This is a genomic window from Hanstruepera ponticola, assembly GCF_012931685.1.
GTDB lineage: Bacteria > Bacteroidota > Bacteroidia > Flavobacteriales > Flavobacteriaceae > Hanstruepera > Hanstruepera ponticola.
In genome coordinates, this window is the sequence record NZ_JABANC010000003.1 from 288358 (window position 1) to 346028 (window position 57671).

General features: G+C 32.8%; 50 protein-coding genes and 3 tRNA genes (2 of these 53 only partly in view). 24 read left to right on the plus strand and 29 right to left on the minus strand.

Annotated features, from left to right (window positions below):
* The 4 genes from HGK31_RS10120 to HGK31_RS10135 form a co-directional block, all read left to right on the plus strand.
* Positions 1-2077 carry the 3' portion of an endonuclease MutS2 gene (locus tag HGK31_RS10120; RefSeq protein WP_191859637.1) on the plus strand. 92 nt of this gene lie to the left of the window's left edge, so only the last 2077 of its 2169 coding nucleotides appear in the window; its start codon lies off the left edge, out of view; the stop codon is at positions 2075-2077.
* 97 nt (positions 2078-2174) lie between these two features.
* Positions 2175-2594 carry a thiol-disulfide oxidoreductase DCC family protein gene (locus HGK31_RS10125; RefSeq protein ID WP_191859638.1) on the plus strand — a complete coding sequence of 140 codons (420 nt, stop codon included), beginning with the start codon at positions 2175-2177 and terminating at the stop codon, positions 2592-2594.
* A 43-nt stretch (positions 2595-2637) separates the two neighbouring features.
* The gene (locus HGK31_RS10130) at positions 2638-3393 is read left to right on the plus strand and encodes a DUF3575 domain-containing protein (protein WP_191859639.1); all 756 of its coding nucleotides are present in this window, start codon (positions 2638-2640) and stop codon (positions 3391-3393) included.
* A gap of 25 nt (positions 3394-3418) precedes the next feature.
* Entirely contained in the window at positions 3419-4090 is a 672-nt protein-coding gene (locus tag HGK31_RS10135) for a hypothetical protein (RefSeq protein ID WP_191859640.1), read from the plus strand.
* A gap of 528 nt (positions 4091-4618) precedes the next feature.
* Here HGK31_RS10135 and HGK31_RS10140 read toward each other — a convergent pair.
* From HGK31_RS10140 to aroC, 7 genes are all read right to left on the minus strand, one after another.
* Positions 4619-5779 carry a flavohemoglobin expression-modulating QEGLA motif protein gene (locus HGK31_RS10140; protein WP_191859641.1) on the minus strand — a complete coding sequence of 387 codons (1161 nt, stop codon included), beginning with the start codon at positions 5777-5779 and terminating at the stop codon, positions 4619-4621.
* Positions 5780-6610, minus strand: coding sequence for an N-formylglutamate amidohydrolase (locus HGK31_RS10145; RefSeq protein ID WP_191859642.1), 831 nt, complete (start codon positions 6608-6610; stop codon positions 5780-5782).
* A complete protein-coding gene (locus HGK31_RS10150) occupies positions 6607-7782 on the minus strand; it encodes a sulfurtransferase (protein ID WP_191859643.1) in 1176 nt (391 codons plus the stop codon). Before HGK31_RS10150 ends, HGK31_RS10145 begins: the two co-directional genes overlap by 4 nt.
* Positions 7783-7793: 11 nt before the next feature.
* The gene (gshB, locus tag HGK31_RS10155; protein ID WP_191859644.1) at positions 7794-8831 is read right to left on the minus strand and encodes a glutathione synthase; all 1038 of its coding nucleotides are present in this window, start codon (positions 8829-8831) and stop codon (positions 7794-7796) included.
* Positions 8832-8877: 46 nt separating this feature from the next.
* On the minus strand, positions 8878-10203 hold the full coding sequence (locus tag HGK31_RS10160; protein WP_191859645.1) for a dicarboxylate/amino acid:cation symporter: 1326 nt from the start codon (positions 10201-10203) through the stop codon (positions 8878-8880).
* Between the two features lie 180 nt (positions 10204-10383).
* Positions 10384-11151 carry a phosphatase PAP2 family protein gene (locus HGK31_RS10165; RefSeq protein WP_191859646.1) on the minus strand — a complete coding sequence of 256 codons (768 nt, stop codon included), beginning with the start codon at positions 11149-11151 and terminating at the stop codon, positions 10384-10386.
* A 130-nt stretch (positions 11152-11281) separates the two neighbouring features.
* Positions 11282-12340 carry a chorismate synthase gene (gene aroC, locus HGK31_RS10170; protein ID WP_191859647.1) on the minus strand — a complete coding sequence of 353 codons (1059 nt, stop codon included), beginning with the start codon at positions 12338-12340 and terminating at the stop codon, positions 11282-11284.
* A 185-nt stretch (positions 12341-12525) separates the two neighbouring features.
* Here aroC and HGK31_RS10175 point away from each other — a divergent pair, with 185 nt between their 5' ends.
* Entirely contained in the window at positions 12526-13362 is an 837-nt protein-coding gene (locus tag HGK31_RS10175) for a UDP-2,3-diacylglucosamine diphosphatase (protein WP_191859648.1), read from the plus strand.
* A gap of 89 nt (positions 13363-13451) precedes the next feature.
* Positions 13452-14318, plus strand: coding sequence for a hypothetical protein (locus tag HGK31_RS10180; RefSeq protein WP_191859649.1), 867 nt, complete (start codon positions 13452-13454; stop codon positions 14316-14318).
* On the opposite strand, the gene HGK31_RS10185 is transcribed toward HGK31_RS10180, so the two are convergent.
* Positions 14319-17240, minus strand: coding sequence for an FAD-binding and (Fe-S)-binding domain-containing protein (locus HGK31_RS10185; protein ID WP_191859650.1), 2922 nt, complete (start codon positions 17238-17240; stop codon positions 14319-14321).
* 152 nt (positions 17241-17392) lie between these two features.
* Between HGK31_RS10185 and HGK31_RS10190 the strand changes: the two genes are divergently transcribed.
* Both HGK31_RS10190 and HGK31_RS10195 read left to right on the plus strand, forming a co-directional pair.
* The gene (locus HGK31_RS10190; RefSeq protein ID WP_191859651.1) at positions 17393-17914 is read left to right on the plus strand and encodes a hypothetical protein; all 522 of its coding nucleotides are present in this window, start codon (positions 17393-17395) and stop codon (positions 17912-17914) included.
* A gap of 88 nt (positions 17915-18002) precedes the next feature.
* A complete protein-coding gene (locus HGK31_RS10195) occupies positions 18003-18518 on the plus strand; it encodes a GNAT family N-acetyltransferase (protein ID WP_191859652.1) in 516 nt (171 codons plus the stop codon).
* Position 18519: 1 nt separating this feature from the next.
* Here the strand turns inward: HGK31_RS10195 and HGK31_RS10200 are convergent, their stop codons facing one another.
* The 12 genes from HGK31_RS10200 to HGK31_RS10255 form a co-directional block, all read right to left on the minus strand.
* The gene (locus HGK31_RS10200; RefSeq protein ID WP_191859653.1) at positions 18520-19293 is read right to left on the minus strand and encodes a TIGR03915 family putative DNA repair protein; all 774 of its coding nucleotides are present in this window, start codon (positions 19291-19293) and stop codon (positions 18520-18522) included.
* Positions 19294-20556 (minus strand): putative DNA modification/repair radical SAM protein, encoded by a 1263-nt coding sequence (locus tag HGK31_RS10205; protein ID WP_191859654.1) that lies wholly within the window; start codon positions 20554-20556, stop codon positions 19294-19296.
* Between the two features lie 117 nt (positions 20557-20673).
* Positions 20674-21810, minus strand: coding sequence for an N-acetyl-alpha-D-glucosaminyl L-malate synthase BshA (gene bshA / locus HGK31_RS10210; protein ID WP_191859655.1), 1137 nt, complete (start codon positions 21808-21810; stop codon positions 20674-20676).
* Positions 21811-21812: 2 nt separating this feature from the next.
* The gene (locus HGK31_RS10215) at positions 21813-24731 is read right to left on the minus strand and encodes a glycoside hydrolase family 3 N-terminal domain-containing protein (RefSeq protein WP_191859656.1); all 2919 of its coding nucleotides are present in this window, start codon (positions 24729-24731) and stop codon (positions 21813-21815) included.
* A 199-nt stretch (positions 24732-24930) separates the two neighbouring features.
* Entirely contained in the window at positions 24931-25416 is a 486-nt protein-coding gene (locus HGK31_RS10220; protein WP_191859657.1) for an ABC transporter ATPase, read from the minus strand.
* Between the two features lie 18 nt (positions 25417-25434).
* Positions 25435-26226 (minus strand): (Fe-S)-binding protein, encoded by a 792-nt coding sequence (locus tag HGK31_RS10225; protein ID WP_191859658.1) that lies wholly within the window; start codon positions 26224-26226, stop codon positions 25435-25437.
* A gap of 6 nt (positions 26227-26232) precedes the next feature.
* Positions 26233-26679 (minus strand): LNS2 domain-containing protein, encoded by a 447-nt coding sequence (locus tag HGK31_RS10230; RefSeq protein WP_191859659.1) that lies wholly within the window; start codon positions 26677-26679, stop codon positions 26233-26235.
* Between the two features lie 9 nt (positions 26680-26688).
* On the minus strand, positions 26689-27036 hold the full coding sequence (locus HGK31_RS10235; RefSeq protein WP_233451067.1) for a hypothetical protein: 348 nt from the start codon (positions 27034-27036) through the stop codon (positions 26689-26691).
* 5 nt (positions 27037-27041) lie between these two features.
* A complete protein-coding gene (locus HGK31_RS10240; protein WP_191859660.1) occupies positions 27042-27221 on the minus strand; it encodes a hypothetical protein in 180 nt (59 codons plus the stop codon).
* Entirely contained in the window at positions 27214-28521 is a 1308-nt protein-coding gene (locus HGK31_RS10245) for a (Fe-S)-binding protein (RefSeq protein WP_191859661.1), read from the minus strand. The genes HGK31_RS10240 and HGK31_RS10245 overlap by 8 nt, the downstream gene beginning before the upstream one ends.
* 12 nt (positions 28522-28533) lie before the next feature.
* On the minus strand, positions 28534-29481 hold the full coding sequence (locus HGK31_RS10250) for an MlaD family protein (RefSeq protein WP_191859662.1): 948 nt from the start codon (positions 29479-29481) through the stop codon (positions 28534-28536).
* 55 nt (positions 29482-29536) lie between these two features.
* Positions 29537-30655 carry an N-acetylmuramoyl-L-alanine amidase family protein gene (locus tag HGK31_RS10255; protein WP_191859663.1) on the minus strand — a complete coding sequence of 373 codons (1119 nt, stop codon included), beginning with the start codon at positions 30653-30655 and terminating at the stop codon, positions 29537-29539.
* Positions 30656-30741: 86 nt separating this feature from the next.
* On the opposite strand from HGK31_RS10255, the gene HGK31_RS10260 reads away from it, so the two are divergent.
* Together HGK31_RS10260 and HGK31_RS10265 are read left to right on the plus strand one after the other, a co-directional pair.
* On the plus strand, positions 30742-33492 hold the full coding sequence (locus HGK31_RS10260) for a putative LPS assembly protein LptD (RefSeq protein ID WP_191859664.1): 2751 nt from the start codon (positions 30742-30744) through the stop codon (positions 33490-33492).
* Positions 33493-33509: 17 nt separating this feature from the next.
* Complete coding sequence (locus HGK31_RS10265) at positions 33510-33890, plus strand: Rid family detoxifying hydrolase (protein ID WP_191859665.1); 381 nt, start codon at positions 33510-33512, stop codon at positions 33888-33890.
* A gap of 7 nt (positions 33891-33897) precedes the next feature.
* Here the strand turns inward: HGK31_RS10265 and HGK31_RS10270 are convergent, their stop codons facing one another.
* Positions 33898-34755: a transporter gene (locus tag HGK31_RS10270; protein ID WP_233451069.1), complete on the minus strand. Its 858-nt coding sequence runs from the start codon at positions 34753-34755 to the stop codon at positions 33898-33900.
* 230 nt (positions 34756-34985) lie between these two features.
* On the opposite strand from HGK31_RS10270, the gene HGK31_RS10275 reads away from it, so the two are divergent.
* On the plus strand, positions 34986-36026 hold the full coding sequence (locus HGK31_RS10275) for a GMP reductase (protein ID WP_191859666.1): 1041 nt from the start codon (positions 34986-34988) through the stop codon (positions 36024-36026).
* A gap of 8 nt (positions 36027-36034) precedes the next feature.
* Here HGK31_RS10275 and HGK31_RS10280 read toward each other — a convergent pair whose 3' ends face one another.
* The 6 genes from HGK31_RS10280 to HGK31_RS10305 all read right to left on the minus strand — a co-directional run bounded on the left by HGK31_RS10280 (position 36035) and on the right by HGK31_RS10305 (position 45578).
* On the minus strand, positions 36035-37735 hold the full coding sequence (locus HGK31_RS10280; protein ID WP_191859667.1) for a phytoene desaturase family protein: 1701 nt from the start codon (positions 37733-37735) through the stop codon (positions 36035-36037).
* Positions 37736-37745: 10 nt separating this feature from the next.
* The gene (locus HGK31_RS10285) at positions 37746-38108 is read right to left on the minus strand and encodes a methylglyoxal synthase (RefSeq protein ID WP_191859668.1); all 363 of its coding nucleotides are present in this window, start codon (positions 38106-38108) and stop codon (positions 37746-37748) included.
* Positions 38109-38110: 2 nt separating this feature from the next.
* A complete protein-coding gene (locus HGK31_RS10290) occupies positions 38111-38968 on the minus strand; it encodes an N-acetylglucosamine kinase (protein WP_191859669.1) in 858 nt (285 codons plus the stop codon).
* 61 nt (positions 38969-39029) lie between these two features.
* Positions 39030-40031: a type I glyceraldehyde-3-phosphate dehydrogenase gene (gap, locus tag HGK31_RS10295; protein WP_191859675.1), complete on the minus strand. Its 1002-nt coding sequence runs from the start codon at positions 40029-40031 to the stop codon at positions 39030-39032.
* Positions 40032-40064: 33 nt separating this feature from the next.
* Positions 40065-41051 carry a 6-phosphofructokinase gene (gene pfkA / locus HGK31_RS10300; protein WP_191859677.1) on the minus strand — a complete coding sequence of 329 codons (987 nt, stop codon included), beginning with the start codon at positions 41049-41051 and terminating at the stop codon, positions 40065-40067.
* 144 nt (positions 41052-41195) lie between these two features.
* On the minus strand, positions 41196-45578 hold the full coding sequence (locus tag HGK31_RS10305; protein WP_233451071.1) for a translocation/assembly module TamB domain-containing protein: 4383 nt from the start codon (positions 45576-45578) through the stop codon (positions 41196-41198).
* 130 nt (positions 45579-45708) lie between these two features.
* Here HGK31_RS10305 and tsaD point away from each other — a divergent pair, with 130 nt between their 5' ends.
* The 11 genes from tsaD to HGK31_RS10360 all read left to right on the plus strand — a co-directional run bounded on the left by tsaD (position 45709) and on the right by HGK31_RS10360 (position 52773).
* Positions 45709-46731, plus strand: a complete 1023-nt coding sequence (gene tsaD, locus HGK31_RS10310) for a tRNA (adenosine(37)-N6)-threonylcarbamoyltransferase complex transferase subunit TsaD (RefSeq protein ID WP_191859679.1) — start codon at positions 45709-45711, stop codon at positions 46729-46731.
* A 107-nt stretch (positions 46732-46838) separates the two neighbouring features.
* The gene (locus HGK31_RS10315) at positions 46839-47462 is read left to right on the plus strand and encodes a peptidylprolyl isomerase (RefSeq protein WP_104733652.1); all 624 of its coding nucleotides are present in this window, start codon (positions 46839-46841) and stop codon (positions 47460-47462) included.
* Entirely contained in the window at positions 47462-48166 is a 705-nt protein-coding gene (locus HGK31_RS10320) for a 16S rRNA (uracil(1498)-N(3))-methyltransferase (protein ID WP_104733651.1), read from the plus strand. The genes HGK31_RS10315 and HGK31_RS10320 overlap by 1 nt, the downstream gene beginning before the upstream one ends.
* A gap of 3 nt (positions 48167-48169) precedes the next feature.
* Positions 48170-48811 (plus strand): DUF4159 domain-containing protein, encoded by a 642-nt coding sequence (locus HGK31_RS10325; RefSeq protein WP_191859681.1) that lies wholly within the window; start codon positions 48170-48172, stop codon positions 48809-48811.
* A 26-nt stretch (positions 48812-48837) separates the two neighbouring features.
* Positions 48838-49344: a TrmH family RNA methyltransferase gene (locus HGK31_RS10330; RefSeq protein WP_191859682.1), complete on the plus strand. Its 507-nt coding sequence runs from the start codon at positions 48838-48840 to the stop codon at positions 49342-49344.
* Between the two features lie 39 nt (positions 49345-49383).
* Complete coding sequence (locus HGK31_RS10335; RefSeq protein ID WP_191859684.1) at positions 49384-50475, plus strand: AI-2E family transporter; 1092 nt, start codon at positions 49384-49386, stop codon at positions 50473-50475.
* A 6-nt stretch (positions 50476-50481) separates the two neighbouring features.
* Positions 50482-51669 carry a THUMP-like domain-containing protein gene (locus tag HGK31_RS10340; RefSeq protein ID WP_191859686.1) on the plus strand — a complete coding sequence of 396 codons (1188 nt, stop codon included), beginning with the start codon at positions 50482-50484 and terminating at the stop codon, positions 51667-51669.
* Positions 51670-51672: 3 nt separating this feature from the next.
* Positions 51673-52335: an HAD family hydrolase gene (locus tag HGK31_RS10345; RefSeq protein ID WP_191859739.1), complete on the plus strand. Its 663-nt coding sequence runs from the start codon at positions 51673-51675 to the stop codon at positions 52333-52335.
* A gap of 142 nt (positions 52336-52477) precedes the next feature.
* A tRNA-Ser gene (locus HGK31_RS10350) sits at positions 52478-52561 on the plus strand.
* Between the two features lie 22 nt (positions 52562-52583).
* A tRNA-Pro gene (locus HGK31_RS10355) sits at positions 52584-52658 on the plus strand.
* 41 nt (positions 52659-52699) lie between these two features.
* Positions 52700-52773, plus strand: a tRNA-Arg gene (locus HGK31_RS10360).
* 47 nt (positions 52774-52820) lie between these two features.
* Here the strand turns inward: HGK31_RS10360 and HGK31_RS10365 are convergent.
* Positions 52821-54869 (minus strand): HD family phosphohydrolase, encoded by a 2049-nt coding sequence (locus HGK31_RS10365; RefSeq protein ID WP_191859688.1) that lies wholly within the window; start codon positions 54867-54869, stop codon positions 52821-52823.
* Positions 54870-54998: 129 nt separating this feature from the next.
* On the opposite strand from HGK31_RS10365, the gene HGK31_RS10370 reads away from it, so the two are divergent.
* Together HGK31_RS10370 and HGK31_RS10375 are read left to right on the plus strand one after the other, a co-directional pair.
* On the plus strand, positions 54999-56177 hold the full coding sequence (locus HGK31_RS10370) for an acetyl-CoA C-acyltransferase (RefSeq protein ID WP_191859690.1): 1179 nt from the start codon (positions 54999-55001) through the stop codon (positions 56175-56177).
* A 14-nt stretch (positions 56178-56191) separates the two neighbouring features.
* Entirely contained in the window at positions 56192-56944 is a 753-nt protein-coding gene (locus HGK31_RS10375; RefSeq protein ID WP_191859692.1) for a C40 family peptidase, read from the plus strand.
* 56 nt (positions 56945-57000) lie between these two features.
* On the opposite strand, the gene HGK31_RS10380 is transcribed toward HGK31_RS10375, so the two are convergent.
* Positions 57001-57671, minus strand: partial view of a tetratricopeptide repeat protein gene (locus tag HGK31_RS10380; RefSeq protein WP_191859694.1) — the 3' portion only. The gene runs 574 nt beyond the window's last position; the window shows 671 of its 1245 coding nt (coding positions 575-1245); its start codon lies beyond the right edge, outside the window; it ends in the stop codon at positions 57001-57003.

Genomic DNA, 57671 nt, shown 5'->3' on the forward strand with positions numbered 1-57671 from the left:
TGAAATGAGCTTAAACTTAACACCTTACAAGAATAAGGATCAAGTTGTTCTTGCACTAGGCCTAACCAATGAATACTTATCATCATTTTACAATGAGAACAGAATACCAAACCATGGTTTTGAGCCAATAACCAAGGAATTACAATTACTGAAAATTGAGAACACTTATCTAGAGACACATGCCTTAAAAAAAATAGTTTCCATATCGTTGACTACGAATGATATTTTACGCTTTCTCAAAAAATTTCACGAGTACTATCCTAAACTTAATGATTACGCTTCCAATATTGAAGTGACTAAAGTTATCATTGAAGAAATAGACAACGTTGTAGATCGATTTAGTGATGTCAAGGATAGTGCTTCTCCGCATCTTAATGATTTAAGACAGCAAATAAATAAGCTGAAAGCTAGAATAAATCAAAGTTTCACCTCTGCATTAAACACCTATCACAATCTAGAATATCTAGACGATATTCGCGAATCGGTCGTGGATAACAAAAGGGTTTTGGCAGTGAAAGCTATGTACAGGCGCAAGGTAAAAGGCGCCATTATGGGAGGAAGTAAAACCGGAAGTATTGTATATATAGAACCAGAAACAACGCTCCAACACACGCGCGAACTCAATAATTTAGAATACGAAGAAAATGAAGAAGTCATTCGTATTTTGAAACAACTTACTGACTTTATTCGCCCACACAGAGGTTTATTGGCTAGTTATCAAGATTACCTAACTGAGTTAGATGTCATTTCGGCAAAAGCAAAATATGCCAAATCCTTAAATGCCATTTTACCAGAAATTACAGAAAATAGGATACTTCATCTTCGTGATGCCTATCATCCCTTATTATTTTTAAGCAACAAAAAGAAAAAGGAAAAAACCTATCCGCAATCTATTGAGCTTAAAGAAAACAATAGAATCATTGTTATTTCTGGCCCAAATGCTGGTGGAAAAAGCATCACTTTAAAAACTGTGGGTTTATTACAGGTTATGTTGCAATCGGGATTATTAATTCCTGTTCATGAACGCAGTGAAGTATTTTTATTTGATCGGGTGATTTCTGACATTGGTGATAATCAATCTATTGAAAACCATTTGAGCACATATAGCTATCGCTTAAAACAAATGAACTACTTTTTAAAAAAGTGCAACAAAAATACCTTGTTTTTAATTGATGAGTTTGGAACTGGTAGTGATCCTGAATTAGGAGGTGCTTTGGCTGAAACATTTTTAGAAGAATTTTATAACCGTGAAGCTTTTGGAATTATCACCACGCATTATGCTAATTTAAAAATGTTGGCAAATGAGCTACCAGATATGCAAAATGCCAATATGATGTTTGACGAAAAAACGCTGGAACCCATTTTTAAACTTGCTTTGGGTCAAGCAGGAAGTTCTTTTACTTTTGAAGTGGCACAAAAAAACGGTATTCCTTATAGCTTAATTAATCGTGCTAAAAAGAAAATTGAACGTGGCAAGGTACGTTTTGACCAAACAATTGCTAAACTTCAAAAGGAACGCTCAAAACTCGAAAAAACCGAGCAATCCCTTAAACTCAATGAACGTAAAAAACTGGATGAAGCTGAAAAACTAGAGGAGATCAATTTAAAAATTCAAAAAAAACTCGAAAGCTATCAAGAACTTTACGACAGTAATCAACGCCTCATCTATTTAGGACAAAAGGTTAATGATTTGGCAGAAAATTATTTCAACAACAAACAAAAACGGGAGTTGATGAATGAACTTTTCAAATTGGTACAAATAGAAAATTCTAAGCGTAAAAAAGTTTCTGCCAAACAACAAAAAGTAGAGAAAGTCAAAGCTCAAAAGATTAAACAAGAAGCAGAAAAGAAAGTTAACGTTATTAGAAAGAAAAAAAAGGAAGCCAAGAAAAAAGAAGCTCTAAAACCTCCTAAACCAAAACCTACTTTAAAAGTTGGTGATCGCGTTCGACTAGAAGATGGTCGAGCAGTTGGAAGTATTGATAAAATTGAAAAAAATAAAGCTATTGTAAACTATGGCTTATTTACTACTAATGTCAGTATTGAGCAACTGGAATTAGTAGAATCCAAGAAATAATAACATTCAAATTGCGTTCAATTAATTATTATACTACCATAGATTATTTTAATCTCTTTTATTTATTCAATAGTATGAGATAGCTTATTTTTGTAGTATGCTAGAGTTAATTCCAAGGGAAAAGAAATTGATATTATTTGATGGCGTTTGCAATTTATGCAATTCAAGCATTCAGTTTGTAATAAACCATGACAAGAAAGACATCTTTTTATTTGCTCCATTACAAAGTAAAATAGGCCAAGAAATAATTTCTCATTTTAAAATAGATACGACCAAAACAGATTCTATTATATTATATACTGAAAAAACAGGAATAGATTACAAATCTACCGCAGCTCTTAAAATAGCGTATTATTTAGGGTTTCCCATAAATTTAGCAAGCATCTTTTTAATTGTTCCGCCAATTATAAGAAATTGGTTTTATGACCTTATTGCACGTAACAGATATAAATGGTTTGGAAAAAAAAGTGAATGCATGATTCCAACGCCTGAATTAAAATCAAAATTTTTAAATTAGCTTCAATTATATTCGTAATTTTACCTCACCAATCAAAATAATTATGAAAAATCTACTCTCCTTTATTGTATTGTTGGTTTTTATTACCAACACAGCTTTTTCTCAAGAATTAGAAAATGAAGAAAAAGAAAAAAGAGTTGTTAAAAATGAAATTTCTTTTGAGGCATTACAATTGGTAAACGGTGTTTATCAAATTTCTTACGAACGTTACATTTGGAACAATTTTTCAGCTGCTTTGGCCGTTGGTTATAAGGGTAAAGAAGGTCTTGTTAATTTCTCTGGCCTAGATTATACTGGTCCTAATGGCGGAAGACTTGAAACAAATGATTTATTTTATACTGGCTATCAAATTATTCCTGAAATTCGTTATTATTTAAAAAACACATCAAAGGGCAACTTAAACGGGTTTTATTTAGGTCTTTATTTTAAATTTTCTCAATATACATCTGATTTAACAGGCAAGTATACCGCAACTGATAATACGCCATACCAGGTTGAATTTGAGGCAAAGTTAAATATCGCATCAACAGGACTTATGATTGGCTACAAGCTACCTATCACAAAGCGTTTTAATATTGATTTCATTATTGCTGGCCCTGGGGCTGGTGACTATAACTTTAGAATAATTAACAAAAAAGACTTACCTGATGAGTTTTATAATAATTTAAATGAGGCACTTGAAGAGTATAGTGTGTTAGACTTTATTAATTCCGACTTTAGATTTTCTAAAGTTGATTCTAGATCAAAATTTTCTGCGTTTTCATTTCGTTATGGAATCGCATTAGGCTATACATTTTAACAAATATTAATCATAAAAAATACAAATGAAAAAAGTACTAAATTCAATTTCAATTTTATTGGTAATAATCACCTTCTCCAGCTGCTCTGGAGTAAAAGTATTAACCTCCTGGAAGTCAGATTCAGTTGATGAAATAAAAGACAACAACTTCTTAGTAATTGCAAGAACTGATAATAAACAAGCTAGAATTGCATTTGAACAAGAAATTTCAAATCAATTAAGAGAAAGTGGTATGAAAGCTACTGAAAGTTTTAGGGAGTTACCAAACATGAGTCATGATCAAGAATTAACAGAAGAACAAAAGAAAAATTTTCAACAGTTTTTAGACAATGAAGGATACGACGGAATCGTTTTAACAGTAATAAAAGACTATCAAGAAAGTACACGAACTACTGAAGATGGTGGTTATTACGCTGGTGCTACCTATTTTCCTTCATATTACCCATCTTATTATGGTGGTTTCTACGGTTATTATTATAACCCTTTATCTTATTCCACTTACGGTTCATATGTCCCAAGATCATCAACTACCTATACTGTAAAGACATATATTTTGGAAACAGTAGCTTATGATTTAAATCAAGATGACGGTAAACAATTAGCAGTAGTTGTTACCACTCAAATTGAGGATCCTCAAGATGTACATAAAAATGCAGTAGAATACACAAAAAAAATAACTGAAGCATTAAAAAAATAGTCTGACACACCCATAATAAAATAGAAAAAGGTCTTGAAATATTTCAAGACCTTTTTCATAACTTAACTAACCAAAAAAATTAAACAAACAAAAAATAGTGCTGATATTTAGGTATTTAGCACTCTTATTTTGATATTTAAATCTACAAATACTTATCAAAAACCTCATAAATTCTCGATGAAATGATGAAATTAATTGTTTAGTCATTTTTTTTTGCAAAAAACATCCATGAAATACTAATTATTTCATTTTTAACTAGTTACATCATCTCAATTAAAAAGTATCAGATTAATTAACTTTCTCATATCCACGCTTGACTTATTCAAACTAGCCATTCACTCAATTATTCTTTCATTTTAGGTATTGTCAAGGTAATTTTATTCTAATGATGAAAGCCTTGAAGTGAAATAGTTAATTTGACCCTGATTTCAGTTAATCAGGAATGAATCAAGTTCTTGTAGTTGTGCAATGTCTACCCACACTATGAGTTTAGTGTGTAAACTAAAAACCCAATTCACTTCGAGGTTTTTATTTTAAACTCTTTAAAATAAAGTCTAAATTCTTGTTGATATGCTCTTTATTGATATAAGAATCAGTATAATACTTCGAGGTGGATGCCAAGCCTATTTTTTGTAATTTGTTAATGGTATGTAAATATTCTAAAGACACTTTGCCAGTTAGTAATGGATTTAAGTCTTTTCCCTTTTTAGCATAATTATAAACTTTCTTCAAACCTGACAGATATAAATGATCTTTTGTAAAGCCACCACCTCTATGCACACGCAAAGTGATTGCAAAGGCTTTGTCGCGATCTAACTTATATTGACTATACAGCAAATCAAAAGTGTCTGAAAAACTATAGCCTTTTATCAAACTATCTACTGCTATAACACGATATGACAACTCTTTCAATCGTGTTAGTGTCAAACAACCAGACATATATTCAGAATATACCGCTAAACCTTCTTGTGTTTCAACATTATTAGGGAATCCATTTGAGAAAATATGTAATGGCTGATTAATCGCATTGAAAGTTGTAACCAAATGCACACCAATCTCATGATTGGCTAGAACCTGTAACTGGTTTTTACTAAACTTATGATTTTTCCTTAACACTAAAGTTTTAGCATGATTCTGAACCATTGCTGCAGCTGAAATATTTGTTGAAAATTTAATATGGTATTCAAAATCATAACGTTTTGAAAACTCTTCAAAATAGGCTTTAGCATCTTGAGCATTAAAAAGTGGTAGCATATCTTGATCAAAATCACCATCATCAAAGCGCAAAATAAATTTGGCGTTGTCAAGATCTCTCTCTGTTGGTGTTCCAAAACTCTTTAAACTATTGTAATAAAACTTCCTGCTTTGATTAATAGTTTCAATGCATTCAATAAGCCCTGAGTATTCATAAATAATGTCTTCATATAGATTACGAATATCATTGTCTTCAATACGTTCTAATCGCTGTGAAAAGAATAATCTATGAAGTTTATAGCCATTAAATTTTAACTTCGGATAATTAAAATTTGGTTCATAATTAAACTTTGAAGCATAAAACTGTTTCTTTTCATTCTCAATATTAAGCGGGTTGATATAATTGAGTAATTCTATTTTTTTTACCAACCGATTAAGGTTAGAGTCTATATCAAATAAGTCTTGGTATTTATTTATTTGCTTTTCAGAAACCATTTATTTTGAAAATGTTTTATAGAATTCATGTGCATGTTGTGGTAATTCGCTTTTCAGAGCATCTTCTACTGCAGTGACAACCTCTGGATAAATAATCTGCTTATACTCATCACAATACACTTTAGCAATTTCAGTTGCCAAAACTAACGTATTTTTAAAAGTATTAGTTATATATCTTAAGAAATATCCATTACCATAAAATGTATCGTTAATTTTCGCTGTTGACTCAATACCATTAGGCAAAATTATTTGCTCAAGGCTCTGCCTCCAAGATTCAATAATGCTTCCAAATCGATTGTTATCTACATTGCTAGTTCCTAAATTCCAAGTGGGTACTTCCCTATCCCAACGTTGCCAATTATAACTGTGCATGTCATAAACTATACATACACTGTGCTTTTCTTCAATTTTAGAAATTAAAGCATGAACTACTTTATAAAAATTATTATGCTTGTTTAAACTCCTTTGTTTCTTATCTAAATCTAAAGGCTTTTTCCACAATTGCTTTCCCCATGCTGTATCAAATACCGCATCTTCTGGGAAACGATTTAAGTCATATTCAAATCGAGAATCACAACCAGCTATCACTATTGGGTGCGATTGTATCATGTTTTTTGTTTCAGGGTCTTCTTCATACCATCTTTCGTATTCGGTATGTAAACAATTATCCCATAATTCTTTTCGAAACTGATGACCGTCATGAACTGCACCACAAACGTAATGCACATAACTATCAATTTTTATGGTAAAACTATAATCATCTGAAACTGCATGAAAAGTCTCTTCAGCTTCTATTTTTTTAATTATTTGGTCAACTGACAATTTTATCATGCTGCTTCGTTTATAATGCGTTTTAACCAGTTAAACACCACATGTTCCACTTGATCAAATTCGCCATCTGCAAAAAATAACACTTTAATATCTACAAACAGTTGATTTAAATCTGATCTTGAATATTCATGGGTTTCCATACCTTGAATAATTTTTTGGATACATTGATAATCATTATCCGCTTTAAACTCATCATAAACCATTTGGAACGTATTCATATCAACTTTAGATAAAATAACGTTGCGCTCTTTATTTGTTTCAGACAAATTTGAATTTGCCGCATAAAACAAAATGTAAGCTACTAATTCTTTTTTTGACCAATTTTGAACAGCATCCATATCATTATTATTAATTAAACTTCCATATTCAGTCCATGAACCATCATAAACAGACATATTTTTATAACCAGTTAATTCTGCCCCTAGAGCCAACACACAAGCCGTAATACCTGAACCACATGAAAAGACCATGGGTTTATCATCTTCTAAAACTTCTTGAAAAATATCACGAATCTCATTTTCAGATTTCAAACGGCCATTGACTAATAAATTTTGAAACGGTATGTTTTTTGAGTTTGGAATGGTTCCACTACGCAAACCTTCTCGAGGCTCTGGCTCCTGACCCATAAATCTTGCTTGAGAGCGTGCATCAATAACTTGGTGTGTTCTGTTTTTTACTATTTTCTGAACATCATCAAAAAAACACATACAATCTTGATTTTTTTTAGCTGTGAAATTTCCAATTGCTCCTTGATATACTTCTTTTTTACTTAATGGATAAAATGCTTCAATCCATGCAGGTAAACCTCCATCTAAAACTGCCACATTTTCAAAACCAAAAGATTTAAACAACCACCAAGCTCTTGGGCTTGAATAAATACCCTTATCATCATAAATTACAAGGAAGCTATTATTGTTAATACCTAAATTCCTGGCTTCGCTTTCAAATTGATCTTGCGTTGGATACGTTGTTGGAAATGATGCAGCTGTATTGCTAAACTTATTCTTTAAATCAAAAAAACGTGCTTTTGGAATGCATAAATCATTAGTGCTATTTGTATTTTCGGTAACTTTTGGAATAGATGCGTCGAGTATCACTAAATTGGTAGCATCTTTATTTTTATGTAACCATTCAACCGAAACAATAGGCTTATGGAATTTTGTAATTACCATACTTTAATGGGTTAGGCATCTTCAACTGTTTTTCGCAAACGAGAACGTCTGTTAAATGCTTCAAGATTATCGAGCACTTTACTTTCTAGAAAATCAATAACCTTCTCTTCTACCTTAAATTTATTTTTATATACTTTATTGATATATGTAATTCCACCTGGTGACATAACATTTACCTCAACCAATTTCCCACCAATGACGTCAATACCAACAAAATACAATCCATCTTTGACCAATTTAGGACCAATTTGTTTACACAAAGCCTTTTCTGCCTTGGTTAGTGAGTGTTTTTGAACGCTACCTCCAGCTGAAACATTAGAACGATGATCATCGCTTCCAGGCACACGCTTCATAGCACCAACTGGCTCGCCATTTAACATTAAGATACGAACATCGCCTTGATCGGCTCCTTCAATGTAGTCTTGAAGAATAACATAGTTTGATGTACCATCTCCACTATTGATATAAAAATCCAATAGCGAATTAATATTACTCATTGCCGATTTTTCAATTAATATAACACCCGATCCTCCAAATCCATTTAAAGGTTTTAGTATCATTTTATCGGCTTTAGATTCTTTAATTTGCCTAATAAGATAATTCTTGTTTTTAGAAACATGTGTGTTTGGAATAATGTTGCTATGCGCATCACCAAAAGCAGCCGTGTATAATTTATTATTGGCCTCACGCATTCCCTGCAATGAATTAATTATAAAAACATCATCTTTGACAGAATCCAAAAAATTCAGCATTAAAGGATCTAATGGTGGATTTGCTCTAAAAAATATAGCATCAAAACCAGCCAAAGGAAGCATTTCTTCTCGTAAATTGGCTTTATTATAAAATGCTTTTAACGTACTAGGAACTTTATCCATTCTACCTACAACAGTACAAAACGCATTGGTAACACTATCTCGAATAGTTAGGTTTGCAGGAGAGCATAAAGCGACACCATGTTTTCTCTTGACACACTCTCTTATTAAAGCTAGACTTGTATCATTTTCAGGATCAATTTGTTCCCAAGGATACATTAAAAAGCAAATATTCATCTTTCTTATTTTTGGCTAATTATTCTTAAAAATTAAGTTAATAATATTATTTAACTTTATCATAATTGTCATCCCAGTTTTTTGGTTTTGGCTCATGCAATTTATCCAGTGATTTGGCTACTAACATAGAGACTGTCGCATCTCCAGTTACATTCACAACAGTTCTACACATATCCAACGGCCTATCAACAGCAAAAATTAGAGCCAAGCCAATAGGTAATAATTCAGCAGGAAATCCAATGGATTCTAAAACAATTACCAACATAACCATTCCCGCACTTGGCACAGCTGCACTACCTATAGACGCTAACAAGGCTGTTGCAATAATAACCAACTGATTAGTAAAAGTTAAACCTTCGGGCCAAATTACTTGCATAATAAAAACAGCAGCAATACCTTGATACAAGCTGGTGCCATCCATGTTTACAGTCGCTCCAACTGGTAATACAAAACCAGAAACCTCCTTATCTACTCCAATATGTTCTTCAACACGTTCCATAGTTACTGGTAACGTCGCGGCACTAGAACTCGTTGAAAAAGCTAATAATTGTGCAGGTGATATTTTATTTAAAAACCAAAGAGGTGATTTTCCAGTAAATGATTTTATTAAAATCAGATAGAAAACAATCATTAGTGCTAAACCTGCAACGACGCACAATGCATAATTCAATAATTTAAGTAAAATTTCAGTATCATCAAAAGCAATAATCACATTTGCCATCAATGCAAAAACCGCATAAGGAGCAAATAGCATTATTAAATCTACCATTTTCATAACTACCTCATTTAAGGAATTGAAAAACTTAACCAATGGTTTTGCATCTTTTTCTGGTATCAATAACAAACAAATACCAACAAACAGAGCAAAAAAGATAACCTGAAGCATTTGCGCTTCACCTAAAGCTGTAAAAATGTTACTTGGAAATATATCAACTAATGCTTGTAACGGACCTGCATCATGTTGTGCTGATGCCTTTGTTAGTTTATCGGTTACGCCAGCATCATTTTCATACTTTAGTTTTATTTTCTCAATGGTATCTTGAGACATACCTGTTCCAGGCTTTAAGGTATTCACAATTGACAATCCTATGACTATTGCAACAAGAGTAGTTCCTACATAAATCAAGATAGTTCTCAATCCCATAGATTTAATTTTGGAAATATCCTTTAAGTCCGAAATACCTTTGATTAGTGAGGCTAGTATTAATGGTACTGCGATAAGCTTTAATAAATTAATGAATATGGTTCCGAAAGGTGCAATCCAATCAGTTACGAATCCTTTACCGCCATCAACCGAATTCATGATAAATCCAAAGATGACACCTAAAACCATACCTATGATTATTTTCCAGTGTAGTGCTATTTTTTTCATATAACGTCTGCCAATCTCCTAAAGAGAAATTTTATAATTAAAATTTTACAAAAATATTCAGTTGTCAATATAAGTTTTTTTGACCTCGTACAATTAATCAGAAACATAATTTTTTGGATGTTTAATATTATTATGAAATTTCAGATTAAATGGAATTATATAATTAAAATTTAGAAACAACTATTCCTCATCATAAATATCGTCATGATCATCAATTGCTTCCGTATTGGGATCCCTTCTAAATACCTCAATTAAATTAAAAACAATAATACAGAAAACCACCCATACAGCACCTGCAATAAATCCGGCGACAATATCTGATGGGTAATGCACTCCTAAATAGATTCTGCTAACACCAATACTTAATATCAAAAAAGCAAAAATAATCATACCTGTATATTTCAGGAACCTGTTCATTTTCATTTTATAAAAAAGATAGATTACAAACCCATAAAAGGACATAGCAGCCATAGCATGACCACTTGGGTAACTTAAGCTTTCGGCAGTTACCAACTGCTCAATAGTTGGACGTGCTCTGTTAAAAACACGCTTAAGGACTAGGTTTGACAGCGCAGAAATAATCATAACAATTCCTATTTGCAAAATGTATTTCCATTTTTTTAAAACAACTTTAGAAATGATAGCTCCTATAACCGTAACAGCTATATAACCCTCCACATCACCAAGGTCAGTAACAAATTTAAAATAACTGGTAAATGCTGGTGAGCGATAAGATAAAACAAAATCAGTCACGGAATTATCAAAGCCCACTAACTCGTCATCAATTAATGTTTCAGTGAATTCTATAAAAAAGTTTATACCAAAAACAATGAACATCAGTGCCAATAAAACGATAATAAAATAAGGCAATGTCACGTTGTAAACCCGTAATTTATCTCTTAAGGAATCTCTTAATTTTTTGACAAATGTTATTAGAAGTTCGAACATAAAACAAAACTATTTTGAAATCCATGCTAAATTTAATGGCACTTCATAAATTATTTGTGCTCAATCACTGAAAATAAATATGGGAAATGAAATTTTAAGCTCTAACTCTGAATAATAACATACTGGTATCTCAATAAATTTTATTAATCAGATAAAAGTCCGCTAAAACTAATGCTGCCATTGCTTCAACAATAGGCACAGCTCTTGGAACCACACAAGGATCATGACGACCTTTTCCTTGCATTTCAACAATACTACCTGAATTATCCAGTGTGTTTTGCTTTTGAATAATAGTGGCAACAGGCTTAAAAGCCACGCGAAAGTAAATATCCATACCATTACTAATACCACCCTGAATGCCACCTGACAAGTTTGTAGTTGTTGTTCCGTCGTCGTTGAACAAATCATTATGTTCACTACCTTTCATTCTGGCACCACAAAATCCACTACCATATTCAAAACCTTTTACTGCGTTTATTGACAACATGGCCTTTCCTAATTCAGCGTGTAATTTATCAAAAACAGGTTCACCAAGTCCAATCGGAACATTTTGAAGTACACAGGTTACTGTTCCACCTATGGTATCACCTTCCTTTCTGATAGCTTTTATTTTTTCAATCATAGCATGAGCTGTCTCTTTATGAGGGCATCGCACTGCATTACTTTCTATATCAGCAAAGTTTAACGATTGATAAGGTTTTTCTAAAAAAATATCACCTACAGAAGAGGTGTAAGCATTAATTTTTATTTCTGGAATTATTTGTTTTGCTAATGCTCCAGCAACCACACGACACGCTGTCTCACGAGCCGAACTTCGACCTCCTCCTCTATAATCACGAATTCCATATTTCTTTTCGTAAGTAAAATCGGCATGGCTTGGTCTATAAACATCTTTTATATGTGAGTAATCTTTTGACTTTTGATTGGTGTTTTTTATTATGAATCCAATGGATGTTCCTGTAGTAGTTCCTTCAAAGATACCAGATAAAAACTCAACTGTATCAGGTTCTTTTCGCTGTGTTACTATTTCAGACTGGCCAGGTTTACGTCTATTTAATTCCTGTTGAATAGCTTCTAAATCAACTTTTACACCTGAAGGGCAACCATCAATAATCCCTCCAATTGCTTTACCATGTGATTCTCCAAAAGTGGTTAATTTAAAAATGTTACCAAAGCTATTTCCCGCCATATTCAATATTTTACTGCTAAAGTAATTGTAATATTAGAGAAACAAAAATAGAATGCTGTCATCGGTTCTGATTTATAAATAAATCTAGTAACAATTACTTAACAAATTACTCACAAACAATTAATTACAGCGTAATATTAGGGTAATATTTAATGTAGTTATTTGCATTAAATATCCAATAAAACTTGAAGCAAAAAAGGAAAATTGAAATCTCGGTTATTTCAGATGTACATTTAGGAACTTATGGGTGTCAAGCAAAACAGCTTCTCACTTATCTAAACAGTATTAACCCAAAAAAGCTCATTCTAAATGGTGACATCATAGATATTTGGCAGTTTAGTAAACGGTATTTTCCAAAATCTCACCTAAAGGTCATTAAAAAAATTATAGATATGGCATCAGAAGGTGTTGAAGTTATTTACATTACTGGAAACCATGATGATATGTTACGTAAGTTTAGCGGAACGGCTATAGGCAATATAAAAATTGATGATAAACTAGTTCTAAATTTAGATGGAAAGAAAGCATGGTTTTTTCATGGTGACGTGTTTGACGCATCTATACAAAACGCTAGGTGGTTAGCTAAATTAGGTGGCTATGGTTATGATATGCTCATTCTTATTAATCGTTTTATAAATTGGTGTTTAGAATGCATGGGACGTGAAAAATATTCGCTATCACTTCGCATAAAAAATAGTGTTAAGAAAGCTGTGAAATACATAAGTGATTTTGAAGAAGTTGCATCTGATTTAGCCATTGAAAATGGTTATGATTATGTGATTTGTGGTCACATTCATCAACCTAAAATGCTTCTTAAAAAAAATAAAATGGGTGAAACCACCTATTTGAATTCTGGTGATTGGGTTGAAAACTTTACTGCATTAGAATATCAATTTAAACGTTGGAAAATTTACAATTACAATAACGACAAACTTTCAGCTTTTTACGCCGACGAAGATATTAAGGAAATGGAAATGAAAGATTTAATTGCTGCTATTACCATTATTGATCAAAAACAGTAAATCACTACTTTGTTGTTTTAATTATTGTTAGTTGTATTAAATTGTTATTTTTGAGACTGACAAAACTTAAAACAACAACAATGAAAACAATGAAGCAATTATTTCTAATGCTAACAGTTGCCCTTTTTGTGGCATCCTGCTCATCAGATGATGATGGTGGTACTAATCCACCAACAAATCCACCAACCGATAATACTGGAAACTACTTTCCTTTGACAGTTGATGATTATTGGAATTATGACGTTGAATACACTGACAATAATGATTCTAATAATAATTCTAGTTCTTCAGATTTTCTTTATGTAGCTTCTGAAACAAATGGTAGCTTTGATTTGGGTGTCAATACCAATGATATTGCTAATGGTGCAATGAATGGTATTTTGGTGAATGGTACACTAGAACGTACGGAATCAACACTGGTTTTAGATGGTTCTATCTCAATTCCGTTTCCTGGTTTTGAAACCTCAAGCATTGATTTCACCGATATGGTTTTATACGATTTAAATGCAGCAAACAATAGTCAGTTGGCAAGCACCTCTGGAAGTATTGACCAAAATATTGATTTGGGAACAGATGTAATTCCAGTAACTATAAATTATACTGTATCTACAACACAGATTAACAATAACAGTTCTGTTTCTGTTGGAGGAACCAATTATACAGGTGTATCAAAGGCGAGATTTAAGCTTAACTTAAATGTTATTGCAACAATTCTTAATCCAATTACCAACCAACCTCAAAATTTAAATATTCTAGGAAATCAAGATGTAACGGTTGGTACAAATTATTTTGTTGAAAATATAGGTTTAGTAAAATCAGAAACGGCAATAAATTATCAAGTTGATCAAACTACAATAGAATTACTAACATTGTTTGGAATTGATATTCCATTTCCAACTTCTGGTTCGGCTACTAACGTTCAAGAAATGACAGATTACATGGTTGCTGAAGAATAATCATTTAATCAAAGCATCATATAATATTTCGATGGGATGTAACGCTTGGCGTTGTGTCCCATCTTTTATTTGATGCCTGCAACTCGTACCATTAGCCGAAATAACTACTTCGGAGTCAGCTTTTCTAATTGCTGGAAACAAAGTCTGATTACCAATTGTCATGCTAACATCGTAATGTTCTTTTTCGTACCCAAAACTACCTGCCATACCACAACATCCGCTTGGTATAATAGTGACTTTATAATTCTTTGGTAAATTTAAAACATCAAAACTTGACTTTTGATTACCCAGGGCTTTTTGATGACAATGACCATGAAATTTAATGGTTTTTGATTCAGAAGTAAATTGTTCAGGATTAATATTCCCCGTTGCAATTTCACTTTGAAGGAACTCTTCTATTAAATAAGTATGACTGGCTATTGATTTTGCAGCACCTGTGTCATTTGCCAATTTTAAATATTCGTCTTTAAATGTCAAAATTGCTGAAGGTTCAATACCAATTAATGGTGTTTCTTTTGATATTAAATCTTTATAAAGCGCTACGTTTTCATTAGCAACTTGTTGTGCCTGTTTTAAAAATCCTTTTGATAAAAATGCCCTACCAGACTCTTTGTTTGGCAATATGTTAACCTTGTAATTTAAACCTCCCAACAGCATAATTGCATCCTTACCTATTTTAGTGTCCAAATAATTAGTAAACTCATCAATAAAAAAATATATCTCTTTAGTATATTTAGACTTAACTATCTGTTTATTATTGTTTTTAATCCATTTAAATAAACTAACACTTGAAATATTAGGTAAGCTTCTTTTTGGTGCTATGCCTAATCCTTTTTTAATGAGAGATGAAAAAAATACGTTCGAAAACATCAAGTTGCTGATGCCAGAAAATCGACTTCCAATATTGTTAAATTTATTATTGTAGGCAAATACTTTTGTGCGCAAATTTGAACCATTTATACTTTGGTACTGATATTCAAACTCTGCCTTTAAAGCGGCTACGTTAACACTACTAGGGCATTCACTAGAACACGCCTTACAACTTAAACAAAGGTCAAATACATCTTTGAGTTCTTCGTGATTAAACTTATTAACCTTATCAGATTGGGTTAAAAACTCCCTTAAAGCATTAGCTCTAGCGCGAGTAGTGTCTTTTTCATTTCGAGTGGCACGATAACTCGGACACATAGTGCCACCAAATTCTGGAAGTTTTCTGCAATCACCAGATCCGTTACATTTTTCAGCTTCACGTAAAATACCCAATGAATCTGAAAAGTCTAACAACGTGTTTATTTCAGGTTCTACCCTATCCGGTTGATAACGTAAGGATTTATCCATTGAAAATGCATCAACAATTTTCCCAGGATTAAAAATATTATTTGGATCGAAAACTTGCTTTATTTGCTTAACTATTTTGTAATTGTTTTCTCCAATCATCATCGGAATAAACTCCGCACGTACAATACCATCGCCATGTTCACCACTCATTGAGCCTCCATACTTTTTGACTAAATGTGCCACATCAGTGGTTATTTTGCGAAATAGTACAACATCTTCTTTCTTTTTTAAATTTAAAATAGGCCGCAAATGTAACTCTCCAGCTCCAGCATGAGCATAATACACTGCTTTTTGTTTATAACCATTCATAATAGCTGTAAAATCCCTGATATAATTACTTAAATCTGAAATTAGCACAGCTGTATCTTCAATACATGGTGCCGTTTTTTTGTCACCAACTATATTGCCTAATAAGCCCAAACCAGCCTTCCTTAATTCTATAGCCTTATTGATGTCTTCGCCTACTAATAGTGGATTGGCATAACTCAAACCACCAGAGTTTAATGTATCTAACAAACTATAGGCTTTTCTGGTTACAACTTCTATGCTATTATCACGCACTTCACACATTAAAATCGCTTCAGGATCACCAGTTACAAATTGTCTATTAACCTCTTGTGTTTTATTATGTTTGGTTAGATCTAAAATGGTCTTATCCATCATTTCACATGTGTATAAGTCATGCTTCATAACACTCTCAACTGCATTTAAACAGTTTTCAATACTATTGAAATGAGCCGCAATCATGACAGTGTTTGCTGGTGGTAATACATCTAATTTTAAGGTTATTTCTGTTGTAAATGCCAGAGTACCTTCGCTACCTGACAACAACTTACATAAGTTTAGCGGTATGTCTGAATTAGAAAATGGTTCAGTTTTTATTACTTCATCAATAGCATAACCCGTATTGCGTCTATGGATTTCTTTTTTTGGAAACTGATTTCTAATCTCATCCTGAACACTTCTGTTTTTTAATTCTTGATTCAAAACACGATATATCCTTCCTTCCAGATTATCTGAATTTATTTTTTTCTCAAACTCTAATTTAGAAATGTCAGAAAAAATTACTTCACTCCCATCGGACAATAATGTTTTCAAGGCCAATACCTTATCACGTGTCACACCATATTTGATGGATGTGGTTCCTGACGAGTTGTTTCCTACCATACCACCTATCATACAACGGTTTGAAGTAGATGTATTAGGACCAAAAAACAAGCCGTAAGGCTCTAAAAAATTATTAAGTTCATCTCGAATTACACCTGGCTGAACAGTAATGGTCATATCCTTTACATTAAAATCTACAATCGCATTAAAGTGTTTAGAAACATCTACCACAATACCTTTACCCACACATTGCCCTGCTAAAGAAGTTCCTGCAGCCCGAGGTATTAAAGATGTTTTATGATTATTAGCAAAATCAATAAGCACTTTCAAATCATTATCACTCTTTGGAATAGCTACTGCCAAAGGCAACATTCTATAAACTGATGCATCTGTCGCATAGAGAGTTTTCATCAAATCATCATAATGAAGTTCACCTTCCAACAATTGATTAAGTTTCTTTAAGTATGTTATTTCCATATTTGGTTGATAGATACCTAGGTATAGATAAAGCTAAAAATAATATTATTAAAGTTATTAACCTTCAAGTATATTCAATTAATTTGCCTTAATAAAAATCTAACAATAACCCAAATTACGTATATAACATGAAATCAAAAAACTATAGAACTATGAAGAAAATAATCTTATCTGTAATTACCTTGTTCGGCTTTATTACTATGGCAAATGCTCAAGAAATAAGTAAAAATGCTATTGGTCTTCGCTTGGGAGATAGCGACGGATTTGGAGCTGAAATATCGTATCAACGTGCAATTGGACAAAACAACAATCGGTTGGAGTTTGACTTTGGCTGGCGAGATGGCAAAAACTATGATGGCATTAAACTTATAGGGCTTTATCAGTGGGTTTGGAACATAGACGGTGGCTTTAATTGGTATGCTGGTCCAGGTGTTGGTTTTGCAGCGTTTAGACATAAATATGAAAGATATGTTCCTGGACAGAACGATTATTATTATGAAGAAAACAGAGATGCTTTTCCTATAGTGACTGGGACAATTGGTATTGAATATAGCTTTGATTTTCCGCTATTATTATCTCTAGACTTTAGACCTGAATTAGGTTTTGGAGATGATTTATATGACAATAATGATTTAGATTTTGACGTGGGATTAGGTGTAAGATATCAATTCTAAAAAAAACCTTATTAGAATAAGTAAACCACCAATTTCATGGTGGTTTTTTTCTATATTTAAGTATTTCTTCAATCTCAAGCACTGTTATATGTTTATAGAATTAAAAACTGAACGACTTTTATTAAGAGCTTTAGAGAATCATGACGTAAATCAAATTTTGTTTTTAAGATCAGATCTAGTAGTTAACCAATTTGTTGAACGCCAAAAAACAAAAACAAAAGATGAAGCTCTAGAATTTATAAAGCGTATTCAATTATCAGTATCAAATGAAGAAGTTTGTTATTGGAGTATTTGCTTAAAAACCAATTCCAAGCTTATAGGAACAATCTGTTTATGGAATTTCTCAAGAGAATTAAACAAGGCTGAAGTTGGTTACGACTTACATCCTGATTTTCACAGGAAAGGCATAATGAGCGAAGCTTTGCATGCTGTATTGGAGTTTGGTTTTCAATCGTTAAACCTAAATCATATTGATGCCTATACACAATATGATAATTTAAGTTCAGTATATCTTCTAAAGAAATTTGGCTTTAAGCACGACCCTAAAAGAAAGGATTCGGGAAATAAGAAAAATCACATCTATATCTTAAATAACACCAATTAGCTCAAGGCTGCTTTTCACTTAAATATTTCCAATAGCGTTTTGGTACATGTCTAGTATGTAGCTTCATGTTTTTACGAGATTCGATATTGGTGCTTTTGAAATAGTTTTTCCACAATTTTTGAAAATCCATTTCTTCAGTAGCAAAAACAGCTTCATCTTTTGATAAAACTGTTAAATCTGCTGAAAGATTCATCGTTATTATTTCAGTTTTACATAAATCGTAATACAAACCGTATTTCCTTTTCAAATCATAAATCACCCAACTTTGATCAGCATAACGCTTGGTAAAATGTTTAGAAATTAGTGGCAAGACATTAAAATCTGGTTCTATATTAGCAAAATAAATGTTATCCTTGGTAAGTTTAAACCTAACAAAAGCCTCCATTCGATGTTTCTCCCTCCCAACACTTTTCGCTAATTTTGAAACTTTTAAAACTGAAGGATTGGTGTAATTTTTATCAATATATATCTTGGTATTAAACATGTAACGTATATAGTCTAACAGCAAATTTTCAACACCTAACTCTTCGCTTAAAAAAGTATAATACAATTGAATATACCCGCTTCTTGAAGCTTTAGATTTAATCCCTTTCCAAACGCGCTCTGCTTTTATAACATCAGTTTCTACATGTTGTGTTTCAGCAAATAGTTGATTTTGGCTTCTAAATTCACTTTGAATTTTAACCTTGTCTAACTTATACTTATAGACATGGAAAATAGTCGATAGAAATCCATCGAATGTACCATCATATATTAAGTTACTATTTGTTAACATCTAACCGAATAAGCTTAATTGATTACTCAAAGTTTTTTGATATTTGCTAGATGAATTTTGAAGTATCAAAGATTTTATGGTTGCTGGCGATAAATCGCGCTTTTCGAATAACTTGGAGTTACAAGTCAAAAAATATTGTGCTCTATTAAGTGAAATGCCTATTCTCTTCAAATGATCCCAATTTAATTGCCTAAATCGTCTAGCATGAAGTATTTTATATACAGACTTCATCCCAACCCCAGGTATTCTTGACAACATACGCTTGTCAGCTGTATTAACATCAATTGGAAACTCATGTAAATTACGAAGTGCCCAACCTAATTTGGGATCTATGTCTAAATCTAAATTTTGATTGTTTTCATTTAATATTTCACTGACATCAAAACCGTAAAAGCGCATCAACCAATCCGTTTGATATAAACGATTTTCGCGAAGCATTGGTACTTGACTACCTATTTGAGGCAACCTGCTATCATAACTTATGGGTACATATCCAGAATAATAGACACGTTTTAAATTGAATTTCTTGTAAAAAAATTTAGATGTATGCATAATTTGATAATCATTTTCACCTGTTGCTCCAATTATCATTTGAGTACTTTGACCGCCAGGCGCATATTTGGGGGTGCTCTTTATAATTTTCTTTTCATTCTTATATTGAATAATTTCATTTTTAACCTTTTCCATTGGTTTTATGAAATCTTCTCTTTTTTTGTCTGGAGCCAGTAATTTTAGTCCTTTTTTGGTAGGTATTTCAATATTTACACTTAACCTATCTGCATATAAACCTGCTTCTCTCATAAGTTCATCTGAAGCTCCAGGAATAGATTTCAAATGAATATAACCATTGAAATTTTCTTCTAATCGAAGTTTTTTAGCCACAGCAACTAATCGTTCCATGGTATAATCCGGATTCTTAAAAATTCCAGAACTCAAAAACAAGCCTTCAATATAATTACGACGGTAAAAGTTTATGGTCAATTCTACTACTTCCTGAACCTTGAAAGCCGCCCGCTTTATATCATTACTCTTTCGGGTCACACAATAAGCACAATCAAAAATACAATGATTAGTGAGTAAAATTTTCAATAGAGAAACACAGCGTCCGTCTTCAGTATAAGAATGACAAATTCCCATTCCCGAAGAATCCCCTAACCCCTTACTTTTATTTGACCGTGTGCTACCGCTAGAAGAACATGATACATCATATTTTGCAGCATCAGCTAAAATGTTTAGTTTTTCTTTTATACGTTCAAAAGACATTAAGAAATACGATTTGGGTAATTTATTTCACAAAAATACTAAATTTAGAAGCAAAATATTGCTACATTTTATAGCAAGTATAGAATTTACATATTGATAATAAATTATTACTTCAATTTATAACTGCATACATTTTGAGAGTGTTTTCTCGTAAACAGCCTCGTATTGAGGAACAATATTATGGATATTAAATTTATCAGCTTGGTCTTTAGCCTGCGTCTTGAAAGTTTTTAACACCTCTTCGTCTTTTAAAATTGAAAGCGCATTTTTACTCATATCATCTATATCACCAACCTCACTTAAATAACCTGATAGACCGTGAATATTTACTTCTGGAATTCCACCAGAGTTACTTGAAATTACCGGAACACCTGATGCCATAGCCTCCAAGGCGGCTAAACCAAAACTTTCAGTTTCTGATGGCAACATAAATAAATCTGAAAAACATAGTATTCTATCTATTTCATTACTGTTTCCAAAGAAAACAACTTTATCCTCGATCCCTAAACTTTTGCACAACTCTTCCGCTGGCTCCTTTTCTGGTCCTTCACCGACCATCATAAGTTTAGCAGGGATTTCTTTCTGAATATTGTAAAAAACTTGAATAACATCTTGGATGCGTTTTACAGGTCTAAAATTACTAATGTGGGTTATAATTTTTTCATTCTCGTTCGCCATCATAGAACGTTGACAATCTGCAAAACCATGCGTGTGCTTATCAATGTCTATAAAATTAGTAACAACATCAATATCATTAGTAATATTGAAAAGCCTTAAGGTATCTTTTTTCAAGCTTTCAGAAACTGATGTAACAGCATCAGATTTATTAATACTGAACTCAACAGCTGCTTTGTAAAACGGATGACTACCAACCAAGGTAATATCAGTACCATGTAAGGTTGTTACAATTGGCAAATAAACACCTTCTTCATGTAACATTTTTTTCGCCATATATGCAGCATATGCATGAGGAATGGCATAATGCACGTGTACAATTTCAATTTGATGTAATTTAACCATATCAACCAGTTTACTAGAAAGTGCTAGTTCATAAGGCTGATAATGAAACAAGGGGTATTCTGGTACATTTACTTCATGAAAATGGACGTTGTTACCTAATAATTCAAGTCGAACTGGTTGTTTGTATGTAATAAAATGTACTTCATGACCACGTTTTGACAATTCAATTCCAAGCTCCGTAGCAACAACACCGCTTCCTCCAAATGTAGGATAACAAACAATACCTATTTTCATAATTAATCTTCTATAGATTCATAAATTAAACGCTGAATCTCTGTTCTTATATTTTCTTTTAATAATCTGTTTGATCCTGCAATAGGATACGTCCTATTAGCCAAAAACACATAAACAATTTCTTCTTCTGGGTCTGCCCAAGCGTAGGTGCCTGTAAATCCTGAATGTCCAAAACTAGTCATTGATATACAACCACATGTTGGACCATCTTCACCTAGTTGTGGTTTATCAAACCCTATCCCTCTTCTGTTATCACTTTCACAGAAATAACAGGTATTAAATTTATCCAATGTTTCAGACTTAAAATAGCGTTTTCCTCCATAATAGCCCTTTTGTAAATACATCTGCATAATTTTGGCAACATCATTGGCATTACTAAAAATTCCTGCATGACCACCAACACCTCCTTGCATGGCAGCTCCCATATCATGCACATATCCTTTTATTTCTTGATAACGATAATAATCGTCTAATTCTGTTGGCACAATGGATTTATTGCTAAACTTATTGTATGGATTATAAGTTGTGTAATTTGCGCCTAAAGATTCATAAAAATGTTCCTGAACCAATTCATCCATTGGTTTGTCGTAATGCTTTTCAATAAATTTCTTTAGAATGTAGTAAGGTAAATCGCTATAACGATATCTTAACCTATTTAATAAATCAGAATCCTTTATAATCTTTTGAATTGAGTCCTGATAATCCCGTCGCATAAATAAGTCATTTGCTACTTTTACACTAAATTCAGAGCTTTTTTCATTTCTGTAATACCTGGCATCTGGTTTTTTAGTCACTGAATCTAAAGTCGCGTAATAAAAAGGAATCCATGGTTTTAATCTGGCATAATGCGAAAGCATTTTTTTGATTGTTACATCCTTTTTGTTAGAATTAGTATACTCTGGCAAGAGTTGAGAGAGTTTAGAATCTAGTGATACCACGCCTTGTTCTTCAAGCTCCATTATCAAGGGAAGCGTTGCTAGAATTTTTGTCAATGAAGCTACATCATAAATGTCATTAAATTTTACAGTTTCAGCATCAGCTTCATATGTATGTTTTCCAAAATTTTTATTGTAAATAACTTTTCCCTTTCTAGCTACCAATAATTGGATTCCTGGTGTCATTTCATTATCAACGGCATATTGAGCTACCGAATCTAATTTACCCAATTTTTTAGAATTCACACCAACACGTTCAGGAATCGTATAACCTAACAAAGACATTGAATTATAATCAACTCCATCGCCTTCATTATAAAACTTTCCTATTGAAACTGGTAATTTACCTTTGGCTTCAATGGCACCAAAAATCATTTGAGCCGATATTTTTTGAGACGTATCACTATTCTGATAACTCACAACTAAAGCTTCAATGTTTTCAAAAGTAGCTATGTCTAAAAGCGCATATGGTTTTACAAAAACATCCAAAATAACAGTATTGGTTCTAGCAATTTCATAGAGCCAAACCAATTCTTTATCACTAAATTGATAATCTTTCCATGGATGATCATTTGAACGATGAAATCCAACAACCACAGTGTTGTAAGCTTTTAGTTTTGTAATGAGTTCATCTAGATTGTCAGCTTTCACCTCGTGAACCTTGGTGTATTTTTGTAATTCTTTAAAAAAAACAGAACCAGAGTCGTCTCCTAATTGCACATAAGCAACACGTTTGTTTTTAAGGTCTCTTATAGGCAGCAAATTACTTTTGTTTTTAACTACCGTTATGGCCTTTTCAAAGGCTAATTCATTAAGGATTTGATCCTTTGGCCTATTGAGTTCGTTAACTAAATTTTCAATTACAATAGGCTTAAAATTATTTAAGCCCACTTTATATTTCGCCTGAAGGATTTTTTTAACCGAATGTGCCAAACGTTCTTCAGCAATGACACCACTATCATAGGCCTCACGCATTTTAATCATGGCTTTAGGAACATCTTCTGAAATCAACATCACATCATTTCCTGCAAGAAAAGCTGCCAAATCAATATCTCCTGGCTCACTAAAATCAGCTACACCTTTCATTTCTAACGCATCCGTATAAATTAGCCCTTTAAAACCTAATGAGTCTTTTAAAATATCAGTCACAATATGCTTTGATAAGGAAGATGGAAATCCCGTTTGTGTTTCTAAAGCTGGCACGTTCAAATGGGCAACCATTACACTAGATAAACCGTTTTCAATCAACTTTCTATACGGATACAATTCAACTGAATCAATGCGTTTTTCATTAAAGCTTATAGTAGGTAATGTTTTATGAGAGTCAGTTTCAGTATCACCATGACCAGGAAAGTGTTTGGCATTTGCTAAAACACCTGCATTTTGCATACCTTTCATAAATGCTAATGCCTTTTCAGTGACGTTATCACGATCTTCACCAAATGAACGATTTCCAATTATAGGGTTTTTCGGGTTGGTATTGATATCAACAACTGGCGCAAAATTAAAATGAACTCCAATACGCTTACAGTGCTCACCAACTTGATATCCTACTTGCTCAACTATTTTATTATCCTTAATAGCTCCTAGTGTCATATTCCAAGGAAAAGCAAAAGTAGAATCTAAACGCATATTCAAACCCCATTCGGCATCCATACCAATCAAAAGTGGTGTTATGGAAAGTCCTTGCAATCTGTTATTTAATTTGGCCTGTGCAACTGGTCCTCCGGTAGAATAGATAATACCACCAATATGCTGATCCATTATAAGTTGACTAATAATGTTTTCGTGCTTTAGTCCTTGATTAGAAAAAGCACGAACCATAAATAGCTGACCAATTTTTTGGTCAATATCCAGACTATTATAAACACTATCAACCCATTTTTTTTGATGTTCTGGGTTATCAGCTAATAAAGGGTTTTTATTTTGGGAAAATGATGTGTTAAAAACAAAAAAACATAGCGTTAAAAACGTTACTATTCGCATACAATCAAGGGCTTTTTACAAGATTATCAATAACGATACCAAATTACAGTATTTTGAAGATACAATACTAAATTTTAAGATAGATTTATAAAGAAGGTAATTAACAATTTATGTGATAATCTAGATTTAAATTATAAAAAGAAATTTCTGGAACTTAAAATACTTAAGCACAAATATCTTATGCGTACTTCTAGTTAACTTACTTTACAAAACGTGCATGCCAACTTTCACTTGCTGGCACTTCCCAATGCTCCTCAAACTCCGCTTTGTTAGCTACTAAATTATTGAATACGATAGTGTTCTTTGAAACAGCTCTATCCTTTGCCATTTTCCTGAAATCTGATAATGGCTTGTAAGCAATATAATCACCTTGCTTATAGGATACATTCATTTTATCCATAAGGTCAACATTATATTCCTTTTCAAGCTGCTGAATAAAATGGACTGAAGTATCAATGGAACAGCCTGTAGCTTTATTTAAGTTTTGATTTAGACCAATGACTATAAATCGCTTATATTTAATTAAATAGCCTGATTGTAAATCACTACCATGTGCTGTCCAATTCTCTATAAATATATCTAGCTTATTTTGTATTTCTATAATCTCCTCATCTGTAAAAGAACGATTGGCTTGGTATATCCAAATACGAGATTCTTCAGGTAAATTATTAAATTCTACTAGCATTATTTTTATGTTTTATCATCATAAATCTTCGGCATTCGCAATTAACTCTGCTATATCCATTACCTGAATACTGGCCTCTTTTTCTTTAGCTTTCACTCCATCCGTCATCATGGTATTACAAAACGGACAAGCAGTAATGATAACTTCCGGGTTAGTTTCTAAAGCATCTTCAGTTCTTAAAACGTTTATGTCTTTATCGCCTTTTTCAGGTTCTTTAAACATTTGAGCACCTCCTGCTCCACAACATAAGGATGTACGCTGGCTACGTTTCATTTCTTTAAAATTTACGCCTAAAGTTTCTATCAATGCTCTTGGCGCTTCAAAAACGTCATTTGCACGGCCCAAATAACAAGGGTCATGAAACGTGACGTTTTTTCCTTTAAATTCTGATTCTTTAACTTTTATTTTTCCTTCGGAAATTAACTTTTGTAAGAATTGCGTGTGATGCAAAACTTCGTAATTACCTCCCAACCCTGGATATTCATTTTTTAATGTATTGAAGTCATGCGGATCAGTAGTAATGATTTTTTTTACTTGATACATATTCATGACTTCAATATTAGTCATAGCTTGCATCTGAAATAAAAACTCATTTCCCGCTCGTTTAGCAGCATCACCAGAATCTGATTCTTCTGTTCCTAAAACGGCAAAATCAACATTGGCTTTATTAAGCAATTTCACAAATGCTTTAGTGATTTTTTTTGCCCTATCATCAAAGGCTCCAGCAGATCCTACCCAAAATAAATATTCAGGCTGTTTTCCTTCTGCCATTGCTTCTTGCATTGTTGGTACTTTAAGTTGCTCGCTCATAATAATTTATTCATGATGACCATCATCAAATACTTGTATGGTCACTTTTTTATCTACTAAATCTGTAAATTTCCCTTTGTATCTAGTTGCTTTTACCAAATGATTATCAATCCAATGATAATTACCACCTCTAGGCTTACCCATTAATAAGCTATGAAATTTAAACCCATGCTTGTTTAACCAATTTTCGGTTACTTCCCGATGATCTTCAGTACGCGAAGTAAAAAAACAGATTAAATGACCTTCGTCATACCACTTGTTACAAGTTACTAAAGCATCAGGATAAGGATCACAGGTAGCCATTCTTTCAGGCTCTTCATTAGGCACATCTTCAGTAATGGTTCCATCAATATCAATTAAATAGTTTTTTACACCTTTTGGTAAAATTGGGCTTACCTTCTCACCTGCTTCAACTTTTTCGTGCAATAATTTGTCTGCGTCTTCTCGTTTCATAAACCTATTTTATTCTTTTTCTAGTGTTTCATTTTCTTTCTCATCAGAAATAGCTGCAAAATCAACTTTTGATATTCTTATGATAATAGCTAATTTCTTTTTCCCGTTTACTAATACATTCTCAGGCAAATACCTTTCGTCATGTGCTCGTAACAAAGCAGCATAACCAATTTTACTTGTTTGTGCCGAAGTACAATAATCGCAAAATACTTTTAACAGTTTAATATCTTTTGCTTCTCTATTCTTGTATTCAATTTCGGTATATACCTTTATTTGTAATGAGTCTTTAGCATAACCTTGTGAGAAACTTAATAAATTTCCCAGACAAAATATTGTTATGATTATGCTTAACCTCAAAACTTTTATTTAATATACTTTTTGTGCAATCCCATTGAAAAATAAGCACCTCCTAAACCTATTGCTATTCCACAAGGAACACCATAGTCAGTAATAAAACATAAAACAAAACCTAAAATGATAAATACTATTCCCCAAATAATCAATTTATTAGGTTTGTCATAAAAATTACTCCCACTATTCATTCTTCCAGTTTAAACGATCCATTTGGTTATAAGGCCAAGGCGCTCCATTGTTTTCAATATTAGTCATCATATTATTTAACTCTACTGGCGCAGCACTTTGCTCCATAACCAGATAGCGACGCATATCCATTATAATAGACAATGGATCAATACTCACTGGACAAGCTTCAACACAGGCATTACATGAGGTACATGCCCAAAGCTCTTCCCTAGTAATATAATCATCTAGAAGTTGTTTACCATCATCTTTAAATTCACCATTATTGGCATCGATATTTTTACCAACTTCTTCCAGTCTATCACGCGTATCCATCATGATTTTTCGTGGAGACAATTTTTTACCTGTTAAGTTAGCCGGACATTCACTGGTACAACGACCACATTCCGTACAGGTGTAAGCATTAAGCAATTGCACCCAATTTAAATCTTGCACGTCACTAGCCCCAAACTTGGCAGGTACCGCATTGTCAGCTCCTTCAGGAGGTGCTGCAAATGGATCGACGTTTGGATCCATCATCATTTTTACTTCTTTGGTAACAGCTTCTAGGTTATCAAACTGTCCTTTTGGCTTTACACGACCATAATAGGTATTTGGAAATGCCAAGAGGATATGCAAATGCTTTGAAAAGTATAAATAATTGAGAAATACTAAAATCCCTAAAATATGCAACCACCAAGCTACACGTTCAATAATATGGATAGTTGACTCAGGCAAATTACTAAACCATGGTGCTATATATTGACTAATAACATTTCCAGAATTCATATTCTGAAAAGTTATATCTGTGGCATTCATAACCAAAAACAGCGTCATTAATACCATTTCAAAATACAAGATATAATTTGCATCATTTTTTGGCCAAGCTGTCATTTCAGAATTCCAAAACCTTCTGATTTTAATAATATTCCTACGAATCCAGAATACTATGACCGACACTAATACTAAAACTGCCAAAATCTCAAATGAACCAATTAATATACCATACAAACTTCCAATTGAGGAGAAAATACGGTGGGTTCCAAAGAGACCATCTATCATGATTTCAAGCACTTCAATGTTGATTACAATGAAGCCAACATAGACAATTAAATGCAGGAAACCTGCAATAGGTCTTTTTACCATTTTGCTTTGACCCAAAGCAATCCTTGTCATATTACGCCAACGTTCAGGTTTGTTATCGCTAACATCAACATCCTGACCCAATTTAATGTTACGCATTAATTTTCTGACATTCTTGGCAAAATAACCAATACCAACGATCAAGGCTAAAGCAAAAAGTATGTTTGGAATAAAATTCATTTCTGGCTAGTTTTATTTTCGTTCGTCTTCAGGCTTTTGGTATTCATCCTTGTTTTTTCCACCAAAAACTGATACTTGTACATATCGTTTTGGATTCAATTTAAAATCCTGAAGCAATTCCTTTAACTGATATGTAGCAACTTCGAGGTTATTATATAACTTTTCATCTTTAAGCAATAATCCTAAAGTGCCTTCTCCATTTTCCAAATCACTTATGAGACCATTTACACTTAACAAAGTCTGGTCTAAATCATTAATAGTCTTTGAAATTTCAGCTTTTTTAAGATCTTCAGAGAGACTAGCTAAATCTTGACTAATAGAATCAAAATTGCTAATAACCGACGTTAATCCTTCTTCGTTTTTTGAAATTAAGGAATTGAATGAATAGGACAGGTTTTTAAAAGATTTAATAGTCGCATTCAATTCTGCAATAGCACTTTTGAGGCCTTTATCAGAATCATCTTCAACCAAGGCATTTAAACCTATCAGTAACGAATCGGCTGATTTAAGTGTAGTATCTAAACCTGAACTTAAATTGGAGAAATTCCCTGCCAAACCATCTAACAAGCCTTTTTCTACTTCAGACTTAATGACATCACCATCTTCAGCAAAATCACCATCTTCGGCCGGAATAATTGCCATTGCGTTTCCACCCATGAGTCCCATTTCATATAGCCTAATTATACTATTTTTGGAAAACTTTAGCCCTTTATCAACAGTAAAAGAAACACGTGTTTTACCTGTTTCAAAGTCATATTTGATATTTTTTATTTTCCCAACATTGTTTCCTTTTATGGTCACGGGAGAAGATTCTGTTAATGCATTGTACTCAAATATAGTATAATAAGTGTTTGATGCATCTAGTAGGTTTCGACCCTTGAGATAGTTTATTCCAAAAATTAAAAAGGCAATTCCTAAAATAACTAATATGGCAGTTTTAACTTCTTTTGTTATTTTCAAAGTAAAGTTGTTTGGTTATTAAACAAAATTAAAGATAAATTTATAAAGAATGACTCTAATTAGCTGATGAATTTAAGACATCGGCCAATGAAACTTGTTTTCCGTTTTTATAAGCAACAATAAAACAGGAATTATATCCTTTATCCTTGGCTTCTTTTTGAAGGCGTTTCACTTCATTATAATCCGAAGTACTACCATAATAATATTTATAAAGAGCTTCATGATCTTCTCTTGAAATAGCATCAAGTCCCTTAAAATTATAACCTTTGGGTTCTATTTTTCTTGAGCTGGCTGCTATTTGAACTTTAAAAACAATGCCTTCATAAATCAGCTTTGTTTCATCAATTGAAACTGTTGAATTATCTATTTCGGAAGGAGAAATATTACCGCCAACATTTAGGTCTAAACTGTGTTTATAATCTAAAATAGCATCTTTTATAGCTGAAGCCATTTGACTTTGACCTTTTTTGGAATTTAAATAGGCGCCTTCAGCTTTATTTGTTAAAAAGCCTGTTTCAATAAGTACACTTGGCATATAGGTATTATGCAACACCCAAAATCCAGCTTGCTTTACACTTCTATTTTTTCTTTTTAATTTATTTGTAAAATTATTTTGAACTAAAGTAGCTAACAAAATACTTTGGTCTAAATATTCTTCTTGCATTAAAGTCATTCCAATTAATGATTCAGGTGAGCTTGGATCAAAACCAGCATACGTTTCTTTATAATTATCTTCTAAAAAAATAACTTCATTCTCTTTTTTAGCTATTTCAAAATTTGCTTGAGACTTATGCAACCCTAAAACAAAGGTTCCTGCTCCATAAGCATTATTTGTAAAAGCATCACAATGTACTGACACAAACAAGTCTGCATCTGCCTTGTTAGCTATTGCGGCACGTTCACGAAGTTCTATAAACACATCCGTTTTTCTCGTATATATAACCTTTATGTCTGAATTTTTCTCGAGTTCCTTCCCTACCTCTAAAACAATATTTAAAGCTATACTTTTTTCCTTGTAACCATTACCGAGATTTCCAGGGTCTTTACCACCATGTCCTGCATCTAAAACCACCACAAACTTCTCTGATGAGCTTTGAGCATAAAGGACTTGCAAATTAAAAACTATTAATAAAATAGCTAGTAGAAAAAAACGTGTATTAATTATTGTGTTCATAGTATCTATAACAACTTTTAGGCAGGTTTATTTTAATCTTCGAATTTTCACGTATATTAAATTAATCACAAAAAATATATGTAATTTTGGCAATTCAAAAACCGAGCCATACTTTTACAAAAATACATTTAAAAGCATTGCGTACAAACATCTTCCACATACTTTTTGCCTTAAGTTTTACAGTGTTTATCAACACTTCTGGCTTTGCTCAAGATATCCCAAAAGAAGGTGGAAAAGTTGAACCAAGTGAGAAGAATGACACGCTAAATTTATCTATTGGAAATACCTTAAAACCCATAGAGACTGAAAAAGAACAAGATTCTACTTTACAGGATTCCGTAAAACCAAAACCAGAACTACTTACTGGACCAGTTAAATACAAAGCTACTGATTACGCTTCCTTTAATAATAAAGAGCAAAAGCTGTATTTATATAACGAAGCCGAAGTTTACTATGAAGACATGGAACTCAAGGCTGGTTTAATTGTCATTGACTATAACACCAATGAAGTTTTTGCAGCAGGAATTACAGATTCACTTGGGAATTACAATCAAGCTCCTGTTTTTAAACAAGCCAATAATGTAGTTGAACCTGACTCCATAAAATTTAATACGAAAACCGAAAAGGCACTTATTTATAACTCAAAAACAGAGCAAGGCGGCATGAATATTCTTGCTCCCGTAACTAAAAAAGTTAATGATTCTGTTATCTTTTTATATAAAGGTCGGTTTACTACGGCAAAAGACATTGAAAACCCTGAATATTACTTTCAAGCCAATAAAATAAAGGTTGTTCCTGGCAAAAAAATTGTAGTAGGCCCAACCAATATGGTTATTGCTGATGTTCCAACAATAATTGGTTTACCTTTTGGATTTTTCCCTTTAACTGATAAACAAACTTCTGGAGTTATAATTCCAACTTTTGGTGAAGAAAACAATAGAGGCTATTTTTTACAAAATGGTGGTTACTATTTTGCAATTAGTGATTTTGTTGATTTAGCAGTTTTAGGGGATTATTATACCAATGGAAGTTATGGATTGCGTTTTGAAAGTGCCTATGCCAATAGATATCGCTACAATGGTAACGTAAGTTTTAGATATGAAAATTTAATAAATAGTGAACGTGGTTTTCCAGACTACAGTAAGTCATCTATTTACAATATTAGATGGTCTCATTCTCAAGACGCCAAAGCGAACCCAAGTTCACGGTTCTCTGCATCGGTAAATTTAGGTAGTAGCAGGTATTATCAAACTTCTATCAATCAGGTTAATGCACCGAGTTTTTTGAATAACACTTTGGCTTCTTCCATATCCTATTCTAAAACTTTTGAAGGTGAACCCCAAGTAAATATGAGTGTTGCCGCAACACACTCCCAAAACACCAATACGGAAGTTATTAATATGACCTTACCAACCGTTCAAGCTAGTGTAAGTCGTATATTTCCTTTTGCACCTAAAACTGGTGTAAAAAAAGGTATTATTCAAAATGTCAACTTTCAATATAATATTAGAGCTGAAAACCGCATACAAACTACCGATTCCTTATTCTTTAAAAAGGAAATGTGGGATAGTGCTGTAAATGGTATTAAACACAGTATTCCATTAACTACAAATTTTAAAGTGTTTAAATATTTCAGTTTGAGCGCTAGCACCTCGTATGATGAAACTTGGGTTTTTGAAACCGTAAGAAAATATTATGACTTTGAGGAAAATGAAATTGTAACGGAACCTGTAAAAGGATTTGATGCCTTTAGAACATACAATTTTAGTACAAGTTTAGGTACAACTCTCTATGGTATGTTCGATTTCAGAAAAGAAGGTAAAGATCCAAAAATTCAGGCTATTCGACATGTCATGCGACCATCTATAAGTTATAACATAAATCCGTCATTCAGTAATTATTACGAAACTTTTGAAGTAATCGATGCAAATGGAACAACGACTGATGAGATTGAATATACCCGTTTTGAAGGTGGTATTTATGGCGCACCAAATAATCGCTATTCCAGTTCTATTGGTATGTCATTATCTAATAATATTGAAGCCAAAGTGAGAGACAAGGATTCAACCGCTACTGAAGCTAAAAAAATAAAGTTACTTGATAATTTAAATTTTTCTACTGCTTATAATTTAGCTGGTGATTCTCTAAATTGGAGCCCTTTGAGAATGACAGGTAGCACGCAAATATTGAAAAACAAAATGATTATAAATTTTGGCGCAACTATGGATCCTTATGCACTTGATAATAACAATACCAAAATTGATAAATTCAACATAGACAATGGAGGTAGCTTATTTAGATTGACAAGTGCCAATGTCAACACAAGTTATTCTATATCCAGTAGTGATTTTGATGGTACTGAAAATGAAAGAAGCACTCAAGAAAATTTGAGAAGTGGTGGTCGTGCTGATGATTTATTTGGTCGTGCTCAAGATTTTTCAGACCAACGCTATGGTGAAGATGATGATGAGGAAGAAAAAACGCCTAGTGCCTTATATAAGACTAAAATTCCATGGAATTTAAAGCTAGCCTATGCCGTTAACTATACTAATGTAAGGCGTGAAAATGAGATATCTTCACATTCATTAATGTTCTCTGGAGATGTTGAGTTCTCTCCTCGATGGACTGTTGGTGCTTCTTCGGGCTATGACTTTAAAAACAAAGGTTTTACTTACACCCAACTCCGCTTTGAAAGGGATTTATTGAGTTGGCGTATGAGTTTTAGCTGGGTACCCTTCAGCACAAGAAGTTCTTGGTATTTCTTTATTGGTATAAAGTCAAACATACTTAAAGACATTAAGTATGACAAACGTAGACAGCCTGATCAGCAATTATAATTGAATACACTCAAACCATGAAAAAAATAATTAACACTACAAATGCACCTGCACCAATTGGTCCATATAATCAAGCGGTTTTGGTTGGGAATACACTGTACACTTCAGGACAAATAGCTATCAATCCCACAACTGGCGATTTAGTTATTGAGAATATAACAGCTGAAACTGAACAGGTTATGCAAAACATGAAAGCTGTATTGACAGCTGCAGAGATGACTTTTGAAAACGTGGTTAAAACGTCTATATTCATAAGTGACATGAATAATTTTTCAAAAATTAATGCTGTTTACGCAAATTATTTTAATGCTGAAACTGCTCCAGCTAGAGAAACTGTAGAAGTTGCAAACTTACCAAAATTTGTAAATGTTGAAATTAGTATGATTGCAATTAAATAATTGCTATTTAAAATAAAACGGAGTAACCCAAACCGATTGAGTCAGTATCTGACCCTACAGATTTAACAGATTCTGAATGTAAATAAAATAATTTTACACTCTGTTTTTTTGTTACAGGAATACCAAAAGCCAATGAGGTTAAAAAATCACCTCGCTCATCATTATTTGGTTGACTATTAACTATAGACTGTCCGCCTAATCCATAACCTGCACTAACTGAAGCCCACATTCTATTTTTAAACCTACGAATGAGATGCGTTTGAGCTGCAAAAGTCGGGTCTTGCTTTCTCACTTGGTTGTTAAAAAAATCCTTGTTGTTTGTATATAAAAAAACAGAAGCTGTAAATTCATAAGACCACAAACCCCAATTGTGTACAAATCCAATCTGTGGCCTGATAACAAATCTATTTTGTCCTAAATTCAACAATCTATCACCTGCATATTGCCCAAGAGGAAAAGTGACTGCAATGGAAGCACCAAGCATTGTAGATGATGGATTTTCAGCATAATAAGTCATCATTTCTTGAGCATTAAGTGCCTTGGGACCAATTATATTCATTGAAAACCTAACACGCGGATCAGAAAAACCAGTTCTTCTAATACTAGTAGGTGTACCTCTTAATAATCCATCCCATTTAGCATTTACATAAGGTAGTAGTACATCTAATCTACCCAATTTATTTCCAATTTTTAATGGCTGCACGTAAGATAGTGCAACAGCGTCCAATTGAAGTGTCACATCTTCAGCTTGCAAGACAGGATCAAAAATTATGTCTCCAAATGTATGAACATACCCACCACCAATTACATGAGTTCCAATGGGCAACGGTGTCCAGCGCCTAGGCTCTATGTCTTGTGCAAACAATAAGGTTAGATTAAAAAAACAAATAAAAAAAACAGACGTTATCTTTATATTTTTTGACTTATAAATTTCCATTTAATCAGTTAATTTTTTTTTGCAAAATAATCATTTTGACCATAACTATTCTAGTTAAATTAATTAAGAAAGAAAACATATGTAATTTGTAATACTTCGTATTTAATATTACTAAAGGAACTTGTATATTTGATAACCAATCCCAAAATAAAAGTTCCGTGCGTATAGAACAAGATATTAAACTTGGATTTAAAGATGTAATGATCAGGCCAAAAAGGTCAACTCTTAAGAGTCGGTCACAAGTAAACCTTGAGCGTGATTTCACTTTTTTAAATAGTAAAATAAATTGGAAAGGTATACCCATAATGGCTGCAAATATGGATACTGTTGGGACTTTTGAAACAGCACTGGCGTTGGCCAATAAAAAATTATTCACTGCTATTCATAAGCACTATTCGATATCTGAATGGACCTCTTTTTTTTCAGAAGCACCTAACGGAATTGAAGACTATGTTGCTGTAAGTACAGGTACCAGTAAAAATGAAGCTGAAAAATTAGCAGTTATCTTTAAAGAGATTCCGCAGTTAAAGTTTATATGCATTGATGTGGCAAATGGTTATTCGGAACATTTTGTTGATTTTGTTAAACGCACGAGAAATGAATATCCTGACAAGGTTATAATTGCAGGAAATGTGGTAACTGGCGAAATGGTAGAAGAACTATTATTGGCAGGAGCCGATATCATTAAAGTAGGTATAGGTCCTGGATCTGTTTGTACTACTCGCGTAAAAACTGGTGTTGGCTATCCTCAACTTTCTGCTATTATCGAATGTGCAGATGCTGCACATGGTTTAGGTGGTCAAATAATTAGTGATGGTGGTTGTGCTACACCTGGTGATATTGCTAAAGCTTTTGGTGCTGGAGCCGATTTTGTTATGCTTGGTGGTATGCTAGCTGGTCATGATGAGAGCGGTGGTGAAATCATAGAACGAGGTGGAAAAACCTTTAAAAAATTCTATGGTATGAGCTCAACAACTGCTATGGAAAAATACGCTGGTGGTGTTGCCGAGTATCGTGCTAGTGAAGGTAAAACGGTAACTGTACCTTATAGAGGACCAATTGAAAACACACTACAAGATATTTTAGGTGGTTTAAGAAGTGCTTGTACGTATGTTGGCGCTCAAAGATTAAAGGAATTAACTAAACGCACCACTTTTATTCGAGTTGCTGAACAAGAAAATCAAGTTTACACTAATTAGTCTTGTTATTAAGTTTGGGCACTTTTTTCTAATCGCGCTCTCTTTACTGCCATCTTTTTTAACATCCAGTCAGGGTAGTTCGTATCATCTTCAGCTTCATAAATACGAAGATTTTGATTTGGATCAGGTTTAAGCAAATCATCTTGTTTACATCCTAAAATAGCTGCTGCTGTTTGTACACCTGAATATCCGGCTCCAGCAACACCATGAGAAACTATACTAGCACCACACATATATAAATTCTCAATTTCACTTTTAGATTTGTAAGCAAAAGGACCTATATGTCTTAAACTTTTTTCAGTTCCATAAACATTTCCTCGTGTTGTGTTCAAATAAAACTCATTAGTTAAGGGTGTTCCTAAATCTTTATGAACAATATTTTTTGATATTCCTGGAACAACCTTTTCTAAACTATTTAAAAACTTTTGAATTAGTTTGTCCTTAAATTCCAAATATGCTTGAGAACGTTCTTCTGTTTCGTTTTCAAAAGCTGCAAAAGCATCATAATTAATATAGGTTATAACCTCTAGAGTGTGATAACGTCCATCAAAACTAATGGGATCTTTTAATGAGGTACAACTAATAAACAGACCAGAGAATTCTTCTCCTTCAAGAATATCCGTTTTCTGCATATCTTCAAAAAGCTCATCCATATCCTTATTGGGCATCATCCAAATATTTCCAGAATCTAAGCCAGCTTTTTTCACATCCATATCAACTGTAAGAAAAAGCATGAGAGAAGTACATGAGTATTTGGTTCTTTCAAGCTTCTTCTTTAAACTATTACTTAAATATTCTGATCCTATCATTTTTAAGTAAGTGGTTTCAGGATCGGCATTAGAAATAATCCGATCAGCAAATATGGATTCACCATTTTCCAATACAACACCTATTGCTTTGTTTCTTTTTTTAGTCTTACTAACTATTATTTTAGATACGCCACTTTGTGTTCGTACCTGACTTCCAAAATTCTTAATACAATTGGTCATGGCTTTTACCAATGCTCCTCCTCCACCTACAGGATAAAATCCACCTTCTGAATAATGATCCATTATAGCAGCATGCATTAAGAAGCTAGCTTTTGCTGGTGGTAATCCGTGATCACCATATTGAATATTTAGGATGCGTTGCAATAAGGGATCTTTAACATGCCAGTTTATGACTCGCTTTAAAGTGAATGGTGCATATTTCCCCATATGCTTGGTTCTAAAAGGAATAGTAATTTGCTGCCAAACCGTTCGGATTTTAGGGATTAACTGCAGTTGTCTACTTACATTCTTTATTAATTTCAAATACTTGATTATTCCTTTTTTTTCATGTGGAAACCTGGCTATTAACCTATTTTGGAACTCATCAAAATTGGCAGGATAATGAAAGCGTTCATCACCAATCCAACAATGCTCAAAAGCATCTGGATTCATTCTGTAAAATGCCAATTCATTAGCAATACCTAAACCTTCGTAAAGTTCTCTAGTTGATTGTCCTTCACCCAATAAACCAACATAATGGACTCCAGGCGTAAAACGGTAACCATTGAGATAAAAACTATGACACCAACCACCAGGAACATCATGTTGCTCTAAAACTAAAACGCGTTGTCCTGCTCTTGACAAACATATTGCAGCAGATAAACCACCAACTCCAGAACCAATAATAATTGTGTCGTAACTATTTTCTTTTATGGAATTTGATGTATCGGTTTTTAACATTTATATGTTATTAAATGGCTGTAATAAGTAGTTCTGCTGTTGCAGGATTTGTTGCTAAAGGTACGTCATGCACATCACATAATCGCATAAGCATTAAAACATCTGGTTCATGCGGGTGTTTTTCCAGTGGGTCTCGAAAAAATAGGACCATGTTACATTTTCCTTCTGCAACCCTAGCAGCAATTTGAGCATCACCACCCATGGGACCAGACAACAAGCGTAATACTTCAAATCCAGCTTTTTTTACTTTTTTTCCAGTGGTACCAGTTGAAACCAATGAAATATTTTTGTCATGCAAAATATCACGATGCTGATTAAGAAACTGAACCATTTCAGCTTTTTTTCCATCGTGGGCAATAATAGCTATTTCCATATTTACATACTTGTGTGATAACTCACCAAACCTTCAATTGGTCTTCTAACAATATTTCCTACTTTATACCCTAGTTCATCAGCGACTTCACGTATTTCATTTTCAGAGAAAAATGCTATTGATCCCGCGAAATGAACAGGCACAGATTTTAGTTCATCCTTGAATTGAAATATCATATTTTCAGAAAAAAGTTTCAGTCCTTTTTTAATGAGTGTTTTTATGTAATCTGACTCTTTGTTCAAAAACATAAATTCGGCAAATGATGCTAAATAAGCATTGGGATTTGGTTGTTTATATAGATTATATTTTATAAAATCAGCATCCAAATTATATTTTTCAGCAAATGATACTTTTATATTCTCTGGCATATGATTAAAATAATAATCACGAATAAGTTGCTTACCGTAATAATTACCTGAAGCATCATCCATTAAAGTATAACCCAAGGAACTAACGCGTTGATGCAGCTCTTTTCCGTCATAATAGCTGCAATTGGATCCCGTACCCAAGATACAGACAACAGCAGCTTCATTAGGTTCTGAAATAGTTGCCCTAACTGCGGCAAATGTATCTTCCTTCACTTCAACTGTAGCTTTTGAAAAAATGGATTCTAAAACCATTTTTAATTGTAATCGTGGTTTTTCAGTACCACAACCTGCCCCATAAAAATAAACATGTGTTACCACATCCTTGTGTTTCTTTAACTCGGTTTGTTTATTGATTATTTTAAAAAGCTTTTTCTCTTTTAAAATAGCAGGATTTAATCCTTTCGTCCTTATTTTCTCAAGTAATTGGTTGCCGTTTTCATCAACCGATACCCAATCACATTTTGTAGAACCACTGTCAACTATTAAAATCATAGGCTAAAAATAAAAAAAAGCTGTTAGAAAGTTTAACAGCTTTAATTTTTGTTTGTTTTAATTATAGTGAATTAACATGTAAAGCCAAATCCACAAGCTTGTTGGAATAAGCAAATTCATTGTCATACCATGCAACCAGCTTAAAGAATCTAGAATTTAGCTCAATGGCTGCATCTGCATCAAAAATTGAAGTTCGAACATCACTTACAAAATCCTGTGACACTACCAAATCTTCTGTGTAACCTAAAACACCTTTCATAGAAGTTTCTGAAGCCTTCTTAAAAGCAGCCTTGATTTCTTCTAGCGATGTTTCTTTTTTTGTTCTTACGGTTAAATCCACAACAGATACATCAGCGGTTGGAACACGAAATGCCATTCCTGTTAATTTACCATTTAGTTTCGGAATAACTTTCCCTACTGCCTTTGCAGCTCCTGTTGAAGCAGGAATGATATTCACAAGTGCGCTTCTTCCGCCTCTATAATCCTTTTTTGCAGGACCATCTACAGTAAGTTGTGAAGCTGTTGTAGCATGAACAGTTGTCATTAATGCTTCTTCAATTCCAAAATTATCATCTAATACTTTAGCCAATGGCGCTAGACAATTGGTTGTGCAAGAAGCATTTGAAACTACAGTGTCTGATGGTTTAACATCATTGTGATTAACACCCATAACAAACATAGGAGCATCCTTACTGGGTGCTGAAATCACAACTTTTTTAGCACCAGCTTCTATGTGATAATGAGCAGATTCTAGAGTTGTAAAAATCCCTGTACAGTCTGCCACAACATCTGCTTTAACTGCATCCCATTTTAAATTTCTTGGATCTCTTTCAGCAGTTACGCGTATTTTTTTACCATCAACTACTAAATGTCCATCTACTACCTCTATTGTGCCATTAAAGCGACCATGAACAGAATCATATTTTAATAAGTAAGCTAGATGATCAACATCCAACAAATCATTAATTGCTACCACATCTACATCTGGTCTATTTACAGTAGCTCTAAAAACTATTCTTCCAATTCTACCGAAACCATTGATTCCTAATCTTAAATTTGACATATTATTTTTCTTGTATTTTTATTAATAATTTGTTTAAGTCGTCATGATATCTGACACACGTAATAATTCTTTGTTAATTTCTGTTTTACCCTTGACAGCTTTTTCTAGAGGCGTTAGCTCAATTTTATTATCTAGAATACCTACCATGTAATTTGATTTCCCTTCTAGTAAAGACTCCACAGCTTTCACTCCCATTCTGCTAGCCAAAACACGATCAAAACAAGAGGGTGAACCTCCTCGTTGCATGTGACCTAATACTGAAACACGAACCTCATATTCCTCCATGTTTTCTTCAACATAATCCTTGAGTTCAAAAACATTCTTGCCAATTTTATCTCCTTCAGCTACAACAACTATACTAGATGATTTACCTGATTGCTTGCTTCTTCTTAATGACTCAAGTAACCTATCTAATCCTAAATCTTCTTCAGGAATCAGTATTTCTTCAGCACCTGCTCCAACACCAGCATTCAAGGCAATATGTCCAACATCTCTTCCCATTACCTCAACAAAAAACAGGCGTTTATGCGAACTAGCAGTATCCCGAATTTTATCAATACAATCTACTACTGTATTCAATGCTGTATCATAGCCTAAAGTGAAATTAGTACCATAAATATCGTTATCAATGGTTCCTGGAATACCAATTACTGGAAAGTTAAATTCTTCGTTAAAAAACATACCTCCAGTAAACGTACCATCACCACCAATTAACACCATAGCATCAATACCTACGCTTTTTAACTGTAAATATGCTTTTTGCCTTCCTTCCTTGGTTCTAAATTCATTGGAACGAGCTGATTTTAAAATGGTGCCTCCAGTATGAATAATATTATTCACACTACGTGCTGATAGTATTTTAAAGTCACCTTCAATTAATCCTTCATAACCTCTATAAATACCTACACATTCTATTTGGTGATATGCACATGTTCTAACAACAGATCTTATGGCAGCATTCATTCCAGGAGCATCTCCTCCCGAAGTTAAAACACCTATTTTTTTTATCTTTTTAGTCATAAAATGATACTTGATTTAGTAAATCTAATAAAGAAATAGCATATAAAACAAGCTATTAGAGATAATTTAAGTGAAGAATAAAAACTCAAACGTTTTCGTTAATAAAAACATTGAATAATGTGAAATATTTTGTGAATAAAAGGACTAATCTTCTTCTTTTTCCTTTTTAAATCCTACAAAACCTGGAAGATCTTTATCATTTTCTTCTGCTGCTGCTTCAGCTTTTTTGGCCTTTTCGGCTTCGACTTTCTTTTTCCCTTTTAAAATAATGTCAATGAGTTCACCAAACCTATCAAAATCAACACTCCAAGCAATACCTACTCCTTGAGTGTAACCGATTTCCTCACCAAAATTTCTTATACTGTTTTCACGATTAAAAACTTTGGCTCGCAACGTTCCTTCTTCATTTAAAAGAAAATCTATTTGCACATCACCAGCCACTACTGTTTCACTAACCCCTCCTACTGGTACACCAACCTTTCCATTTAGTAAAATTCTGTCACTAATATTGGTTTGTAGAATCACGCCTAACCTATCATCAGTCTGATAATCTGGTGTGTTCTCACCTGCCTCATAGTTAAAACCAATGTTTACCTTATTATCACCTGCACTAAAAAATCCATTAATAATACCATTAAGTCTTTCGGCAATGGTTCCTGTAACATTTAAACTGTTTAGGCGTCCAGAAAAAGCACCAGTAGCTAACAGATAAAGTGCTTGATTGTCTCTATCTTCTTTTGAATCTAAACGATACTGTAATTCAGATTTAACGGTAGAATTTACGGTTGGAAACTCAAAGCTAAAATCGATTTCTGGTTTTATAAGTTGTCCCGTTAAACTAGTTTTTAAGTGTACAGGGATAGTCCGATTGATCGGGTTATCCAATAAAGGTGATGGATTTGTTTGAGTTTTATAAATAGCATTGATTGCCAATTTAGCATTAAAAGGATCGCCTTCCCAAGCTATGGTTCCACCAGGTTCTACTTCAAACTTTTTCTGAACAATACCACCGTATTTGAAATTGTAAATACCTTCAAACACTGAAAAATCACCCCATATATTAAATTTTCCATTAGTATTAATATCTATCAACAATCCACCTACACCTCGCCCTTTAATTGTACTTCCGGACACTTTATCAATAACGATTTCAATTTCAGCATCTTGAGTAATATCTAATTCAAAATCTAGCTCGAGACCAGAAATATCTTTTGTTTTTAATTCCTTTCCTTCTTTTTTGGCGCGTTTTTCTTCTGGAGTCAAGAAATGTATGTACGAATTATCACCAAATGACTCTGTGTCACTCAATGGAATTATAAAAATAGTTCCTGGTTTAGTTTCAGCAATAACTTTTATAATTAAATCATTTGTAGGTCCAAAAATACTAGCAGTACCACCAATATAGCCTGTTCCATAATAAGGCGCATCTTCAGTTTCTTCTTCAGTATCCAACACTAAAAGTCTGGATGTATTTACATCGATATCCAAACTCCATTCAGAAAAATTAACATGGTTTATGGAGCCATTCAGCACGCCCTTGGAATTATATTTTGTATCGGTTAAATTGATAGTGTTGAACACAAAACTTTGATTATCTAACGTAACAGATGACTTATCAGCAAAATCATAATCAACATTAAGATATGGTACCGTTAAACCTGCTTTATTTAACTCCAATTGCCCATCAATTTCTGGTAGCTTCAAACTACCATGTACTTTGGCTACACCAGTTACTTCTCCTCTTATATTTGTCAAAATATCTGATAAAAACGGGTTTAAAGGTGATAAATTGAACTTATTAAAGTTTAAATCTACATTTATTGATGATGTGTTTGCTGCTACGTCTATATTACCTATTGCAGAAAATGATTCCGTAGTATCATCTTTTATTTTAGCATTTACTTCGTAGTTGGTTAGAGATTCATCGCCTATAATTTTTGCATCAAACGAACCTAAAACTAAATCATTTACTTCTAAATCATCGATAGTTATTGTTGAATTTGGTAAATAACGTCCTTTTTGCTGTAGGATATCTAGTTTTCCATTGACATTACCTTTAAGCCTCAAACTATCGACTGATGGTGTTATTTTGGCTAAATCCACATCTTTAAAATTCAACTTGATGTCTTTATATGTAGAATCCCTTAAAACACCCCATAACTTAATTTCTTCATTGCGATGACTCATTCTAAAAGAATCTATGTTAATAGATGATAAATCTTTTTCTAAAATGATTTTGTTGTTGTTATTACGTCGTTCATTAATTACCCATTCATTCCCTTTAAAAGTAACATCTGATCTTTTAAAACCAATTACTGATTTGTTTTCTTCATTTATGGTATGATAAAAACTCAAATTATAGGAATCAACATTGTTTTTACCGCCATGGAATTCTGATCGCATGTAAAGCGTATCATTTAATGTTACGTTAATCAAATTAAATTTTGACAAATTATAATAAGTGGTATTAATACTATCAATTTCAACATAAGTATTGTAAAGTGGGTTTTTACTGTCAACTTGTAGCGAAATTTGATCTGCGAAATAATCAAAAAGTTTAATTTTAGGAGATTTGAACGTAAGTTTAAATTCTTTTTCATCACTCTCAACACGTCCTTTAATATAAGTATTAGAGCCTAGTTCTATATCAGGTACAAAGACCTCGACTATTTTGTTGTAAATTTTAAAATTAAAATCGATGTATTGATCTGCATCAACCTTATGAGGCCTGTAATTAGTATAAACACTTCCTACGGCATTCTCAAACAAATACCCAATATCCTTAAATGAAAATACACCGCTTAACTGACCGTTAATAATATCTGGTGAGTTGACGTTAATATAACGCTCTTTATCAACAAAAGATGATGTTATCTGAAAATCATCGAAAAAATACTCATCATGTTCATTTTTGTAATAAGTATTATCAAATTCTATACTACCTACAGCATCATCTAATGTAGTACCTACCATTTTCATTTCAACAAAGCCTTTGAAAATAGAGGTATTATCACGCTTGACTAAATTCATTGCGTTTAAATTAGCATAAGAGACATCAGCAATAAAATCAAATTCGTTTATTTTTTTTGAAAAATCAGCCAAACCATTAAATGTCACTCTAAAGTTTTCATCATGAGATATTAATTTTCCGTTATAAATATTATTCCCTAAATCACCTAGAAGCTCAATATCATTGTATTCATAATTATTATAAACCACAGAATAAACATCTCCTAAAAGTTCTGTTTTTAAACTTTCAACCGTAAATCCTTTTCCATCAACATCTAAATTTAATGATGTTAAACCCCATTTAGGGTTTTCAATAAATTTCCCAATATTAAAATCATCAAAAATAATATTACCATTGTATGATGCGTTGTCAATATCATTGATGGTTTTTAACTCTAAATTAGAATGAATAAAACCTAATTCCGTATTGATTCCTATATCTGCTTTTATGTTAGTACTTGTTATCTCTGATTGACCAACAATGGTAAAGTTTCCTAGTTTATCAAAAGCAGTTGGTATAGATTCTCCCAAAATATTGGGAAGTAGCGCTTTTAAATCTCTGTAATTTGAAGTTAAATTTGTAAACTTTCCATTCATATAAAAATTATCCTCATCAGCATTGAATAGGTTTAAAAAATGGATATCTCCATAAATTTTACTTCTGGAACTTGTATTTAATTCCAGATTATTTATACGCATATCATTTAAGGTTCCCGTAATGCTGGCACTTAACGACGCACGCTGATTAACACCAAATTCATCATAAAAAGTATTTAATTCATCAAGAGCTATATTGGCTTCCTTAAAATTAGCATCAATTTGTACCTTTTCAGTAAAATACTTTAAATCTTCACGCTTGTACAAAAACTTCACACTTCCTTTTAAATCAGAATTTGCTGTTCTTAAATCCAAATCGTCAAGAAAAATTTGCTCTTTGGTATATGAAAAATTTGTTACTAGATTTTTCATTTTCAAACCTCTACTATCGTTAAATGCCAAAGTATTTATCCGGGTACTTACATTAGGACCATTAACCAATAAATTTGTAGCATTGGTAAAAATATCAGTAAACTCTAATATTTTTGGGGTTTCCTTATTATAATCAATAAGCCTAAATGTGCCATTAGTGATTGTTACATCACTTGATGAAAGCAAGAAGTCACTAGGGTCTGTAGTTGGTGTATCTTCATCAAACCTAGCAACGAAAACATCTAAATTAGTATCAGTTTCTCCTTTATAGGTTACAATGTTAAAAATTAATCCGTCCAGGTCAATATCACCAAAAACTAGATTTCCATTATAAAGATTTTTAAAATTTAAGATTGATGTATTAATTTCAGTAGCACTGATTAATGTATCTAACTTGTAATCACGAATTAGAACACCTTTTAACTCTACATCACCATTAATTTGCAAACCAACCTTTTCAATATTGATATTGGTTTTAAAATCGTTATTAATTCGTTTAGTTGCGTATTTCCCTATACTAGTTTGAACCGCTGGGATAGATAGTATCAATACCAAAATAATAAACAGCAACAAGAGGGTTGCTATTAATCTACCAAGTATTTTAAAAAATTTTTTGATACGTTCTGAAAGTTATAACTTTGAAGTCAAAATTAACAATAATTATGCCTAATATTCAGTAATGGCTTTAGAAAATATTTATATTCTCGGGATTGAATCTTCATGCGATGATACTGCGGCTTCTGTTATACACAATGGTAACGTTTTAAGCAATGTTGTAGCTAACCAAAAAATACATGAAGCCTATGGTGGTGTTGTCCCTGAATTAGCTTCAAGAGCACATCAGCAAAACATTGTTCCTGTTGTAGATCAAGCTATAAAAATTGCAAACATTAATAAAAAAGATTTACATGCCGTAGCCTTTACACGTGGACCAGGACTCATGGGATCTCTGCTTGTAGGTACGTCTTTTGCCAAGTCTCTTGCTTATGGTTTAGACATCCCTTTGATAGAAGTAAATCACATGCAAGCACATATATTGGCGCATTTTATAAATGAAGCAGATTATAATAAACCACCATTTCCGTTTTTGGCCATGACTATTTCTGGAGGTCACACGCAAATAGTAAAGGTTTCAGACTATTTTAAAATGGATGTTATTGGTGAGACTATTGATGATGCTGTTGGCGAAGCTTATGACAAAAGCGGTAAGATCTTAGGTTTAGGGTATCCAGCTGGACCAGAAATTGATAAACGAGCAAAACTTGGTAACCCAAAAGCTTATAAGTTTACAAAACCAAAGGTTGATGGATTGGATTTTAGCTTTTCAGGCTTAAAAACAGCGATACTTTATTTTATTCAAAATGAAACCAAGCGTAATCCCAATTTTATAGAAGAAAACTTAAATGATATTTGCGCTTCTATACAATACACTATTATTGGTATTTTAATAGATAAATTGAAGTTAGCCTCAAAACAAACAGGAATTAAGCATATTGCAATAGGTGGTGGTGTATCGGCAAATTCAGGCATCAGGCAAGCTTTAAAGGATGGCGAACAAAAATTTGGCTGGACAACTTACATACCTAAATTTGAATATACTACTGATAATGCTGCCATGATTGCCATTGTTGGTTATTTAAAATATTTAAATAATGACTTTGTAAAAAACGAAGTAACCGCTTCAGCTAGACTGAAAATATAGTTATTCTTATTAAAAATCTATTGTTAAAACTTCTGTTAATAATGTTTTAGGATTTTTGATTACAAAAGAATAATTTTTGTTTTTTTGTTTACAGATAAACCTATACCATGTACAGACTTTTATTTTTCACGATATTATTTACCTATTCAACTTATAGTCAAGAGAGTTTAACCAGAGACCTCGATTCTATTCTAAATATTGATCAAGCCGAAATGTATTTGGCAAACAATCCTTCAAAAGGCAGTAAACTCATCAGTTTTAATGAGGAAAAGCATAAAACAACTTTAGCCAAAGACCTTTTTGATCGTGGACGCTCTACTATTGAAAGTGATTTTAAGATTACACATTACAAAGTTGTGGAAAGCAACACGGTATTACATTATAGAGTAAGTTATATTTTTTTAGATGGAAAAAAATTATCTAAATCAGAAATTCAAAGCATTTCAAGTCTGATTATGAGCAAGCATGCCAATGGCGTTCCCTTTAATAAATTAGCAAAACAATATTCTATGGACATCAATGCGAGACGCGGCGGAGATACCGGCTGGGTTAAGCAAGATTCATTTGACCCAAAGTTTGAAGATACAGCAATTAACAGCCCTTTAAACATAGGTGATTTAGTAACATTGAATATTGGTGACAAACAAATGTATTATGTTATTTTAAAAACACATGATATCAAATACATCAAAGAAATACAGGCTCTAAAAATTGTTGAGCAAAAAAGCTAATGCAATTATTCTATAATCCAAATATTCTTGAAGATACTGAATTAGTAGTTTTTGACAAGGAAGAAAGTAAACACATAATAAAAGTGTTGCGAAAGTCAGTTGGAGATGTTCTTGAAATCACCAACGGAAATGGTTGGTTATTTAAAGCCTCTATTACACTAGCAAACATTAAAAATTGTCAAGCATCAATAATTGAAAAAGAAAAAAAAAGTAAGCGTGATTTTCATATTCATTTAGCTGTTGCACCTACAAAATTAAACGATCGCTATGAGTGGTTTTTGGAAAAAAGTACCGAATTGGGTATCAACGAAATCACACCTATAGTTTGTGACCACAGTGAGCGCAAGGTTATTAAACATGAACGTTATAGCAAGATTATCCAATCGGCTATGAAACAATCCTTGCAGTGCTATCTGCCTATACTAAACCAGCTAACCCCTATTAATGAGTTCATAAACACCAGTCACAATGGACAAAAGTTTATTGCTCATTGTGATAACGGTAAAAAGCTATCGCTTAAGAATGAATTGAGAGCAAAACAGGATGTTACCATACTCATTGGTCCAGAAGGTGATTTTAGTGTTAAAGAAATTGAAATGGCATTAAATAGTAATTTTATTCCCGTAACTTTGGGAGAAACCCGTTTACGAACTGAAACAGCTGCCGTGGTTGCTTGTCACAGTGTGGTTTTTAAAAATGAATAAACTATGAAACACCTTGCATTTATTTCCTTATGTATGCTTTCTTCCGTTTTGTTTTCTCAAAACATTGCGGTATTAAAATACCAAGGAGGTGGTGATTGGTATGGAAATCCAACTGCATTACCCAATCTCATAAAATTTTGCAATAACAATATTAAAACCAAGATAAACTTAAAACCAGAAACTGTTGAAGCTGGAAGTCCTGATATTTTCCAATATCCATTTATTCACATGACTGGTCATGGCAACGTGTTTTTTAATGAAGATGATGCCACTAACTTACGAAACTATTTGGTTTCTGGTGGTTTTTTACATATTGATGATAATTATGGCATGAAACCTTATATAACTGAAGAATTAAAAAAAGTGTTTCCAAATACGGAATTGGTTGAAATTCCTGCAAACCATAAAATTTTCAATACGGCTTATTCTTTTCCAGACGGACTACCAAAAATTCATGAGCATGATGGTAAACGCCCTCAAGCCATGGGTATATTTTTTGAAACACGATTAGTACTTCTTTTTACGTTTGAAAGTGATTTGGGTGATGGCTGGGAGGATCAAGTAGTCCATAATGACACTGAAGATGTTAGAGAAAAAGCATTAAAAATGGGAGCCAATATTATTAAATATGCTTTTGAAAATTAATTAACTTATAACGCTATATCAAAAGTTTGCAACGCAACCATTACAACTCCTCTTTCAAAAAAGAAACCTTTCCTGTTGTACTTATTTGTGACAATATTATCAATGCGCCCAACATTGGAAGTCTATTTAGAACTGCTGACGCTTTTGGTGTTGAAAAATTAATTTTCTGCGGAGAAAGTATTGAATTCAGTAGGAAAGTAACAAAAACGTCAAGAGCTACCGAAAAAGCTGTCAATTTCTTACTTAACCAAGATATTTATCAAATAGTTGATAACTATAAAAATAAAGGTTATCAGATTTTAGCTATTGAGATTACAACAAATAGTAAGCCTATCCATCATTTTAAATTCCCAAATAATAAACCATTAGCCGTTATAGTTGGTAGTGAGAATTTTGGTTTATCTGAAGATGTTTTATCGCTATGTAATGATTCCCTACACATTGAAATGTATGGCCAAAACAGTAGCATGAATGTTGTACAAGCCACATCAATTGCTTTATATGAAATAACCAAACAAATTAAAGGCCAATAAACTATTTATCATTTAAACTCCAATATGTATATTTACTAAATGAATAATTCTAATGAAATAGCTAATGGCATTCTAAAAGCACTTTCAGTAGTTATAGGTATTGCCGTCTTAATATTTTTCTTGTATAAAGTACAATCGGTTATTGTTTACATTTTAATCTCTGTAGTTGTGTCGCTTACTGGCAGACCGATTGTTCGGTTTTTAAGACACCGATTAAAATTCAAAAACACCATTGCTGTAGCTGTTACAATGGTTTTACTTATTGGACTTATGATAGGGCTGATTGGGCTATTTATACCTCTTTTGGCTGAACAAGGTCATAACTTGTCATTGCTTGATATCGAAAAGCTTGAACTCAATGTAAAAGACCTCTATAATCAAACCACGTCATATTTTGGAATAAATCCGCTTGAAGTTGAAGAGTCTCTGAAAGAAAGTCATTTATTATCAAGAATAGACTATTCCATTATTCCAAATTTTTTAAATGCTTTAATGAGTGGCTTGGGTAGTTTTAGCATAGGACTATTCTCTGTTTTGTTTATTTCGTTTTTCTTTTTAAAGGACAGTAAGTTATTTGAAAACAGCTTAATGGCTTTGATTCCAGATAATAAGGAAGAACGCTTAAAGAGATCAATTGAAAAAATTAAAGATTTGTTATCTAGATATTTTATAGGTTTAGTTTTACAAATTTCAGTGCTTTTCCTCATTTACACAATTGGATTACTAATTATAGGTGTTCAAAATGCGGTAGTTATTGCCTTTTTATGTGCCTTGATTAATTTAATCCCATACCTAGGTCCAATGATTGGTGGTGCAATTATGATTTTTCTAACCATGACAAGTAATTTAGGAGCTGGCTTTAATGAAGTTATTTTACCAGTAACACTAAAGGTTATTCTCGTAATAACTATTGGTCAATTAATAGATAATTTTTTAAGTCAACCTCTTATTTTTTCTAAAAGTGTCAAGTCTCATCCGTTGGAAATTTTTTTAATAATCATTATTGGTGGATTACTCTTTGGCATTGTTGGTATGATAATAGCTGTACCTACTTATACAGCAACAAAAGTGATTTTAAAAGAGTTTTTATCAGAAAACAAAATAGTACAAAGACTTACAAAAGATTTATAACCTGTCTTGAATACTCTCATTTTAAATAACGAAAATCAGGACTTTATTAATAAAAACCTAGATAAAGATGTGTCAGAATTACTATTACAAACTAATTCAGACATAAAAATTGACATCAAGCTACTTGCTGAACAGATTGAAGCAAAAAAACGTTGTAAAAAGAAACTTCCAACTTGGTATCAAACACCAAAAATATATTACCCTAATAAACTCAATATTGAACAAACTTCTTCTGAAACAACTGCTGCTTATAAAGCCCAATTAATTAATGGTAATAATTTAATAGATCTTACAGGCGGTTTTGGTGTCGATAGCTTTTATTTTTCAAAACAATTTGAATCGGTAATTCATTGTGAAATAAATAAAGATTTATCAAATATTGTTGCGTATAATTTTAAACAGCTAGAGATTAATAATGTCCAATGCATTCCATATGATGGTGTTGCTTATTTAAAACAATCATCTAACCGATATTCCTGGATATATTTAGACCCTTCAAGACGACATGATCAAAAAGGGAAAGTATTCTTTTTAAAAGATTGCCTTCCTAATGTTCCAGATATCCTTGATGATTTGTTTAGTTATTCTGACCATATTTTAATAAAAACATCACCTTTATTAGATATTTCTTCAGGTATAAATGAACTTAAACATGTTAATAGCATTCACGTTTTGGCGGTAAATAATGATGTGAAAGAATTACTATGGGTCTTAAAAAAAGAAAAGAAACAACCAGTTAAAATTACAACAGTAAATATCATTGATACTAGTCCAAATAAGTTTGAGTTTTTCTTAAAGGATGAGGTGAATACAATATCTAATTATAGTTTGCCATTAAAATATCTTTACGAGCCTAATGCAGCCGTACTAAAAGCTGGTGCCTTTAATAGTATTGGTGAAAAATTAGATTTAAAAAAAATCCATCAACATACTCATTTATACACAAGTGATAAATTAATTGTATTTCCGGGTAGAGTTTTTTATATCGTTGAAATTATTCCATATAATAAAAAATCTCTAAAAAAACTTGATATTTCAAAAGCCAATATAACAACAAGAAATTTCAAAGAATCCGTTCAAACTATTAGAAAAAAATTGAAGATAAAAGATGGTGGTGACCAATACCTATTTTTCACTACTAACATCAACCTTGAACAAATAGTAATTATTTGTAAAAAAATAAAAGTTAATTAAATGATATTAAAAGCCGTATTGTTTGACATGGATGGTGTTATTGTAGACACCGAGCCCTTACACCATAAAGCCTATTTTGGCATGTTTGATGTTATGAATATTGATGTTACTGAATCGCATTATCAAACATTTACTGGGCAATCTACTATAAACGTTTGCAGACATTTATGCGAACACTTTAGTTTACAACAACAACCTGAAGAATTGGTTCAGACTAAACGCAATATTTTTAAAGACTTATTTGTTAATGACTCTAGTCTTAAATTGCTAGATGGTGTACTAGACTTAATACAAGATTATTACAGTAATGATTTGACATTGGTATTAGCATCATCTGCCTCAATGCAAACCATTGAGAGTGTATTTAACAGATTTGATCTTAATAAATATTTTAAAGGAAAATTAAGCGGTGCTGATTTAAAAGCATCTAAGCCTCACCCTGAAATTTTCATAAAAGCATCTGAAATTGCTGGTTATGATAAGCAAAATTGCATAGTTATTGAAGATTCAACAAACGGCATAAAAGCAGCCAAATCAGCAGGGATTTACTGTGTAGGTTTTAAAAGTCCACATTCCAAGAATCAAGATTATTCTAAAGCCAATTTGGTAATTTCAAGTTTTGATGAAATTGCATATCCAAGAGCAAAGAAACTATTAACGGTTTAGATTGAATGACTTAGGTAAAAAGTATCAAGTACTAGGTTCAAAAAATCAATAAACATTACAAAAAATTCAAAAAATAGTTGCGTTCTTTGTAATGAAAAGTTACATTTGCATCCGCATTTAAAGAACGTTCTTTATAATTTTTGGAGAGGTGCCAGAGTGGTAATGGAGCAGATTGCTAATCTGTCGACGCGTAAGTGTCGCCGGGGTTCGAATCCCCGTCTCTCCGCATTTTTAGATAATCACAATTTCGGGGTGTAGCGTAGCCCGGTTATCGCGCCGCGTTTGGGACGCGGAGGTCGCAGGTTCGAATCCTGCCACCCCGACTAAATACAATTTTTTTTTATAATTTTGTATTTACATTTTAGGGCTCTTAGCTCAGCTGGATAGAGCACCTCCCTTCTAAGGAGGCGGTCGAAGGTTCGAATCCTTCAGGGCTCACAAAAAGCTTCACTAAAATAAGTGAGGCTTTTTTGTTTCTCTTAAATTTATTCTGGATATTCTATTCGCAGATGATATATGTTTGCGAGTTTATGCTTTAGAACCTTTTTAATAGATTGAATTTCTTTAAACGTTATATTGGCGTTCAAGAATTGGTCATCATTCATTTGCTTATTTATTATACTTTCAACAAACACATCAATTTTAGAAGATGTTGGTTCTTTTAAACTCTTTGAAGCAGCCTCAACACTATCACACATCATTAAAATGGCTGTTTCTTTACTAAAAGGTTTAGGTCCAGGATATTGAAATTCAGTCATGTCTAAATTAGCATCTATTTCCTTTTCCTTCTTGTAAAAATAATACACAACACTGGTGCCATGATGCGTACGAATGAAGTCAATGATTCTATCGGGCAGATTGTTTTTTCTGGCAATTTCAATGCCATTTATTACATGATCAATTATTATTGCTGCACTTTCCTTTGACGAAAGTTCGTCATGAGGATTTATTCCAGTTGATTGGTTTTCAGTAAAATAAGTAGGATTCTTCATCTTGCCAATATCATGATATAATGCTCCTACCCTAACCAACATAGCGTTGGCACTAATTTCATTTGCAGCAGCTTCAGCCAAATTGGCAACGTTTAAAGAATGATGAAATGTTCCTGGAGCTTTATTTGAAAGTTCTTTTAACAATTTTGTATTAGTGTCTGACAATTCCAATAATGAAACATCAGAAACCAATCCAAACAGCTTTTCATAAGCATAAATTAAAGGTTGAACAAATAATGTGGCTAATCCACATAATACAAAGAGTCCAAATGTTTCCCATTTCAATGTATCAATACTACCTTCATGAATAACGAAAAATGCAAAATACGCTATGATATAAATTAGCGTGATTTGACCAACTGAAATAAATAGATTAGCCCTTTTATAAAGCTCTGAAACAGTTAAAATTGTTACAATTCCGGCAATAATTTGCAAGAACATGTATTCATAACTGTTAGATACAATAAAGCCTAATAGCAATACCGTTATGACATGTGCAAACAACCCGAGCCTAGCATCAAAGAATGCTTTTAGAACCAAAGGAAGGATGCATATAGGTACTACATAAACATATTGTGAATTATAATTAACAACCAAAGTGGTTATAAAAATCATTAATAGAACATTAAAAAATATAAAAGTCACTTTTGTATTGTTCTCAAATACAACGGGTCTATATTTTTTAATAAATAACAACAACATTAGGAGTGCTAATGATACTAATAACGTGTAGGCTCCTATTACCCAGTAATAATTTGAGTCTGTCCACACTTGTGATTCATATTCTGATTCAAGCGATTTAAGTATTTCATATTTATCACCCTCAACAACCTCTCCTTTAGAAATAATCAGAGTTTCACGTTCTATACTTCCTCTTGTATAAGAAATCTTTTCTAACTCACTTTGTATTGCTTTTTCAGTAAAGGTTTTATTTAATATTAAGTTTGGCTCTATGATATCATAAAACAATGACAACATGTCCTTATTTAATTCTCCAAATTCATTTTCAGATAAACTTTTTTGGATAATAGAAGTTAACTCACCCTGTTTAGTTAGAAAATCATATTGTGTTTTCTCTTTTTCAATTCTATCATCAAGAATAATCACATTCCGGTTACCCTTATAATTATGGTCAGTACTTAACACACCATATTGATATATAGTATTTAAAATTTGTTCTCCCAAATCATACATCTCATCAATATTTTCAGCATAAATCGAATCGGGAAATGTAATTTTAAATTCAGATTGATATTGATTTTTTACGGCTGGCAAAACAGAATTATCTAAATCAAAATACAATGGTGCATTATCAATGATTTCCTGTTTCTCATTGGCTATTTCGGCATCAGATTTTTTTATTGCAAAATCAAAAGGAGCCTGCAAGCTTTCAGATTGCCAAGGCTTTCCTTTTTCAAAATTATATTTAAACTTTCCGCTTTTAGGAAACAAGTAAACTATTAAAAAAGTCGTACATACAAACAAGAGTAATTTATATCCCAAAGAATGGTTTCTGTACAATAAATTAATGAAGTCTTTCATGTAACAAGTTTGTAGAGTCAAATGTAATAAAAATAATATCGATTATAAGCTTGCATAAAACGCTAATCATTCCGCATTCTGTGAAAAAATGATTAATTTTGCAGCTATAAAAATTAAACGAATAAAAAAATGAGTAAAGAAGTTGTAATTGTCTCTGCTGCTAGAACACCAATAGGAAGTTTTTTAGGTTCTTTATCTACGGTACCTGCACCAAAATTGGGATCCATTGCCATAAAAGGAGCACTTAATAAAATTAATTTAAAACCAGAAATGGTTGATGAAGTTTTAATGGGTAATGTTGTTCAGGCAGGAACTGGTCAAGCACCAGCAAGACAAGCAGCTATTTATGCAGGGATTCCAAACACCGTTCCTTGTACAACAGTAAATAAAGTTTGTGCGTCAGGTATGAAAGCCGTTATGCAAGGGGCTCAAGCCATTGCTTTAGGTGATGCAAACATTGTTGTTGCTGGTGGTATGGAAAATATGAGTTTAATACCTCATTACCTTCACGCGAGAACTGGAACAAAATTTGGTCCTACTACTCTGGTTGATGGTATGCAAAAGGATGGTCTTGTTGATGCCTACGACCAAAACGCAATGGGAGTATGTGCTGATGCTTGTGCTGTGGAATATAATTTTTCTAGAGAAGATCAGGACAACTTTGCAATACAATCATATAAGCGTTCAGCTGAAGCTTGGGAAGCTGGAAAGTTTGATAATGAGATTGTACCAGTTGAGGTGCCTCAAAGACGTGGAGATGCTGTTGTTGTCTCAAAAGATGAGGAATATACCAATGTCAAAATGGAAAAAATCCCAGCCTTAAGACCTGCTTTTACAAAAGATGGCACTGTGACGGCTGCCAATGCTTCAACAATCAACGATGGTGCTGGTGCTGTAATTTTAATGAGTAAGGATAAAGCCAATGAACTTGGATTAAAAATACTAGCGACAATTAAAAGTTATGCTGATGCGGCCCAAGAACCTGAATGGTTTACTACAGCTCCTGCCAAGGCATTACCAAAAGCTTTGAATAAAGCTGGTATTACATTGGAAGATGTCGATTATTTTGAGTTTAACGAAGCTTTTTCAGTAGTTGGATTAGCAAACATGAAACTTTTAGGACTAAACGACTCCAATGTTAATGTTAATGGTGGAGCCGTTTCATTAGGACACCCGCTTGGTTGTTCTGGAGTAAGAATTTTAATTACCTTGCTTAATGTATTAGAGCAAAATAATGCAAAAATTGGTGCTGCAGCCATTTGCAATGGTGGTGGAGGTGCTTCTGCAATTGTTATTGAAAGAAATTAACTTTATAAGTATACATGCAATACGGCATTTGCAATTTGAGCATTGTTCCTTTGAGATTAGAGCCATCAGACGTTAGTGAATTGGTTTCACAAGTACTTTATGGTGATTACTTTAAAATTCTAGAACAAAGAAAATCATGGAGCAAAATCCGATTGGGTTTTGACAAATATGAGGGGTGGATTGACAATAAGCAGTATTTAGAAATATTAAAAGAGCAATATCAAGCTTTACATGCTGAAACACCTAAATTATCAACTGATTTGGTGGAGTTTGTTAAAGATGCTTCAAATCAATTATACCCTATACCCATTGGATCCTGTCTAAATGGATTAAGTCTGTTGAACCATTTTCACGATGGTAATTTTGTTCAAGATAAATTTCCTAAAGATCATATAATTAAAATGGCTTTCTTGTATTTAAACTCACCATATCTCTGGGGAGGAAAAACACCTTTTGGAATAGATTGTTCAGGATTCACACAAATGGTTTATAAACTAAATGGCCATAAGTTGTTTCGTGATGCATCTCAACAAGCTACTCAAGGTGAAGCATTGAGTTTTATTGAGGAAAGTGATCCTGGCGATTTAGCTTTTTTTGATAATAATGAAGGCCAAATTATTCATGTCGGTATCATAATGAAAGATAACTTTATCATTCATGCACATGGTAAAGTGCGCATTGATAGACTAGACCATTCTGGAATATACAATGTAGAAAAGCGAACTCACACCCATAAATTAAGGGTTATCAAAAAAATTATATCATAAAAAAAGAGCTACATATTTTGTAGCTCTTTTATAATTTATTGATATATACTTATTTTTTATCCGCCAAGCTCATCAACAAGAGCTTTCATTTTCTTTTGATTTGTTGTATCACCAATAGCACTATAAATATTCATTAAAGTTCGAGCTACCTGAACATTATCTGGCTCAACCTCTAAAACTTTACTTAAGTACGGAATGGCTTCTTGATAGACCCCTTTGCGCTTTTCTTTCAATTCATCATATCGCTTATTGTCCGCAGCCGAATTTCCAAGTCCATTCATTTCCTCAATGATGGTCTGCTCTTCTTCTAATATTAAAGCTGAAAGATTTGTCAAAGCATTAACGTAAGTTGGTTCCATCTCAATTACTTGTCTGTAATACCCTTTTGCTGCTTCTTTATCTTTAGCTTCAGCAGAAAGTACACCTAAATTATAAATCAAATCAACATTATTAGGATCTAATTTTACAGCCTCTTGAATTAACGCTTTATATTCTTCTGTGTTACCCAATTTATATTGTAAGTTGGCTTCAGTTAATATCAATTCTGAATTTTCAGGTTCATTTTGTCTGGCCTTTTTTATTGCAGCTATAGCTTCATCTTTTCTATCTAATTGTACATAAAGTAGTGCGATATTTTTTGTAATCTCACCAGATTTAGATTCTGACATACGCTCACCAGGTTTAATATAATCTCCTGACTTCATATATAAGTCTCTTGTTTGCTTAT

What these genes read in the sequence shown, in the direction of transcription:
- HGK31_RS10135 (WP_191859640.1), top strand. Translation starts at nt 3,419, where the DNA reads ATGAAAAAAGTACTAAATTCAATTTCAATTTTATTGGTAATAATCACC.
- gap (WP_191859675.1), bottom strand. Translation starts at nt 40,031, where the DNA reads ATGTCAAATTTAAGATTAGGAATCAATGGTTTCGGTAGAATTGGAAGA.
- HGK31_RS10225 (WP_191859658.1), bottom strand. Translation starts at nt 26,226, where the DNA reads ATGAGCGAGCAACTTAAAGTACCAACAATGCAAGAAGCAATGGCAGAA.
- HGK31_RS10290 (WP_191859669.1), bottom strand. Translation starts at nt 38,968, where the DNA reads ATGATTTTAATAGTTGACAGTGGTTCTACAAAATGTGATTGGGTATCG.
- HGK31_RS10230 (WP_191859659.1), bottom strand. Translation starts at nt 26,679, where the DNA reads ATGAAACGAGAAGACGCAGACAAATTATTGCACGAAAAAGTTGAAGCA.
- HGK31_RS10255 (WP_191859663.1), bottom strand. Translation starts at nt 30,655, where the DNA reads ATGAACACAATAATTAATACACGTTTTTTTCTACTAGCTATTTTATTA.
- HGK31_RS10220 (WP_191859657.1), bottom strand. Translation starts at nt 25,416, where the DNA reads ATGCTAGTAGAATTTAATAATTTACCTGAAGAATCTCGTATTTGGATA.
- HGK31_RS10365 (WP_191859688.1), bottom strand. Translation starts at nt 54,869, where the DNA reads ATGAAAGACTTCATTAATTTATTGTACAGAAACCATTCTTTGGGATAT.
- bshA (WP_191859655.1), bottom strand. Translation starts at nt 21,810, where the DNA reads ATGAAAATAGGTATTGTTTGTTATCCTACATTTGGAGGAAGCGGTGTT.
- gshB (WP_191859644.1), bottom strand. Translation starts at nt 8,831, where the DNA reads ATGAATATTTGCTTTTTAATGTATCCTTGGGAACAAATTGATCCTGAA.
- HGK31_RS10150 (WP_191859643.1), bottom strand. Translation starts at nt 7,782, where the DNA reads ATGGTAATTACAAAATTCCATAAGCCTATTGTTTCGGTTGAATGGTTA.
- HGK31_RS10325 (WP_191859681.1), top strand. Translation starts at nt 48,170, where the DNA reads ATGAAACACCTTGCATTTATTTCCTTATGTATGCTTTCTTCCGTTTTG.
- HGK31_RS10370 (WP_191859690.1), top strand. Translation starts at nt 54,999, where the DNA reads ATGAGTAAAGAAGTTGTAATTGTCTCTGCTGCTAGAACACCAATAGGA.
- HGK31_RS10145 (WP_191859642.1), bottom strand. Translation starts at nt 6,610, where the DNA reads ATGATAAAATTGTCAGTTGACCAAATAATTAAAAAAATAGAAGCTGAA.
- HGK31_RS10215 (WP_191859656.1), bottom strand. Translation starts at nt 24,731, where the DNA reads ATGCGAATAGTAACGTTTTTAACGCTATGTTTTTTTGTTTTTAACACA.
- HGK31_RS10165 (WP_191859646.1), bottom strand. Translation starts at nt 11,151, where the DNA reads ATGTTCGAACTTCTAATAACATTTGTCAAAAAATTAAGAGATTCCTTA.
- HGK31_RS10375 (WP_191859692.1), top strand. Translation starts at nt 56,192, where the DNA reads ATGCAATACGGCATTTGCAATTTGAGCATTGTTCCTTTGAGATTAGAG.
- HGK31_RS10245 (WP_191859661.1), bottom strand. Translation starts at nt 28,521, where the DNA reads ATGAATTTTATTCCAAACATACTTTTTGCTTTAGCCTTGATCGTTGGT.
- tsaD (WP_191859679.1), top strand. Translation starts at nt 45,709, where the DNA reads ATGGCTTTAGAAAATATTTATATTCTCGGGATTGAATCTTCATGCGAT.
- HGK31_RS10140 (WP_191859641.1), bottom strand. Translation starts at nt 5,779, where the DNA reads ATGGTTTCTGAAAAGCAAATAAATAAATACCAAGACTTATTTGATATA.
- HGK31_RS10240 (WP_191859660.1), bottom strand. Translation starts at nt 27,221, where the DNA reads ATGAATAGTGGGAGTAATTTTTATGACAAACCTAATAAATTGATTATT.
- HGK31_RS10285 (WP_191859668.1), bottom strand. Translation starts at nt 38,108, where the DNA reads ATGGAAATAGCTATTATTGCCCACGATGGAAAAAAAGCTGAAATGGTT.
- HGK31_RS10200 (WP_191859653.1), bottom strand. Translation starts at nt 19,293, where the DNA reads ATGTTAACAAATAGTAACTTAATATATGATGGTACATTCGATGGATTT.
- HGK31_RS10315 (WP_104733652.1), top strand. Translation starts at nt 46,839, where the DNA reads ATGTACAGACTTTTATTTTTCACGATATTATTTACCTATTCAACTTAT.
- HGK31_RS10320 (WP_104733651.1), top strand. Translation starts at nt 47,462, where the DNA reads ATGCAATTATTCTATAATCCAAATATTCTTGAAGATACTGAATTAGTA.
- HGK31_RS10185 (WP_191859650.1), bottom strand. Translation starts at nt 17,240, where the DNA reads ATGGAAATAACATACTTAAAGAAACTTAATCAATTGTTGGAAGGTGAA.
- HGK31_RS10180 (WP_191859649.1), top strand. Translation starts at nt 13,452, where the DNA reads ATGAAGCAATTATTTCTAATGCTAACAGTTGCCCTTTTTGTGGCATCC.
- HGK31_RS10160 (WP_191859645.1), bottom strand. Translation starts at nt 10,203, where the DNA reads ATGAAAAAAATAGCACTACACTGGAAAATAATCATAGGTATGGTTTTA.
- HGK31_RS10335 (WP_191859684.1), top strand. Translation starts at nt 49,384, where the DNA reads ATGAATAATTCTAATGAAATAGCTAATGGCATTCTAAAAGCACTTTCA.
- HGK31_RS10190 (WP_191859651.1), top strand. Translation starts at nt 17,393, where the DNA reads ATGAAGAAAATAATCTTATCTGTAATTACCTTGTTCGGCTTTATTACT.
- HGK31_RS10265 (WP_191859665.1), top strand. Translation starts at nt 33,510, where the DNA reads ATGAAAAAAATAATTAACACTACAAATGCACCTGCACCAATTGGTCCA.
- pfkA (WP_191859677.1), bottom strand. Translation starts at nt 41,051, where the DNA reads ATGACTAAAAAGATAAAAAAAATAGGTGTTTTAACTTCGGGAGGAGAT.
- HGK31_RS10125 (WP_191859638.1), top strand. Translation starts at nt 2,175, where the DNA reads ATGCTAGAGTTAATTCCAAGGGAAAAGAAATTGATATTATTTGATGGC.
- aroC (WP_191859647.1), bottom strand. Translation starts at nt 12,340, where the DNA reads ATGGCGGGAAATAGCTTTGGTAACATTTTTAAATTAACCACTTTTGGA.
- HGK31_RS10195 (WP_191859652.1), top strand. Translation starts at nt 18,003, where the DNA reads ATGTTTATAGAATTAAAAACTGAACGACTTTTATTAAGAGCTTTAGAG.
- HGK31_RS10205 (WP_191859654.1), bottom strand. Translation starts at nt 20,556, where the DNA reads ATGTCTTTTGAACGTATAAAAGAAAAACTAAACATTTTAGCTGATGCT.
- HGK31_RS10280 (WP_191859667.1), bottom strand. Translation starts at nt 37,735, where the DNA reads ATGTTAAAAACCGATACATCAAATTCCATAAAAGAAAATAGTTACGAC.
- HGK31_RS10130 (WP_191859639.1), top strand. Translation starts at nt 2,638, where the DNA reads ATGAAAAATCTACTCTCCTTTATTGTATTGTTGGTTTTTATTACCAAC.